The 57,671-nt window shown below is 55.8% G+C and carries 48 protein-coding genes (2 of these 48 only partly in view); 17 read left to right on the top strand and 31 right to left on the bottom strand.

Going from position 1 to position 57,671, the window contains the following annotated elements; translation table 11 throughout:
- The 3 genes in view from B9Y90_RS14005 to biuH are tightly spaced (each overlapping or abutting the next) and all read left to right on the top strand, a layout consistent with a single transcriptional unit that may run on beyond the window.
- On the top strand, positions 1-654 hold the final stretch of the coding sequence (locus B9Y90_RS14005; RefSeq protein WP_085541583.1) for an amidase. 795 nt of this gene lie to the left of the window's left edge; the window shows 654 of its 1,449 coding nt (coding positions 796-1,449); its start codon lies beyond the left edge, outside the window; its stop codon occupies positions 652-654.
- A complete protein-coding gene (locus tag B9Y90_RS14000; protein WP_085541582.1) occupies positions 647-1,957 on the top strand; it encodes a purine-cytosine permease family protein in 1,311 nt (436 codons plus the stop codon). The genes B9Y90_RS14005 and B9Y90_RS14000 overlap by 8 nt, the downstream gene beginning before the upstream one ends.
- Complete coding sequence (gene biuH / locus B9Y90_RS13995) at positions 1,950-2,657, top strand: biuret amidohydrolase (RefSeq protein WP_085541581.1); 708 nt, start codon at positions 1,950-1,952, stop codon at positions 2,655-2,657. The genes B9Y90_RS14000 and biuH overlap by 8 nt, the downstream gene beginning before the upstream one ends.
- A 141-nt stretch (positions 2,658-2,798) precedes the next feature.
- On the opposite strand, the gene B9Y90_RS13990 is transcribed toward biuH, so the two are convergent.
- From B9Y90_RS13990 to B9Y90_RS13930, 13 genes are all read right to left on the bottom strand, one after another.
- Complete coding sequence (locus B9Y90_RS13990) at positions 2,799-3,293, bottom strand: Hcp family type VI secretion system effector (protein ID WP_085541580.1); 495 nt, start codon at positions 3,291-3,293, stop codon at positions 2,799-2,801.
- 22 nt (positions 3,294-3,315) lie between these two features.
- The gene (locus B9Y90_RS13985; RefSeq protein ID WP_085541579.1) at positions 3,316-3,648 is read right to left on the bottom strand and encodes a DUF1493 family protein; all 333 of its coding nucleotides are present in this window, start codon (positions 3,646-3,648) and stop codon (positions 3,316-3,318) included.
- The gene (locus tag B9Y90_RS13980; RefSeq protein ID WP_085541578.1) at positions 3,642-4,100 is read right to left on the bottom strand and encodes an STM2901 family protein; all 459 of its coding nucleotides are present in this window, start codon (positions 4,098-4,100) and stop codon (positions 3,642-3,644) included. Before B9Y90_RS13980 ends, B9Y90_RS13985 begins: the two co-directional genes overlap by 7 nt.
- Positions 4,101-4,350: 250 nt before the next feature.
- A complete protein-coding gene (gene der, locus B9Y90_RS13975) occupies positions 4,351-5,856 on the bottom strand; it encodes a ribosome biogenesis GTPase Der (RefSeq protein WP_039296124.1) in 1,506 nt (501 codons plus the stop codon).
- A 123-nt stretch (positions 5,857-5,979) separates the two neighbouring features.
- Positions 5,980-7,161, bottom strand: a complete 1,182-nt coding sequence (bamB, locus tag B9Y90_RS13970) for an outer membrane protein assembly factor BamB (protein WP_039296126.1) — start codon at positions 7,159-7,161, stop codon at positions 5,980-5,982.
- Positions 7,162-7,171: 10 nt separating this feature from the next.
- Positions 7,172-7,792: a YfgM family protein gene (locus B9Y90_RS13965; RefSeq protein WP_085541577.1), complete on the bottom strand. Its 621-nt coding sequence runs from the start codon at positions 7,790-7,792 to the stop codon at positions 7,172-7,174.
- Between the two features lie 35 nt (positions 7,793-7,827).
- On the bottom strand, positions 7,828-9,102 hold the full coding sequence (gene hisS, locus B9Y90_RS13960; RefSeq protein WP_008459407.1) for a histidine--tRNA ligase: 1,275 nt from the start codon (positions 9,100-9,102) through the stop codon (positions 7,828-7,830).
- Between the two features lie 115 nt (positions 9,103-9,217).
- On the bottom strand, positions 9,218-10,339 hold the full coding sequence (gene ispG / locus B9Y90_RS13955) for a flavodoxin-dependent (E)-4-hydroxy-3-methylbut-2-enyl-diphosphate synthase (RefSeq protein WP_008459408.1): 1,122 nt from the start codon (positions 10,337-10,339) through the stop codon (positions 9,218-9,220).
- Between the two features lie 38 nt (positions 10,340-10,377).
- A complete protein-coding gene (gene rodZ, locus B9Y90_RS13950) occupies positions 10,378-11,370 on the bottom strand; it encodes a cytoskeleton protein RodZ (protein ID WP_085541576.1) in 993 nt (330 codons plus the stop codon).
- Positions 11,371-11,792: 422 nt separating this feature from the next.
- Positions 11,793-12,956 carry a dual-specificity RNA methyltransferase RlmN gene (locus B9Y90_RS13945; RefSeq protein ID WP_008459410.1) on the bottom strand — a complete coding sequence of 388 codons (1,164 nt, stop codon included), beginning with the start codon at positions 12,954-12,956 and terminating at the stop codon, positions 11,793-11,795.
- A 298-nt stretch (positions 12,957-13,254) separates the two neighbouring features.
- Entirely contained in the window at positions 13,255-13,686 is a 432-nt protein-coding gene (gene ndk, locus B9Y90_RS13940) for a nucleoside-diphosphate kinase (RefSeq protein WP_039296136.1), read from the bottom strand.
- Positions 13,687-13,854: 168 nt separating this feature from the next.
- Positions 13,855-16,182 (bottom strand): peptidoglycan glycosyltransferase PbpC, encoded by a 2,328-nt coding sequence (gene pbpC, locus B9Y90_RS13935; protein ID WP_085541575.1) that lies wholly within the window; start codon positions 16,180-16,182, stop codon positions 13,855-13,857.
- Between the two features lie 11 nt (positions 16,183-16,193).
- The gene (locus tag B9Y90_RS13930; protein ID WP_085541574.1) at positions 16,194-21,161 is read right to left on the bottom strand and encodes an alpha-2-macroglobulin family protein; all 4,968 of its coding nucleotides are present in this window, start codon (positions 21,159-21,161) and stop codon (positions 16,194-16,196) included.
- Positions 21,162-21,400: 239 nt separating this feature from the next.
- On the opposite strand from B9Y90_RS13930, the gene sseA reads away from it, so the two are divergent.
- Positions 21,401-22,249: a 3-mercaptopyruvate sulfurtransferase gene (gene sseA, locus B9Y90_RS13925; protein ID WP_085541573.1), complete on the top strand. Its 849-nt coding sequence runs from the start codon at positions 21,401-21,403 to the stop codon at positions 22,247-22,249.
- 50 nt (positions 22,250-22,299) lie between these two features.
- On the opposite strand, the gene sseB is transcribed toward sseA, so the two are convergent.
- The 11 genes from sseB to trmJ all read right to left on the bottom strand — a co-directional run bounded on the left by sseB (position 22,300) and on the right by trmJ (position 31,194).
- On the bottom strand, positions 22,300-23,076 hold the full coding sequence (sseB, locus tag B9Y90_RS13920) for an enhanced serine sensitivity protein SseB (RefSeq protein ID WP_085541572.1): 777 nt from the start codon (positions 23,074-23,076) through the stop codon (positions 22,300-22,302).
- Between the two features lie 216 nt (positions 23,077-23,292).
- The gene (pepB, locus tag B9Y90_RS13915) at positions 23,293-24,579 is read right to left on the bottom strand and encodes an aminopeptidase PepB (protein ID WP_008459420.1); all 1,287 of its coding nucleotides are present in this window, start codon (positions 24,577-24,579) and stop codon (positions 23,293-23,295) included.
- Positions 24,580-24,645: 66 nt separating this feature from the next.
- Positions 24,646-24,846, bottom strand: a complete 201-nt coding sequence (gene iscX, locus B9Y90_RS13910; protein ID WP_016537752.1) for a Fe-S cluster assembly protein IscX — start codon at positions 24,844-24,846, stop codon at positions 24,646-24,648.
- A gap of 11 nt (positions 24,847-24,857) precedes the next feature.
- Positions 24,858-25,193, bottom strand: coding sequence for an ISC system 2Fe-2S type ferredoxin (gene fdx / locus B9Y90_RS13905; RefSeq protein WP_008459424.1), 336 nt, complete (start codon positions 25,191-25,193; stop codon positions 24,858-24,860).
- Position 25,194: 1 nt separating this feature from the next.
- Positions 25,195-27,045 (bottom strand): Fe-S protein assembly chaperone HscA, encoded by a 1,851-nt coding sequence (gene hscA / locus B9Y90_RS13900; RefSeq protein WP_085541571.1) that lies wholly within the window; start codon positions 27,043-27,045, stop codon positions 25,195-25,197.
- A gap of 35 nt (positions 27,046-27,080) precedes the next feature.
- Complete coding sequence (gene hscB / locus B9Y90_RS13895) at positions 27,081-27,596, bottom strand: co-chaperone HscB (RefSeq protein WP_085541570.1); 516 nt, start codon at positions 27,594-27,596, stop codon at positions 27,081-27,083.
- 84 nt (positions 27,597-27,680) lie between these two features.
- Positions 27,681-28,004 carry an iron-sulfur cluster assembly protein IscA gene (gene iscA / locus B9Y90_RS13890; protein ID WP_039296157.1) on the bottom strand — a complete coding sequence of 108 codons (324 nt, stop codon included), beginning with the start codon at positions 28,002-28,004 and terminating at the stop codon, positions 27,681-27,683.
- Positions 28,005-28,079: 75 nt separating this feature from the next.
- Positions 28,080-28,466, bottom strand: a complete 387-nt coding sequence (gene iscU, locus B9Y90_RS13885) for a Fe-S cluster assembly scaffold IscU (protein ID WP_008459428.1) — start codon at positions 28,464-28,466, stop codon at positions 28,080-28,082.
- Between the two features lie 42 nt (positions 28,467-28,508).
- The gene (gene iscS / locus B9Y90_RS13880; protein WP_039296161.1) at positions 28,509-29,723 is read right to left on the bottom strand and encodes a cysteine desulfurase; all 1,215 of its coding nucleotides are present in this window, start codon (positions 29,721-29,723) and stop codon (positions 28,509-28,511) included.
- Positions 29,724-29,838: 115 nt separating this feature from the next.
- Positions 29,839-30,327, bottom strand: coding sequence for a Fe-S cluster assembly transcriptional regulator IscR (iscR, locus tag B9Y90_RS13875; RefSeq protein WP_008459430.1), 489 nt, complete (start codon positions 30,325-30,327; stop codon positions 29,839-29,841).
- A 129-nt stretch (positions 30,328-30,456) separates the two neighbouring features.
- Positions 30,457-31,194 carry a tRNA (cytosine(32)/uridine(32)-2'-O)-methyltransferase TrmJ gene (trmJ, locus tag B9Y90_RS13870; RefSeq protein WP_039296164.1) on the bottom strand — a complete coding sequence of 246 codons (738 nt, stop codon included), beginning with the start codon at positions 31,192-31,194 and terminating at the stop codon, positions 30,457-30,459.
- Between the two features lie 119 nt (positions 31,195-31,313).
- On the opposite strand from trmJ, the gene suhB reads away from it, so the two are divergent.
- Complete coding sequence (gene suhB, locus B9Y90_RS13865) at positions 31,314-32,117, top strand: inositol-1-monophosphatase (RefSeq protein ID WP_039296167.1); 804 nt, start codon at positions 31,314-31,316, stop codon at positions 32,115-32,117.
- Positions 32,118-32,218: 101 nt separating this feature from the next.
- On the opposite strand, the gene B9Y90_RS13860 is transcribed toward suhB, so the two are convergent.
- Together B9Y90_RS13860 and B9Y90_RS13855 are read right to left on the bottom strand one after the other, a co-directional pair.
- Positions 32,219-33,199, bottom strand: a complete 981-nt coding sequence (locus B9Y90_RS13860; RefSeq protein ID WP_085541569.1) for a nickel/cobalt transporter — start codon at positions 33,197-33,199, stop codon at positions 32,219-32,221.
- Positions 33,190-33,837, bottom strand: a complete 648-nt coding sequence (locus tag B9Y90_RS13855; protein WP_085541568.1) for a DUF1007 family protein — start codon at positions 33,835-33,837, stop codon at positions 33,190-33,192. The genes B9Y90_RS13860 and B9Y90_RS13855 overlap by 10 nt, the downstream gene beginning before the upstream one ends.
- A 124-nt stretch (positions 33,838-33,961) precedes the next feature.
- Between B9Y90_RS13855 and csiE the strand changes: the two genes are divergently transcribed.
- On the top strand, positions 33,962-35,242 hold the full coding sequence (gene csiE, locus B9Y90_RS13850; RefSeq protein WP_039296175.1) for a stationary phase inducible protein CsiE: 1,281 nt from the start codon (positions 33,962-33,964) through the stop codon (positions 35,240-35,242).
- Here the strand turns inward: csiE and B9Y90_RS13845 are convergent.
- From B9Y90_RS13845 to B9Y90_RS13830, 4 genes are all read right to left on the bottom strand, one after another.
- The gene (locus tag B9Y90_RS13845) at positions 35,239-36,393 is read right to left on the bottom strand and encodes a 3-phenylpropionate MFS transporter (protein ID WP_085541567.1); all 1,155 of its coding nucleotides are present in this window, start codon (positions 36,391-36,393) and stop codon (positions 35,239-35,241) included. The two genes, csiE and B9Y90_RS13845, sit on opposite strands and share 4 nt — an antisense overlap.
- Before the next feature lie 103 nt (positions 36,394-36,496).
- Entirely contained in the window at positions 36,497-37,318 is an 822-nt protein-coding gene (locus B9Y90_RS13840) for an aldose 1-epimerase (RefSeq protein WP_085541566.1), read from the bottom strand.
- Entirely contained in the window at positions 37,318-38,757 is a 1,440-nt protein-coding gene (locus B9Y90_RS13835) for a sugar porter family MFS transporter (RefSeq protein WP_085541565.1), read from the bottom strand. Before B9Y90_RS13835 ends, B9Y90_RS13840 begins: the two co-directional genes overlap by 1 nt.
- A gap of 66 nt (positions 38,758-38,823) precedes the next feature.
- A complete protein-coding gene (locus tag B9Y90_RS13830; protein ID WP_085541564.1) occupies positions 38,824-42,096 on the bottom strand; it encodes a DUF5107 domain-containing protein in 3,273 nt (1,090 codons plus the stop codon).
- Positions 42,097-42,212: 116 nt separating this feature from the next.
- Between B9Y90_RS13830 and B9Y90_RS13825 the strand changes: the two genes are divergently transcribed.
- From B9Y90_RS13825 to B9Y90_RS13775, 11 genes are all read left to right on the top strand, one after another.
- Positions 42,213-43,409, top strand: coding sequence for an ROK family transcriptional regulator (locus B9Y90_RS13825; RefSeq protein ID WP_085541563.1), 1,197 nt, complete (start codon positions 42,213-42,215; stop codon positions 43,407-43,409).
- A gap of 245 nt (positions 43,410-43,654) precedes the next feature.
- The gene (locus B9Y90_RS13820; RefSeq protein WP_085541562.1) at positions 43,655-45,046 is read left to right on the top strand and encodes an MFS transporter; all 1,392 of its coding nucleotides are present in this window, start codon (positions 43,655-43,657) and stop codon (positions 45,044-45,046) included.
- Positions 45,043-47,241, top strand: a complete 2,199-nt coding sequence (locus B9Y90_RS13815; protein WP_085541561.1) for an alpha-galactosidase — start codon at positions 45,043-45,045, stop codon at positions 47,239-47,241. The genes B9Y90_RS13820 and B9Y90_RS13815 overlap by 4 nt, the downstream gene beginning before the upstream one ends.
- A 70-nt stretch (positions 47,242-47,311) precedes the next feature.
- On the top strand, positions 47,312-48,727 hold the full coding sequence (locus B9Y90_RS13810) for an OprD family outer membrane porin (RefSeq protein ID WP_085541560.1): 1,416 nt from the start codon (positions 47,312-47,314) through the stop codon (positions 48,725-48,727).
- Between the two features lie 130 nt (positions 48,728-48,857).
- A complete protein-coding gene (locus tag B9Y90_RS13805) occupies positions 48,858-49,280 on the top strand; it encodes a DoxX family protein (RefSeq protein WP_039296191.1) in 423 nt (140 codons plus the stop codon).
- A gap of 383 nt (positions 49,281-49,663) precedes the next feature.
- Positions 49,664-50,647 (top strand): autoinducer 2 ABC transporter substrate-binding protein, encoded by a 984-nt coding sequence (locus B9Y90_RS13800; protein ID WP_008459446.1) that lies wholly within the window; start codon positions 49,664-49,666, stop codon positions 50,645-50,647.
- Between the two features lie 107 nt (positions 50,648-50,754).
- Entirely contained in the window at positions 50,755-52,254 is a 1,500-nt protein-coding gene (locus tag B9Y90_RS13795) for a sugar ABC transporter ATP-binding protein (protein ID WP_085541611.1), read from the top strand.
- Positions 52,247-53,236 (top strand): ABC transporter permease, encoded by a 990-nt coding sequence (locus B9Y90_RS13790; protein ID WP_039296197.1) that lies wholly within the window; start codon positions 52,247-52,249, stop codon positions 53,234-53,236. Before B9Y90_RS13795 ends, B9Y90_RS13790 begins: the two co-directional genes overlap by 8 nt.
- A gap of 1 nt (position 53,237) precedes the next feature.
- On the top strand, positions 53,238-54,191 hold the full coding sequence (locus B9Y90_RS13785; protein WP_085541559.1) for an ABC transporter permease: 954 nt from the start codon (positions 53,238-53,240) through the stop codon (positions 54,189-54,191).
- A gap of 16 nt (positions 54,192-54,207) precedes the next feature.
- The gene (locus tag B9Y90_RS13780) at positions 54,208-55,845 is read left to right on the top strand and encodes an FGGY-family carbohydrate kinase (protein ID WP_085541558.1); all 1,638 of its coding nucleotides are present in this window, start codon (positions 54,208-54,210) and stop codon (positions 55,843-55,845) included.
- Positions 55,842-56,441 carry a KpsF/GutQ family sugar-phosphate isomerase gene (locus tag B9Y90_RS13775; RefSeq protein ID WP_085541557.1) on the top strand — a complete coding sequence of 200 codons (600 nt, stop codon included), beginning with the start codon at positions 55,842-55,844 and terminating at the stop codon, positions 56,439-56,441. Before B9Y90_RS13780 ends, B9Y90_RS13775 begins: the two co-directional genes overlap by 4 nt.
- A gap of 44 nt (positions 56,442-56,485) precedes the next feature.
- Here B9Y90_RS13775 and glyA read toward each other — a convergent pair whose 3' ends face one another.
- Positions 56,486-57,671, bottom strand: partial view of a serine hydroxymethyltransferase gene (gene glyA / locus B9Y90_RS13770; protein ID WP_085541556.1) — the 3' portion only. The gene runs 68 nt beyond the window's last position; 1,186 of the gene's 1,254 nt are visible here — the last part of the coding sequence; its start codon lies off the right edge, out of view; it ends in the stop codon at positions 56,486-56,488.

Genomic DNA, 57,671 nt, shown 5'->3' with positions numbered 1-57,671 from the left:
TTGAGCGGCCTGCGTATCGCTTTTAGCGCCGATTTTGGTTACGTCGCGGTTGACCGCGAAGTTCGCCGGGTCACGACGGAAGCGGCGCATCGTTTTGCGCGTGAGTTGGGCGCTGAGCTGGATGAAGTTGACCCCGGTATCGCCGATGAAGTCTCGACGTTTGCCGCGCTTGTCGCCTTTGAAAGCGACCTGACAGGCATGCGTAAAATGCAGGCCGAACTGGGGCCGCGCATGTCGCCGCACCTGAGCGTCATGCTACAGCACGCATGGCGGGCCGAAACATTCACCGATGCCAACACGCAGCGTAAAAAAATCTGCAATCAGCTTTGGCGCTTTATGCAGCGCTACGATCTGCTGCTTTCCCCCACACTCGCCGTGCCGCCGTTCCCGCTCAACATGCAGGGGCCGGAAATCATAGACGGACGCATGGTCAGAAGCGACCACTGGCTCTCGTTCTGCTTCCCTTTCAACTTTACCGGTCAGCCAGCTGCTTCAGTGCCCGCAGGCTTTACCTCTGACGGCCTGCCCGTCGGACTGCAAATCGTGGGTCGTCATCTGGATGATGGCCTGGTGCTCGCGGCAAGCGCCGCGTTCGAGCGCATTCAACCATGGAACCACATCAGCCCTGCTTCACTCGGAGTTGTCCATGAATAAGAAATCATCCCCTGCCCTGGAGCAGGAATTTGAGCATGAACCTGTGCCGCTGAGCCATCGCCACTCCACCGGGTCCGTTTCGGCAGTGTGGTTTGGCTTCCCGATGATCCTCACCAACGCGCTGTTTGGCGGCATCATCACCTGGTCGTTGGGTTTCTGGCCGGCCATCATCGCTATTCTGCTTGGCAACCTGGTGCTGTTTGCCTACGTGGGTTCCCTCAGCTGGTTTGCCGGGCAAACGGGCATGAATTTCGCCCTGCAGGCCAAACGCACCTTCGGCACTAAAGGCTACATTTTGGTCTCTGGTTTTCTTTCTACGGTGGTGATTGGCTGGTACGCCTTCCAGACCGGCCTGACCGGCACCGTGATCAATCAGACGTTCGGCTGGAACGCGCTGGCGGTGACGGCGTTCGCCATCGTGCTCTACACCGGGGTCACGTTCCTCGGCGTGCGGGCCCTGTCGATTCTGGGAATGATTGCCGCCCCGCTGTTTGTGGTGCTTGGCCTGGTCGCACTTTGGCTGATTAGCCAGCAGCATGATTTCAGCGCCGTCCTTCAATGGCACGGCAGTCCTGCCGCCGTGGGCACCATGAGCATGGGCACTGCCGTTACCATGGTGGTGGCGGGCTTTGCCGATTCCGGCACCATGACCGCAGATTTCACTCGCTGGTCAAAAAACGGGAAATCTGCCGTGATAGCCGCTTTCTCGGCCTTCCCCGTCGCCAACGTCATTTCTTATCTTTTTGGCGTAGTTATCGTGGCGGTCGGCGCGGCCGTTGACCCTGCAAGCAACGGCGGGAACTTCCTGCCGATTCTGATGGGGCACGGAGAATTACTGTCGGCCATCGCCTGCCTGTTTGTGTTTATTAATCTCGGCTCCGTGTGTACCCACTGCCTTTACAACGGGGCGGTTGGCTACAGCCATCTGTTCCACAGCAAAATGCGGCTCTGGACGCTTATTCTTGGCGTGGCAGGTGGCGTATTAGCGTTAGCAGGCGTGTGGTCTTATTTCCTGGAATGGCTGAGCCTGCTTGGTATTGTCGTGCCACCGTTTGGCGCGGTGATGATCGTTGATTTGATTTTTATGGCCAAAATTAGCCAAAGCCGTAAAACAAGCCGTATGCGCGGCAGTGCCTTTGCGGCATGGGCTATCGGCAGCCTGTGCGCCGTTATCGCCCACCTGCTGTTCCCACAGTTTGGCGAAGCAGTCATTGGCCTGGTGACAGCGGCCATCAGTTACACCCTGATAATGAAAGTCAAAAGCGAAGCTCCAACAAGCATCATGGAGGGGAAAAATGCCTGATTACACTATAAATTCAACGCCTTATGCCTGGCCCTTTGATGGCCACTATAGCGCCAGCGACACCGCGTTGATCATTATCGATATGCAGACCGATTTCTGCGGTAAAGGCGGCTATGTCGACAGCATGGGTTATGACATTGCGCTCACGCGCGCGCCAATAAAACCGCTTCAGCGCGTTTTGGCCCGGATGCGGGAGCTTGGCTTTCCGATTATTCATACCCGCGAGGGGCATCGCCCGGACTTAAGCGACCTGCCAGCGAATAAGCGCTGGCGTTCAAAACGCATGAATGCCGAGATCGGTGCCGATGGTCCCTGCGGCCGTATCCTGGTGCGCGGGGAACCGGGCTGGGAAATCATTCCGGAACTGGCGCCGCTTGCGGGAGAAGTGATTATTGATAAGCCGGGAAAAGGGTCGTTTTATGCCACCGATTTAGAGCTGATCCTGCGCAGCCGGGGCATCCGCAATCTGATTCTGAGCGGTATTACGACAGATGTTTGCGTGCATACCACGCTACGCGAAGCCAACGACCGCGGTTTTGAATGCCTGGTCCTGACCGACTGCTGTGCAGCAACGGAAGTAAAACATCACGAAGCGGCACTGAGCATGATTCACATGCAGGGAGGAATTTTTGGGGCAGTGGCGAGTTCAGAGGTCTTGCTGGAAGGATTGAGTCATCGCAGGTCAGTGATGGAAGTTTAACGCCAGAACCAATGCATTCCACTTCAAACGGGGAACGCATTAGCTATCAAGCTCTATTTGACAGGAATGGCAAATAGAGCGCTTTACGTTTGTTTTAAATAAATGACCTGAAACATCAAATTGTGTACCCCCATGCGTATATTAAAAATTCGACGCACCAGGACGCTCATTCCAGGCATCATGAGCCAGTAAATTACCATCTTTGTACAGATGGGTAATCTTTTCATAGTTCAGGGCGACCTCCTCCATATGACCGCTTCCCGGGCAACCCCGCGTATCATGCATAACTGGACTGACAGAAATAACTTTCACATTTTCCAGAGTGATACGGTAATACTCAACCTCTTGCCCGGCGTAATCAATGTTATAAAACCTGAATTCGGCTGATTTGAGCGTCTGACCGGTCGCTGCCGCCTTGAACAGGTACGGGGATGCACTATCAAGCTCTTTGGTAAACTGGAATGGAGAATGCTGCCGTGTTCCGGTAACTTTTCCCGTCATAGGATCGGTAGGAATAGTTAAGCAATGGTACAAGCCACGTAATTCGACACTTCCTTCACGGTCTTGTACATCACAAGAGCCACGGATTATTGCACCACCGTCATCGGTCAAAAATAAGTGTACTGGTACAGCCATGTCTAAAGCTCCTTGCTTACGATTAGTCGTATAACCATTTCCCGGCTTTTGCTGATTCAATCAACATACCGATAGTGAAATCAGGAACGGGGATTGGTGGACATTTCTTGAACGGATTCCATGAAAAAGGCTCATCAGGATAGTAAGTTTCTATCTTGAAATTTTCTCTGCTAACCTGAAATTCTTTGAAAAATTCATCCATTAAATCTTCGGCTTCACCAATATCTAAAAGCATATCAGTGTCAAAATCTGTATCTGCTGTTAATAACCTTTGCTTCTTTTCATTATTAAATAAATAAACACCGTTATAGCGCCTTGCCAACGCGAAAATACGTTGCTCAATGTCATTTACCATAATTTATCTTTACCCCTCGCTATACGCTTGTAATCACGTATTGAGCAGTAAGCAATTTGAGATACATCAGCGAGTAAAATCACCTCCCCTACAAGGGGGATTGTCCGCCCCACAAAAGTACTGATTTGTGCTACCATCCGGCGCTCCGCAGTCCAGGGAGTGTAACCACCAACCCAGGTAGGTAGTTTGATCCCAAAGGGAAATTTTGCTGTTTTAAAATACTTCCTCATCACTTTAGAAACTCGTGAAGTACCTTCTTTTGCCCCCTTCGGCTTCGTTCTGGTCTTCTGGTTATTCACTCTGCTATAAAGAGCTGCCACCGCCACCACATCATCAATCCCAAAATGATCCGCTGTTGTCTCGCAAAAAATCATGAAAAAAAGCTCACTGGCGGTAAGATTAGAGCGCCCTGCATAGAAATACGTTCCGTTTAGCTCCTCAACAGTATCCACTATTAAATCCCTTTGCAGCTTTGTGGAAAGTAATCATAGAGGCTTTTGTTTTATTCCCGGGATGAGCTCTATCACACCCTAAGATCGATTAAGACTGCTCACTCCCCATAATGACACCGGGTTTCATGAAAATGTTTTTGTCTTTCCATAAAAAAACTGCACCTTACTCAGTTGGGTATCCAACTTTTGGGGTGCAGTCCATAATGCGTATTTCTGGTTTATTCAATCACTAACGATTTTTAGTGAATCGTTACTTACCTTTCTTGATGTGCTTGATCAGACGCTTACGCTTACGCATCTGGTTCGGCGTCAGGGTATTACGTTTCCCGGCGAACGGGTTTTCCCCTTCCTTGAACTGAATGCGGATTGGCGTCCCCATCACGTCCAGCGATTTGCGGAAGTAGTTCATCAGGTAGCGCTTGTAGGAGTCCGGCAGGTCTTTCACCTGGTTTCCGTGAATCACCACGATTGGCGGGTTATAACCGCCGGCGTGTGCGTATTTAAGCTTAACGCGACGGCCGCGCACCAACGGTGGCTGATGGTCTTCCGCCGCCATGTTCATGATGCGGGTCAGCAGCGCGGTGCTTACGCGGCGCGTGGAGCTGTCGTAGGCTTCACGCACGGATTCAAACAGGTTACCCACGCCGCTGCCGTGCAGGGCGGAGATGAAGTGCACGCGGGCGAAGTCGATAAAGCCCAGACGGAAGTCCAGCGTCTCTTTCACCTGCTCACGAACTTCGTTGCTCAGGCCATCCCACTTGTTTACCACGATAACCAGTGAGCGCCCACTATTCAGGATAAAGCCCAGCAGGGAAAGATCCTGGTCGGAAATGCCTTCGCGGGCGTCAATAACCAACAGCACAACGTTCGCGTCTTCAATCGCCTGTAGGGTTTTGATTACCGAGAATTTCTCCACCGCGTCGGTGATTTTCCCGCGCTTACGCACGCCCGCGGTATCGATCAGCACGAATTCACGCTCGTCGCGCTCCATCGGGATGTAGATGCTGTCGCGGGTGGTGCCCGGCATGTCATACACGACAACGCGTTCTTCGCCGAGGATACGGTTAGTTAGCGTGGACTTACCTACGTTAGGGCGGCCAACAATCGCGAGCTTGATCGGCAGATCCTGAGGGTTGAAGGCTTCTTCTTCCTCTTCTTCCTCAAACTCTTCGTCTTCGGAGACAATACCGTTTTTGGCGTTAAACGCGGCCCAGTAGGCTTCGTCTTCATCCATCTCTTCCGGCTGCTCACGCGGATCTATATCGTCCATCCACGGCACCAGAACGTGTTCCAGCAGGCTGGTCACGCCGCGGCCATGGGAAGCCGCAATCGGGTGGATTTCGCCGAGGCCAAGGGAATAGAAGTCAATCACCGCCTGATCCGGGTCAAGACCGTCGGTCTTGTTCGCCACCAGGAAAGTAGGCTTCTGGCGGGAGCGCAGGTGCTGAGCGATGGCTTCATCGGCAGGCATCAGGCCCGCGCGAGCATCCACCATAAACAGCACAACATCCGCCTCTTCAATCGCCAACAGCGACTGCTCGGCCATGCGCGTTTCCACACCGTCTTCGGTGCCATCGATACCGCCGGTATCAATACAGATAAACTCGCGGCCTTCGACTTCCGCACGACCGTACTTGCGATCGCGAGTCAGCCCCGGAAAATCCGCAACCAGCGCATCGCGGGTACGCGTTAAGCGGTTAAACAGGGTCGATTTACCGACGTTAGGGCGCCCAACAAGCGCGACCACAGGTACCATTATAAAAGCCTCATTACTCAAAATTTATTAATAAAACAGCGTCAATTTTCGGCTGTTTTTAAAAAGCCAAAACGGCTCCCGAACTAAGGGAACCGTTTCAAACGTGACGATTATCCGACAAGTTTAGCGTTTGATGGCGTACAGCGTGCCGTCTTTTGCCTGGATAAGCAGTTTGTCGCTGGCAACTACTGGCGTCGTCTGGAAGCCGGAGCTGTCGACTTTCTGCTGGGCAACAAAGCGCCCATCATCGTTGTTGATCCAGTGCATGTAGCCTTCGCTGTCGCCAACGACCAGGTAGCCATTGTACAACACTGGCGCGGTCAGGTTGCGGTGCAGCAGATCGCTTTGCGTCCACAGCGTTACGCCGCCGTCTACGTTCAGCGCCACAACGCGGTCATTCTGATCCACCAAGTAAATGCGGTTCCCGTCCACGATGAAGTCGTTCACCGAGCCCATCTCACGTTTCCACATGATCTGGCCTGAACGCAGATCCAGCGCCGTCAGGTTGCCGTTGTAAGCCAGCGCGTAAACCACACCGTTAACGATAACCGGCGTTGTATCAACGTCGCTCAGGCGGTCGATTTCTGTCGCGCCGGTAGCCTGGGAGATACGTTGCTGCCAGATAAGCTGGCCCTGCTGCATCAGCACGGCGCTAACGCGGCCGTTATCTCCGCCGACAATAGCGGCACCAAAGGCGGTGGCCGGAGCCGATTCACCACGCAATGACAGCGCAGGCATATCGAGGTTAACGCTCCATTTTACAGCACCGTCTGCTTCGTTCAGCGCTTGCAGCATACCGTTGCTGGTATGAATCAGCACCACGCCGTCGCTCACGACCGGACGAGATAACGCTTCACCAGCTACTTTTGCCTGCCAGGCGATGCTGCCGTCGGAGGTATTCAGGGCGAAGACTTTCGCTTTTTCGGTGCCGACATAAACGTGGCCGCCGTCAACGGTCAGGCCGCCAGACAGCAGAGCAGGAATATTGCTGGAGAAGAAGCCGGTTTTCTCAGAGAGATCGACCTTCCACTCTTCTTTGCCATCGTCCGCATTCAGCGCTTTCACAGTACCGCGACGGTCAGCAGCATAGATGGTGCTGCCCTGCCACGCCGGATGCAGGTTAGAGTAGAAATCACCGATTCCATCACCCACGGACGTGCTCCACGCTTTTTCCGGAGTGAACTGGTTTTCCACCGTTGGCAGCGGGGACATTTTAACCACATCTTCTTCGCCGCTGAACAGGGAGCAGCCGCTGAGCAGCGTCAAAGAGAGCAGCCCAGGCACAAATAGTTTACGCAATTGCATCGGGTCCCTCTTAGCTGGACAAATTATTGATTTTCATCTGCATCATTTCACGCAGGGCCGGAGAAGCATTGGTCTGTGAACCTTTGCTCCACGCTTCACGAGCGCCCTGCTTATCCCCTTTACTGAGCAGCGCTTCGCCGCGCAGGTCGGCAACCATCGCTACCCAGCCTTCGCCTTTCACGCTATCCAGGGTTTTCAGCGCGGCATCGGCCTGTTTCTGCTGAATCTGAACGCGAGCCAGACGCAGGTTGATCAGCGCCTGCATGTTCGCATCTTTGGTACTGCTAAGGCCGTTTTGCAGCTGCGTTGCCGCTTTATTCAGATCGTTTTTATCCACGAACTGCTGCGCCAGCTCTAATGCCGCCAGCGCGCCATAAGTATTTTTGTTATCAGCGGCAAATTTCTCAACCGCTTCCAGCGTCTGTGGCTGATCAGCTTTCACCGCGCTGGTCACATTCTGGTATGCCAGGGAGGCTTCGCGCATGGAGTCGTCCTGATGGCCGTTCCAGTAACGCCAGCCCACCAGAGCGCCGATACCCAGCACAACCCCGACTACCAGCGCTTTGCCGTTTTCTGCAAAGAAGCGTTTAACCGCTTCCATCTGATCGTTTTCGTTCTCGTAAACTTCCACGCAGTCCTTCTCCTTAACGAATAATCACCGGGTAATTAACCCAGTAACGCCTGCAGATGGGCGGCAGCGTCGGCTTGCGCGACGTTTTGTTGCTCACCTGTGCGTAAATCCTTAACCACGACTTCGCCTTTAGCGACTTCATCTTCACCCAGCACCAGTGCAACGCGAGCGCCCCACTTGTCGGCACGAACGAACTGCTTCTTGAAGTTACCGCCGCCGTAGTTAGTCATCAATTTCAGGGCCGGCACCTGGTCACGTAGCTTTTCAGCCAGCAGCATTGCCGCGCCCTGCGTTCCCTGACCTGAAGATATCAGGTACATATCGACAACGGATTCGGCTTTAAATTCAGGATTAATCGCCTGAACCAGTAAAACAAGGCGTTCGAGGCCCATGGCAAAGCCAACCGCTGGCGCCGCGCGCCCGCCAAGCTGTTCCACCAGACCATCGTAGCGGCCACCGGCACACACGGTACCCTGGGAACCTAAACTATTGGTCACCCACTCGAATACGGTGCGGTTGTAGTAATCCAGGCCGCGAACCAGGCGCTGATTAACGGTGTAAGCAATGCCTGCGGCATCCAGGAACTGGCACAGACCGGCGAAGTGCTCGCGGGACTCTTCATCAAGATAATCGCCCAACTGAGGCGCATCGTTCAGCAGAGCCTGAACGTCCTGATTTTTGGAATCCAGCACGCGCAGCGGATTGCTGTACATGCGGCGTTTGCAGTCTTCGTCCAGTTTCTCTTTATGCTGCTCCAGGAAAGCCACCAGCGCATCACGGTAGTTAGCGCGTGCTTCCAGAGAACCAATGGAGTTGAGCTCCAGGCTTACGTGCTGGTCAATGCCGAGCGCGCGCCACCAGCGAGCGGTCAGCATGATAAGTTCAGCGTCGATATCCGGGCCGTTCAGGCCAAACACTTCCACACCCAGCTGATTAAACTGGCGGTAACGCCCTTTCTGAGGACGTTCGTGGCGGAACATCGGCCCGATGTACCACAAACGCTGTTCCTGATTGTACAGAAGACCATGTTCGATACCGGCACGCACGCAGCCCGCGGTGCCCTCAGGACGCAGGGTCAGGCTGTCGCCGTTGCGATCCTCAAAGGTATACATCTCTTTTTCAACCACGTCGGTGACTTCACCGATAGCGCGTTTGAATAACGGGGTCTGCTCTACAATCGGCAAACGGATTTCGCTGTAACCGTAGCTCGCGAGCACCTGCTTAAGAATGCCTTCAATACGCTGCCAGATGGCGGTTTCGCCCGGCAGGTAATCGTTCATGCCGCGAATGGCTTGAATATTTTTTGCCACGTTTGTTCTCTGCTTTATATACAAAAAATGAACCCGAAATCAGGCCACTTACTCAGGTAAACGGCCGTGCGGGTTCAATCATACACGGGAAGCCTTGTGCTTCCCATGCTTCGCATTATTTTTCCAGCTGTTGGATATCAATACGCTGTTTTTCATCCAGCATGCTGGCTTTGGCACGAATACGCGCTTCAAGCTGCGCAATCATGTCGTCGTTGTCCATACGATCTCGCTGGCGGACGCCATCTTCGTAGAAACCACTCTTTTTATTGCCGCCGGTCACCCCAAGCGTGGAAACCAGCGCTTCACCCGGGCCATTCACCACGCAGCCGATAATCGAAACGTCCATCGGAGTGATAATGTCTTCCAGACGCTGCTCCAGGGCGTTTACCGTTCCGATAACGTCAAACTCCTGACGTGAGCAAGTTGGACAGGCGATAAAGTTGATCCCACGGGAGCGAATGCGCAGCGACTTAAGGATGTCGAAGCCCACTTTGATCTCTTCCACCGGATCCGCTGCCAGGGAAATGCGCAGCGTGTCGCCGATCCCTTCAGAGAGCAGCAGCCCGAGGCCGATAGCAGATTTTACAGAGCCCGCGCGCGCGCCGCCCGCTTCGGTGATCCCGAGGTGCAAAGGCTGATCGATCTGTTTCGCCAACAGGCGATAAGACTCAACGGCCAGGAATACGTCCGACGCTTTTACGCTCACCTTAAACTGATCGAAGTTGAGGCGATCGAGATGATCGACGTGGCGCATAGCGGATTCAAGCAGCGCCTGAGGCGTCGGCTCGCCGTATTTTTCCTGCAGATCTTTTTCCAAAGAACCGGCATTCACGCCGATACGGATAGGAATGTTTTTATCGCGTGCGCAGTCAACCACCGAGCGAATACGCTCTTCGTTGCCGATGTTGCCGGGGTTAATACGCAGGCAATCAACGCCGTATTCCGCGACTTTAAGCGCAATACGGTAATCGAAGTGGATATCGGCGACCAGTGGGACGCTGACTTGCTGCTTGATAAGCTTAAACGCCTCTGCGGCGTCCATTGTCGGCACGGATACACGAACAATATCGGCACCCACGCGTTCTAATGCTTTGATTTGATTAACCGTAGCTTCCACATCGGTGGTACGCGTATTGGTCATCGACTGAACGGCGATAGGGGCACCATCGCCGATTGGCACATTACCGACGTAGATCCGCTTGGATTTGCGACGTTGGATGGGTGCGGCATTATGCATGGTAAATCTCCACAATTACGCGTCTGAACTGGCGCTGATTATTCAGCACCGACAGTGAGACGTGCAACCTGGTTAGTTCTGATAAAGCGACTCAGGTCCACAGGTTTGCCCTGATATTGAACCTGTACTGCTGACGGGGCGCCAATTTTCAGTTTATAAGGCGCTTTACCCGCTAAATCGAGCTTCGCATCTTTGCGCTGCAGGCCGCTAAACAGCTTTTTGCCGCTGGCATCGGTGACTTCCAGCCAGCAGTCAGCGGTGAAGTGCATGGACAGCCCTTGAGAGGCATCCGCGCTCTGATTCACGCCGGCCTGGTCGGTTGGCAGTTGGCCTGCAGTTGGCGCTGGCGTTGTCTGGGCGTTATCAACTGGTGCCTGGCTTGGCGCCACAACGGCAGATTGCTGAGCCGCATCTGCAGCAGCCGTTTGCTGGGCTGGCGCAGAAGAAGAAGCGGTGTTCTCCACTGGCGTAGGCAGTTCAACAGGTTGCGCAGGGGTTGATGTAGATGCTGCATCGGTAGAAGTATCACTGCCGGTGTTCAGCGGCACAGACTGGCCGCTGCTTGCAGAAAGTTCGGTGGTTGACTGGTCGGCCATCGTAGACAGCTCTTCCTGCTGAGCTTTGTGGTTTTGCCACCACCATGCGCCCGTCAGGCCAATCACTACGAACAGAATCAGCCAGGTAAAACTCATCAGCCAGCCGTCGCGCTTTTTACGACGCTTACCAAGAGAGAAGCTTTGCATCGGCTCAACTTTGGCTGCCTTAATCGGCGCCTGTTTCGCCATCATCGGCAACAGCTCTTCTTCAGGAATATGAACCAGTCGCGCATAAGAGCGGATATAGCCACGCAGGAAAGTCGACGCCAGCTCGGCAGGCGCCTTGTCGTCTTCGATATCCCTGACGGTGGAAACTTTCAGGCACAGGCGTTCGGCTACAGCCTGCTGGCTGAGCCCCATTTGCTCACGTGCATTACGTAAACGCTGGCCTGTGGTTTGTGCTGCATTTGATTCGTTAGTGGCTTCAGTATTCATTAGCTACAACTGCTGGTACTGTTCAAATTAAAGAATTTGGCACAAGTCCTGTACCGCAGCGTCTCCGCTACGTCAGATTGACTCGCACCGCGAAACAAATCTGATACCTGAAGGCTACCCCTCAGTAAAAAAACCCGGTACCCGCCATGCTGTTAGCGCTAGCTGGTATTTTAGTGGGTTACCGGACCCGCCGGTGAGTTAACCTTAGTCACCCTTTGACAGGTTGTCCGTTAACTTTACGAAATGGGCACAACTAAACTGTTGTTGCGACGCTACATACTGCCTTAAAGCCGCCAGAAACGCACCGTAATTATTATCCTGAATGATGTATTAGGCCACGTTATTGACGACACATACACTTTTGCCCGTTTTTTATACCGCGCGAAGCGCCCTCGCTCAGCGCGGTAAATAGCTATCTCTTATCAGACGGCCTTCACGGCAATAGGTTCACCCTGCATACGTTTACGCATAGTACGCTTGGTGCGGTCAATCACTTCACCTGCCAGCTGACCACATGCAGCATCGATATCGTCACCGCGAGTCTTACGAACAATGGTAGTAAAACCATAGCTCATCAGAACTTTAGAGAAGCGATCGATACGGCTGTTGGAGCTACGGCCATAAGGCGCACCCGGGAACGGGTTCCATGGAATCAGGTTGATTTTGCATGGCGTATCTTTCAGGCATTCGGCCAGCTGATGCGCGTGCTCTGTGCCGTCGTTGACGTGATCCAACAGAACGTATTCCACCGTAACGCGGCCCTGGTTGGCGTTGGATTTCTCCAGGTAACGACGAACGGCCGCCAGGAAGGTTTCGATGTTGTACTTTTTGTTGATCGGCATGATTTCATCGCGAATATCATCGGTCGGCGCGTGCAGGGAAATAGCCAGCGCGACGTCGATCATATCCCCGAGCTTGTCCAGCGCGGGTACCACACCAGAGGTGGAAAGCGTTACGCGACGTTTGGACAAGCCAAAGCCAAAGTCGTCGAGCATGATTTCCATTGCCGGAACAACGTTGTTCAGGTTCAGCAGCGGTTCGCCCATGCCCATCATCACCACGTTGGTGATAGGGCGCACGCCGGTTTTCTTCTGCGCGCCGATAATCTTCGCCGCGCGCCAGACCTGACCAATAATCTCAGACACACGCAGGTTACGGTTAAAGCCCTGCTGCGCGGTTGAGCAGAATTTACATTCCAGCGCACAGCCAACCTGAGAAGAAACACACAGCGTGGCGCGATCTTCCTCCGGGATATACACCGTTTCCACCAGCTGGTCGGCAATTTTGATTGCCCACTTGATGGTACCGTCGGCAGAACGCTGCTCTTCAGCAACTTCAGGTGCACGAATCTCGGCGATCTCTTTCAGCTTATTGCGCAGGACCTTGTTGATGTCCGTCATTTCGTCGAAGTCATCACTGCAGTAGTGATACATCCACTTCATGACCTGATCCGCACGGAAAGGTTTCTCACCCAGCTCGGCGAAAAACTCGCGCAGCTGCTGGCGGTTGAGATCGAGCAGGTTAATTTTTTCGGCTTTATTGGAAACAACAACAGGTGTTGCTTCAGGCGTGTTCATTTCAGACATAATGTTTTCCGGCCTCGTTGTTACACGTTATGGCCCCTGGAGGGTTAGAAAAAGAAACGCCCCGGTGAGCAGGCTCTTCCGGGGGCGTTGCATTGTACAAATTCTATGGCATAGATGCCACGACTGAAAGCGAACAACGATTAAAAAATGTCACATAAGCTTTCACGTCGGGAATATCCAAAATCATTTGAGTTGCAGGTAGGCAGCAAGGGAATGAGCCCCAGGAGCTTACTTGGGTAAGTGACTGGGATGAGTTCCTGCAGCTAACACCCCTGCGGCTCAAAGGATGACGGATATTTTAGCGTGTGCGTGGGCACACTTCTCCTTCGCCGAAGAAGTAGGCGATTTCACGGGCTGCGGATTCTACGGAATCAGAACCGTGGGTGCCGTTTTCGGTGAAGCTGTCCGCGTAGTCTGCACGCAGAGTACCAGCCAGTGCGTTAGCCGGGTTAGTTGCGCCCAGCAGGTCGCGGTGACGCTGTACTGCGTTTTCGCTTTCCAGCACAGAAACAACGATTGGGCCAGAAGTCATGAACTCAACCAGACCGTCGAAGAACGGCTTACCGTCGTGCTCAGCGTAGAAACCACGAGCCTGCTCAACGGTCAGGTGCAGCATTTTTGCGCCAACGATTTTAAACCCTGCAGATTCAAAACGAGCATAAATGTTACCAATAACGTTTTTTGCCACCGCGTTTGGTTTGATGATGGAAAAAGTACGTTCAATAGCCATGATTACCTCTGTAGATGTTCTGTGTGTCCGGGAAACCCGGTTATGAAATTGGCGCAGATTATAAAGAGCAAGTTTGTCGTTGCCTATGGATGGAGATAACATTTTTTTAAAATAAGATTAGTTTTGGCAACACTATTGCTGCAGCGGGCGAGATTTCACGTTTTGGCGTCACTGCAGGGTAAAGGCCGCGCTGGCAACCTGCCCGGACTCATCCATCACCACGACCTGATAGTCGCCCGGTTTATTGAGCATTAAGGCCAGCCCATCGCCTTTGCTCTCTTCACTTTCCCCGTTGATAAACCACCACCGCTGGCCCTGCCCGCCCTGACTGGAAAGCCGTAGCGGGAGCTGCATCTGCCCTGGTAAGCGTTTCAAAATAGTGCCGTCGCGCACGCCAAGCAACAGCAGCGGCGTTGCGCTCTCTTTCTGTAGAGGCGGGCAACTGGCTGAAACGACAGGCAAGCGAGCAGCACGGCGCTCAGCCGGGGGTAGCCAGGGTTCAAGGGGCAATGGCCAGAGAGCAACTGTCTGCTGAATAGCCCCAGGACAATCGGCTGCCACTCGCTTCCCCTGCGCGTCAACCCAAATAAACTGGCGCGTGCCCTGCACGCCTTCTTGCCCCGGTGCCAGCAGCGTGGGCGGCTGAGCAGCGTCCAGAAGCCAGGTTGCCAGACGGCGACGGCAGTTTACATCTCCGACGGGTAATGCCTGCCCGCCAGGCCAACAGATCTCTGCGGCTGTGACAGACGTTGGCCGGGGATCGGCCGGCAAATGGAGCTGCTGTACGCGCGAATTAGCCTGCAGCAAATTATTCACCTGATTCAGCAGCGGTACGGCACTGCCCAGCCCAAACTGCCCCGCCACCGGTGTGCTGTCAGGTCTGCCGGTCCAGATGCCAATCAGATAGCGCGAATTAATGCCTATGGCCCAGGCATCACGATACCCGTAGCTGGTCCCGGTTTTCCACGCCAGAGGGACGACGGGAGGTAAAGAAGCATCTGACTGAGGCTGGGCTTCTCCGGCAAGAATACGGCGGATAATCCAGGCCGCACCAGGCGACATAAGCGGGCGCTCTCGCAGGGCATCACTCTCCAGCACCCGCAACTGAGCGGCCTTGCCATGACGGGCAAACGCGCTGTAGGCAGCCACTATCTGGTCCAGCCTGGCACCGCCGCCCCCAAGAATAAGCGACAGGTTGGGCTCGCTGCCCTGAGGGAAGCGAAGATTAAGCCCCACGTTGCCCATCTGCCCGGCAAAACGCTTCGGCCCGTAGGCCTCAAGCACCTGAACAGCTGGCAAATTCAGCGAACGCACCAGGGCATCACTCATGCTTACCGGCCCGTGAAAACCGGTGTCGAAGTTCCCAGGGCGATAATCGCCAAACCGGCGCGGGACGTCCTGCAACAACGACGCCGGATGAATCAGCCCGTCATCCATCGCCATGCCGTAAACAAACGGTTTTAACACGGACCCCGGCGAGCGAATCGCGGTGACCATATCAACGTGTCCAAAACGGCTGTCGTCGTTGATATCCGCTGAGCCAACCCACGCCCGAACCTGCATTGTTGTGTGATCAACAACCAGCATGGCTAGCGAGGAGCGAGGCGGCAGGCGTGATTTCCAGTTCAGCGCCAGCTCTTCCAGTTGGCGCTGTAAAGGTGCATTCAGCGTGGTCGTAATCAACGTTGACTTGCTTTTCGCTACCAGCGCCCGCGACAGTAACGGAGCCAGTTGCGGCATCTGCCGCGGTGCCAGCCAGACCGGCTCCTGCAAAGCCTCTTCGACCTGCTTATGTGACCACACGCCCTGCTCCGCCATGCGGCGCAATACCTTATCCCGCGCCTGCTGTGCCCGTTCAGGCCAGCGATCGGGCCTCAGGCGGCTGGGAGCCTGAGGCAGCACGGCAAGCAAGGCGGCTTCTGAATAACTTAGCCGATCGGGCGCTTTTCCAAGGTAGGCCCAGCTTGCCGCGCCGATCCCCTGTAAGGTACCGCCAAAGGGGGCACGATTAAGGTAGAGCGTCAGGATCTCCGTTTTGGAAAGATGCCACTCAAGCTGAAAGGCTCGCCAGACCTGGCGAACTTTACCTCCGAGAGTTCGGGGGTGAGGATCCAATAAGCGCGCAACTTGCATCGTCAGCGTACTGCCGCCGGAGATCACTTCCCCATTTCGAAGATCCTGCCAGGCCGCACGCAATATTGAGAAAGGATTGACGCCGGGATGATCCCAAAACCAGCGATCCTCATAGCCGATTAGCGCTTCCAGGTAGCGGGGAGAAACCTGGTTCAACACCACGGGATAACGCCAGATCCCTTCGGCATCAGCAAAACGCCAAAGCGGCGTGCCATCTGCCGCGACCACCACCCGGGCTGGATTGACCTCTTGCAGCGGCAGCGGCCAGAGTTTATCCGCCAGCCAGACAAAAGAGGCAGCCAGCAGCGGGGCAATCAGCCAGAGATAGCCCCGCCGCCAGCGTAGCCTTGATCCGTTAAGCACCGACGTTCTGCTTACGGCACAACGGTCAACGTGCCGGTACTGCTACCGGTTGCCCGCCACTGCGGAACGTACATGGATTCCACCTGCGGAACTGGCACAGTGTAGCTTCCCGGCGTGACGGCCCGGGCCAGGTAAATAAGGGTTGCATGCTGGCCCTCATTCAGCGGCAGCGCGGCCACAAAGCGGTCATCCCTGAACTCCATATGCTGGATATCCTGCTGCTGCATTTGGTTGAGCAGAGTCTGTATTTCACTCGCACTGTCCCCCAGGCTGGCGCTGCTGTTAGCCAGATTCTGGTTTTCCAGCTCCAGCCCGGCCGGCAGTAAATCGACAACCAGCGCATCCGGTACGTTCTTGTCTGCCCAAACGTCCAGCCACACCATAACCAGCTCACCGCTCTTCAGTGAGGAAAGCGACCGGGTGTTGCCTTTCGCATCAAGGAAGTGACGTTCAATATGCAGCACATTGCTGTAGGCAGCCGGCGCCTGCTGCGGATACCCCGCGCTGTCGAGGCGTAAATAGAGGCTGGCCATCCCAGTGTTGGTCACCTGTAGACCAGAAAGCTGCTGCGCACTGAGATTACGCGTTACCGACTGGCTGGATGCCAGTGGCTGTGCACCAAGCGAGGTCTGCGCCTGCCAGTCGCCTTTCACGTTTTGCAAACCGTGACCGGCAATGAACAATGCATTGGTTTCCTGAGTGGATAACCAACGCTGACTCCAGGCCATGTCCGATAGCTCAAGCAACAACTGATTCTGGGTGTCAGGTAGCAGCTTGTTCTCTTCCAGCAGGCTGAGCATCATCGCTTTATCCCGCAGTTCGCTGCCGTAATCCGCCATCCAGATCTGTTTATCACTTCGCTGAGTTTTGAGCCCCAAAGCAATCGCCTGTTGGCTACGAGGTTCATCCCCCATGAGCTTCAGGGCAACCCCCAACTGCACGAGTGGCAGCCCGGCTCGAGCCTGCTCGTGACGTTGCCAAAGTTCGCGTAATGCCCCAAGCGGCGCTTTTTGCTGACGGGCCAGCACCAGCCCGGCATAAGCCTGAACGGCGAAGCGGCTGGCCGGAGCGTCATCACTATAGCGTAAGGCAATCAAACCAGGATCCTGAAGGTAGCGCAACAGGCGCTGATTGGCGTTGTTAAGTGCATCCCCATTGACGCTGTAACCCTGTTCGCCAGCTCGCACCAGGAAGTCGGTCACGTAGGCCGTCAGCCAGTATTCTTCCGGCCCTGCTTTATCCCATAGCCCGAAACCGCCATTATCGCTTTGCATTTCAAGCAGGCGGGCAATGCCAACATCAATGGCTGCCCGGCGCTGTTGGTCGGTAATACCTATGATGCCCAGCGCATTCAGTTCAGTTTCGTTGGTGTAGAGCGACGGGAATAGCCCGCTGGTCGTTTGCTCAAGACAGCCATACGGATACGCTTTTAGCTCACGAATGTAACGCGCCAGGTTCAGTGGCGGACGGCCGCTCAACAATAGCTGACCTTCCAGGGTTGATTCAGCAATGCCGGACAGATGCTTAGGCGGAAGCGTCCATGTCTCGCCGGGTTTAACCACAGCACCGCTGTTCACCGTCTGCGCAGGGAATGCGGGCCGAACGCCGATTTTCCACTGTTTGATTGGGTCAGCCAGCGTTTCACCTGGCAGAGCAAGTCCGTTAATCACGGCTTTGATTTCACCGTCACCGAAACCTTCCAGCGCACGTACGGGAATAAACAGCGTGCCGCGAGCACCTGGCGCCAGCTTCACATCCATCGTCGACGCGCCATTGAGCGCTAACAGCCCCTGAGCGCTAAGCGCCACGCTAAGCTGCTGAGGCCTGTCCGTCAGGTTAGTGAGATCCAATGCCAGGCGGCTGGTATCACCGCTCGCCATAAATCTCGGTGCGGCCAGTTCGCTCACTAACGGCGCGGCAACCGTGACTTTTTCTTCGCTATTACCAAAGCGATCGTCGGTCCAGGCCTGCGCCATAATCCGCAGCTCGCCGTTGAAATCACCAATTGGCAGCGTCACCGTTCCTTCGCCGTTTTCATCCAACGCAACAGGTTGGGCCTGCTGAGCGATGATAGTGACGTGATTCACCGGCTTTTTACCGCCACGGCTTAGCTCATCACCTTCATCGCCGTCACCGCCAAAGCGAAGCGCAGCCAGTCGCCCCTCGCCTTCAATCACCTGACCGTAAATGTCGTAGATGTCTGCACCATAGCGCTTGCGCCCAAAGAAGGCGTCCCACGGATCCGGCGTTTTGTAATCGGTGATATTAAGTACGCCGCTGTCCACGGCGGACAGCAGCACGTTAATTTGCTTCGGTACTTCACCATTTTTCATGCTGGCCTTTACCTTAACCGTCAGGTTTTGGTTAGGGCGCATTTTGGCTGGATTTTGCAACGTCAGATCGAGACGGCGGCTCTCGTCTCCTAGTGGCAGATGAAGGATACCAACCGCGCGTTTAGGCGTGGCGGAACGCGCCTTGTCTCCAGGGCGAATAACCACGGTGTTTAAGTAAAGATCGTGCCGCTGCCAGCTCTTATCCACCGGAATGGCAAGATCCATGCCGTCTGCCGGAACATCGATTTCTTTCCACCACAGCGGCCCGTCACTGGATTCCACCAGCGCATAAACTTTACCTGCGGCAGGCGCGGCAATATGCAGATTGATGGTATCGCCAGCTTTGTAAGACGGTTTATCTATTTTTAGCGTCACTCTGTCCGGACGCACTGCACCGGTGCCATCGCTATTATCCTGCCAGCTGTAGCCGGCCCAGAAGCGCAGGCTGCTGACGAGGTTATTCTCTGGATCGCGAACTTCCAGACGGTACGAGCCCCACTCCACCGGGAAGGCCACTTTACCCGTTTCCCCGGCAGCCAACGTCAGCTTCTGCTCGGCTTCAACCAGATCTTTTTGATCGTACTGAGACCGCCAGCCTTCACTTTCTTCCCAGCTCCAGTAGTAGTCCCGACGCTCGCGAATCAGGCGGACATCCAGGTCTTTCACCGCCAGTTTCTCGCCTTGTGCATCGGCATACACAATGTCGAAACCTGCGCTGCTGTCTTCATCGACAATCGGCTGAGTGCGGGTAGTGTCGGTCCGGTAGTCATAGACCTCTTTGCTGGCAAACTGAGGGCGGATCCCCGGCATAGCCTGAGCAGGCCAGATAGCCTGCTCCACGCGGCGAGTCACCGGGCGACCGCCGGACTCCAGCAGGCTAGCCTGCAAAATAAGACGCAGCGGTGAATGCACATCTCCCCACTGGCTTTCGGCGCTGACGGTCGTATGCCCCTGCTCATCCAGCGTTAACTCAACGGCGTCCAGGCTACGGGAAAGGTTTTGCTCATTAATATCGCCAAACTGGAACCCAGGAAGCTTTGCAACGGCATCACGTAAAGGGCGCAGGAAGAGCTGCCCCTGAAGGCTGTTACCCGCGGCTGGCGCACCGTAGAGATAGCGCCCGGCAACATCAAAATTGACGGTATCTTCAGGGGCTATCGGCGCAGTTTGCGCCGTGAGATTCAGCGCCATACGCTCCGGCATGAAATCTTCAACTTTAAATGACCAGATACGCGGCTGGTTATCCCCGGTGTTGACCCGCATTTGCCAGTTACCGGTTGCCGCGCTTTCACTCAGAGGATATGTAAATTGATAAAGTCCGTTGGCAGACTGCCACACTTCGGTACGGGCAACCTGGCCGTCCGGTTTTACAACCTCAAGCTTCACCGGCTGAGGCGGGAGCGGTTTGCCGTCTCCGTCCCTGAGCAGGGCATTCACGATAACTGGCTCTCCCGGACGATAAAGATCCCGCGGGCCAAACATGAAGAACTGTTTGCTGTAACCTTGCTCTCCGGCAATATCAAACTCCGCCAGATCCAGCGCCGGGCGGCTGAGATCCAACAGCGTAGTTTGCTCACCATTACGCGCCAGCAGTAACGTGCCTTTGTTCAGTTTCTCAAGCGTGGCATGCCCGTCACCGTCGCTTTTCGTTTGCCCTACCGTTTGACCTTTTTCGTTCAGCAGCGCGATCTCTACGCCCGATTGCGCGGCACCATTCTCCAGACTCTGGGTGAATACGTCCAACCTGTCGTGGTAGCGATGCACCGAAACGCCCACATCGCTCAGCGTGAACAGGGTTGCAGCGTTGCTGTAGGCGTAATGCCCGGCCTGGCTCATGATGGCGAGATAGACCCCGGGCTGCTGGAGAGGTTTGATATCACCGAGCGGCAGCATAAGCTTCTCGCGGGTGTTGCGTGCAGGGTTGAGGTCAAAACGCCCGGTGTAAACCAGGTCGGCCAACTTCAGCAGGTTGTCAGATTCCCAGTTAGAGACCGAGTTACGGTACTGCCACTGGCTGACAAACGCGCTTAGGGAACTGTCTTTAATGCGGTAAAAGTTAACGTCAACGTTATCGACGTTAAGCGCCATCACCGGCAGCCCTGCAATCACTTTGGTCGGCAGCAAGGAGCCCCGGCTGGCAAAGCCAACGCTCGGCTGAATATCACGCGTGGCAATTTGCTTTTCAAAGCTGTCGTCGAACGTCGCTTTATTGAGCGCGAGCAGCCCGCTGTCTACGGTCACAATCAGCGTGCGTTTAGGCTCCAGATGGCGCAGACGAAGTTCTTTTAGATCGCTGGAAAGCTCCCAGGCACCGTCCACTTTGCCACTGGTTTTATCCACCAGATGGGCAACGTTATTGAAGTCCTGATTGGGGTCGAGCGGAATCGAGAAGGTCAGCAGTAACGTACTGGCACCGTCCAACTGCACTTCAGAGGCATCCAGCAGCTTTAGCGGCTTCCCCGCAGACTGCTGTGCCAGTTTTTCCAGTTGAGTAGCATCTGGCTTAGTGTCAGCCTTACTGTTTTGTTCCGCCGCTGAAGAGGCGGTGGGCTGAACGGTTTGCTGATTGTTATTATCGTCACAACCGGAAAGCGCCAACAGGCCGCACACCAGCGCGGCGAGGCTCGTCAAACGTAGTGCATTCATTCTTTCATCCCTGGCCAATAAGGGCCGCTAAACATTACGTAGAGCAAGTATTATGCGGATTAGCCAGAAAAGCGAAAGTCGGAATACTCTGCCTTGCGCGATGCCTCGCAGGCGGCAGTAAATTTGCAGCAGTATTCATTAAGTTTTACGAAGTATCTCGCGGTGTCAGGCAAGGCCGCTTGCCGGGTTATAGAAAAACACCGACAATCCCTTTTTCTTTGATGAACCGGAGGCTCATTGTGTCCACCTCTTTCTTCGTCGCGAGCGACTGGCTCGCAGAACATATTAACGATGACGATATCCAGATTTTAGATGCCCGTATGGCGCCAGCAGGCCAGGAAGCGCTTCGCGATATGCCTGCGGAGTACCGTGCCGGGCATCTGCCTGGTGCGGCCTATTTCGACATCGAAGCGCTCTCGGATCACACCAGCCCCCTGCCCCATATGATGCCGCGAGCTGAGGCGTTTGCCGTGGCCATGCGCGAGCTTGGCGTCAGCAGTGACAAGCATCTGGTGGTTTACGACGAAGGCAACCTGTTCTCCGCGCCTCGCGCCTGGTGGATGCTGCGCACTTTCGGCGTAGAGAGAGTGTCCATTCTGGCCGGTGGGCTGGCTGAGTGGCAGCGTGAAGCGTTGCCGCTGGAACAAGAGGATGCGGATCTGCCGGAAGGTGAGTTCGACGTTAACTTCGACCCGCTGGTTATCAAACGCCTGACGGACGTGCTGCTGGTCAGTCACGAAGGCACTGCGCAGATTGTGGACGCCCGCCCTGCTCCGCGTTTCAACGCGCTGGCCGATGAGCCGCGCCCGGGCCTGAAGCGTGGTCATATTCCAGGGGCGCTTAACGTGCCGTGGGTGGATCTGGTTGAAAATGGCCAACTGAAGACCACGGACAAACTGAGTGAGATCTTCGAACGCCAGGGCGTGAGCTTCGAGCGGCCCATTATTGCCAGCTGTGGCTCAGGCGTTACCGCCGCCGTTGTGGTTCTGGCGCTGACCACGCTGGGCGTGAACGGCGTGTCGCTTTACGATGGTTCGTGGAGTGAGTGGGGTGCTCGCCCAGATCTGCCCGTTGAGCCTGCGCAATAAATACAAAAAGGGAGGCATAGCGCCTCCCTTAGAATACGTATAACCGGCCGTTAAATAATGCGGTTTTGCTTGAAGTCGCGCAGGAAGCTGCCCCAGCGGCGTTCGTAGAACGGCGTGATGTGGGCAATCATAAAGTGGCTGATGCCCTTCTCGCCTTCAACAACCTGGCAGATATCAACCGGCTCATCGCCCGGTAATGTATCGGTAGCCACGCTTCCAGCCTGGCGAATGATCGCCTCAATGTCACCGTCCGCCTCAATACCAATCAGCAGGTTTGGCTCTTCGTCAGCCTGTTCTTTGATGGAGCAGATGAACGCACGCTTGACCGTTTTCAGGTTTTTAAACAACGTGGTCAGGGAGTCAACCATTTGCGCCGGCGGTTCGGCGACGTCGGAAAGCAGCAGTGAAGTCCCGCCCTCCAGTACTTCCTGCTGGCTCAGCGGATCGCTTTCCGCACTGACCAGATGGCTGATTTCGTTTGGCGTAAATTCTTTGCCTGTCGGCAGTTTGGCGTTGAGGAACAACGCTTCACCGAGCGTCATTTCAAATAATGTACGCACGGGCATCACCACAAACGCCTGCTCGTGGCTGACCGCTTCCTGCAGCGCTTCCAGGGAGGTGAAGAAAGGGATCACCGAAGTGCCGTCTTCTTTTTCCCAGTGCTGCAGTTCAACCGCGCTATCGGCGTCAATCGCTTCACCTTCTGCCGCATTGCCCGGCACCCAAACGGTGGACTCCAGTAGGGTGCGGAAAAATGCCGGGCGGTGAGCCGGCTCGGTTGCCGCCTGCTCAAGCAGGGTTTCTAGTTCGTTTTTTGTTTCTGACATTGTGATTCCGGGATAAAGCTTAAGAGGTTTTACCCTCACCCTAACCCTCTCCCTGGAAGGGAGAGGGGACCGTTCTGAGTGCATCTCCCTTCCAGGGAGAGGGGGAGCGTTCTGAGTCTATCTTCCTGAAAGGGAGAGAGACTGTCCGGTGTTATCTTCCCCCGAACTTTTTCTCCCTCTCCCCCATGGGGAGAGGGCCGGGGTGAGGGGCAAATATTACTTCGCTAACAGCAGATTGGCGATCGCACGCACGCCGAGACCAGTCGCACCAGCAGACCACTGCTCAACGGCACCTTTGCGGTAGGTCGCAGAACAGTCAACGTGCAGCCAGCCTTCGTGGTAGTTTTCCACAAAGTGAGACAGGAAACCTGCCGCCGTACTCGCACCCGCAGGGTAAGAGGCGTTCGCGGTATTGTTCAGCTCGGCGAAGTTAGACGGCAGCTGGCTGCGGTGGAATTCAGCCAGCGGCAGGCGCCAGAACGGCTCGTTTTCTTCCGCCGCACTTGCCAGCAGGCGGGCAGCCAGCTTGTCATCAAAGCTGAACAGCGCATGGTAGTCATTACCCAGGGCCGTTTTTGCTGCCCCGGTCAGGGTCGCGCAGTCGATGATCAGCTCTGGCTTCTGTGCGGCGGCGTCAATCAGGCCATCGGCCAGCACCAGGCGACCTTCGGCATCGGTGTTCATCACTTCAACGGTTTTGCCGTTGCGGTAGGTGATGATGTCACCCAGCTTCATGGCGTTGCCGCTGATCATGTTATCCGCGCAGCACAGGAACAGCTTAACGCGCTTGTTCAGGCCACGGGTAATGGCCAGAGCCAGTGCGCCAGTGATAGTCGCGGCACCGCCCATGTCTGACTTCATGGAGTCCATAAACGCGGTCTGTTTGATGCTGTAGCCGCCGGAGTCAAAGGTAATGCCTTTCCCGACCAGGCTTGCGTAAACCGGTGCATCCGGATTGCCAGTTGGGTTGTAGTCCAGCGCCAGCAGCACAGGAGCGCGGTCTGAGCCACGGCCAACGGTGTGGATACCGGCATAGTTCTGCTCACGCAGGTCTTCGCCCTTGGTGATGCGGTAAGAAACGTGGTCGCAGGCGACGTCGCACAGCAGGTCGACAGCGCGGGAAGCCAGCTGCTCCGGGCCAAGTTCTTCAGCCGGCGTGTTGATAGTATGACGAACCCAATCGATAACTTTCAGGCGGTTATCCAGCTCTTTCTGCTCGGTTTCGCTCAGCACCGCCCAGTCGATTTTGCGGGTGCCTTTTGGGGCACGATAGCCCTGCCAGAAAGCCCAGCTTTTCTCAACGTCCCAGCCTTCACCGGCCAGTTGGACGTGCTTCAGCCCCTGGCCGTCAATTTTGCGCGCCGCGCGCTGGATCAGACCGAGATCGTCTTTGCCGGTCAGGTGTAGGGTAATGCCGTCATTATTGATGCTATACGTCGCCTTTTCGCCCCAGCGTGCGTCCGCTGGCTGCGTGGAAAGGGTGATTTTCATGGCTTCAGTCATTTTCCAATCCTTCATTATTCAGCACAGGCAAAATGCAAAAACGGGCCGCCCAAGGCAGCCCGTGTATCATTCAGCTTCATCTAACCAGACAAGTAAAATCGCTTCCAGTACTTTCTCGTTAGAAGCGTTCGGATCGTCATCAAACTCTTCCAGCTCGCAGATCCACTGGTGCATATCGGTGAAACGCACCGTCTTAGGATCGAGATCCGGGCGGCTGTCGTACAGCGCTTCGCCGATTTCACGGCTGTCGGTCCACTTCAGTCCCATGGCGGCTCCCGTTAGTGTTCGCGTGCGTGGTTGATAGTGTAACGCGGCATCTCAACCACCAGGTCTTCGTCGCTGACGCGAGCCTGGCAGCTCAGGCGGCTTTCCGGCTCCAGACCCCATGCTTTATCCAGCATGTCGTCTTCGTCTTCAGTGCTTTCCGCGAGGGAATCAAAACCTTCACGCACTACGCAGTGGCAAGTGGTGCAGGCGCAGGACTTCTCACAGGCGTGTTCAATCTCAATACCGTTGCGCAGTGCAACGTCGAGAATAGTTTCACCTTGCTTCGCTTCCAGAACTGCGCCATCCGGACACAGGTCCTGATGAGGCAGAAAAACAATCTTTGGCATATTAAACCTCGTCCACGGAATGGCCGGTCAGCGCTTTACGGATCGACTGATCCATACGACGTGCAGCGAATTCCTGGGTTTGCTTGTCTACGTTTTTGATTTCATTTTGAATAGCGTCGGCATCTTCGCCTGCGGCGGCAGCGCTTAACGCGGCCATCGCGGCATCAATGTCGGCACGCTCTGCGGCGCTTAGCAGCGCGGCATCCGCCGTCAACGCGCTGGTCAAACTCTCCAGCACACGGGCAGCTTCGACTTTTTGCTCGGCCAGCATGCGTGCCTGCACGTCATGCTCGGCGTAACTCATGGAGTCCTGAATCATACTGGCAATTTCGCCATCGCTCAGGCCATAAGACGGTTTCACCTGGATTGAAGATTCAACCCCGGTGGATTTTTCCATCGCCGTCACGCTCAGCAGGCCATCGGCGTCTACCTGGAAGGTGACGCGAATGTGTGCTCCGCCCGCGGACATTGCCGGGATCCCGCGCAGCGTAAAGCGCGCCAGAGAACGGCAGTCCTGAACGAGTTCACGCTCGCCCTGCAGCACGTGGATAGCCATCGCTGTCTGGCCGTCTTTGAAGGTGGTGAATTCCTGCGCGCGGGCCACCGGGATGGTAGTGTTACGCGGGATAACCTTCTCGACCAGACCGCCCATCGTTTCCAGACCTAGGGACAGCGGAATCACGTCCAGCAGCAGCATTTCGCTGTCTGGCTTATTGCCCACCAGAATGTCAGCCTGAATGGCCGCGCCGATGGCAACAACTTTATCCGGGTCGATAGAGGTCAACGGCGTGCGGCCAAAGAACTCGCCTACACGCTCGCGCACCAACGGTACGCGGGTTGAGCCGCCGACCATCACCACTTCCAGCACGTCTTCTGCTTCCACGCCCGCGTCTTTTAACGCACGACGGCAGGACAGCAGCGTCCGTTTAACCAGAGAAGAGATAAGCTCGTTGAATTGCTCACGGGTGACTTCGCCCTGCCAGCCTGCCACTTCTACACTGGCGGTGGCAGCATCGCTGAGCGCGATTTTGGCGGCGATGGCGGCGTCCAGAAGCTGGCGCTGCACGCGGTCGTCGCTACGGTCGGCAATCCCGGCCTGCTCTCGCAGCCAGTCGGCCAGCAGATGGTCGAAATCATCGCCGCCCAGCGCGGAATCACCGCCGGTGGCCAGCACTTCAAACACACCGCGGCTCAGGCACAAGATGGAGATATCAAACGTCCCACCGCCCAAATCGTACACGGCAATTACGCCTTCTTTGCCGGAATCCAGGCCGTAGGCAATCGCCGCGGCAGTAGGTTCGTTCAGCAAACGAAGAACGTGCAGCCCGGCGAGGCGGGCAGCGTCTTTGGTGCCCTGGCGCTGCGCATCGTCAAAATAGGCTGGCACCGTGATCACCACGCCATCCAGTTCCCCTTCCAGGGTTTCGCTGGCTCGCGCGGAGAGCGTTTTCAGGATGTCGGCAGAGATACGCACCGGGTTAAGCAAACCGGCAGGCGTGTCAATCATCGGCAGGCCGTTTTCACTGGCCTGCAGGCGATACGGGAGATGAGGATAACGGGTCTGGATGTCCGCCAGAGAGCGGCCCATCATGCGTTTTACCGAGCTAATGGTATTCGCGGGATCCTGCACGGCAAGCGCACGAGCATCAAAACCAACGATATGCTCTTGCTGCCGATAATGCACCACGGAAGGCAGCAGGTGACGGCCTTCATGGTCGGCAAGGGTTTCGGCCTGGCCGCTGCGAACGGTAGCCACCAGTGAGTTGGTGGTACCAAGGTCGATGCCCGCGGCCAGCCTGCGCTGGTGCGGTGCAGCCATCATGCCAGGCTCACTAATTTGTAATAAGGCCATGTATCGCTTCCAAAAATCGGGCCTGAGTTCAGGCGTTAAAAGTCGAGCAGCTTTTCTTCTAGTTGTTCAATTTGGCTCTGTAATTTGTCGAGGAAACGCAGCTTGCGCACGGTGTCCGCCGCCTGTTCCCACTGCTGGTCATCCAGCTGCTTTACCATCTGCGCGCTGCGGTTTTTCACCATCGTTTTTACGCGCGAGGCAAAGCTTTCAAGCTTGTCGCTGTCTTTCGCCTGCTCGATATCGTCCAGCTCTTCGCGCAGCGCCAGCTGTTCCATCAGGAACGCGGTGTCGCGCACAGTGTGCTGTTCATTAGCAAGGTCGAAACCGTTCAGGGACAGGATATATTCGGCGCGGGCAAGCGGGTGACGCAGCGTCTGCCAGGCCTGGTTGATGGTGGCGGACTGGCTCACGGCCAGAAGCTGTTCTGCCTGAGGGCGACTGGCGTATTTGTCCGGATGGAACTGGCGCTGCAGCTCCTGGTAACGGCTGGCCAGTTGCTCGGTGTTCAGGGTGTAGCCTGGCGTCAGCCCAAACAGGGTAAAATAATCCATAACAGACTCGGGTTCAGGTCAGGTAAGTGCTGTGTGGTAAAGCAAAATCCCCACGGACCAGAGCCAGTGGGGAATTGCGCGGGATCAGACGTGGAAGCTTTCGCCGCAGCCACACTCATCCTTCACGTTCGGGTTAGTGAACTTAAACCCTTCGTTAAGGCCTTCTTTGACGAAGTCGAGCTCGGTCCCGTTTAAGAATTGCAGGCTTTTACCATCGACAACCACCTTCACGCCTTTGTCTTCGAACACGGTGTCATCCGCCATCGGTTCATCAACAAATTCGAGAACATAAGCCATCCCAGAGCAGCCTGATGTGCGCACGCCCAGACGCAGACCAAACCCTTTACCGCGGTTAGTCAGGAAGGCACTTACACGGGCAGCGGCGCTGTCGCTAAGGGTAATCGACATACAACAACCTCAATCAGATATTTAACTCGTCATACTTCGAGCCGCTGCCGGGCAGCAAGCTCGAATTAGTTAGAGTTATTTTGTTTCACGTTTGCTTTTGTAATCCGCGATAGCCGCTTTAATAGCGTCTTCAGCCAGGATTGAGCAGTGAATTTTCACCGGCGGCAGTTCGAGTTCGTCTGCGATATCGGTGTTTTTGATCGCCTGCGCTTCGTCCAGGGACTTGCCCTTCACCCACTCGGTTACCAGCGAGCTGGAGGCAATCGCCGAGCCGCAGCCGTAGGTTTTGAAACGCGCGTCTTCAATGATACCGTCATTGTTGACTTTGATCTGCAACTTCATCACGTCGCCACAGGCCGGTGCACCCACCATGCCGGAACCTACGCTGTCGTCGCTGTTGTCGAAAGAGCCAACGTTGCGTGGGTTTTCGTAGTGATCAATTACTTTTTCGCTGTAAGCCATTTTTACTTCTCCAGAATCTGAAATCGACGTCCTGACGAACGATCAGTGATGAGCCCATTCGATGGAATTAAGATCCACGCCCTGTTTGAACATTTCCCACAGCGGAGAAAGGTCGCGCAGACGGCCAATGGATTTACGTACCAGCTCGATGGTGTAATCGATCTCTTCTTCAGTGGTAAAACGACCCAGAGAGAAACGGATAGAGCTGTGTGCCAGTTCATCGCTCATGCCCAGCGCGCGCAGCACGTAGGATGGCTCGAGGCTAGCGGAAGTACAGGCTGAGCCTGAAGAGACCGCGAGGTCTTTCAGCGCCATGATCAGCGACTCGCCTTCAACATAGTTAAAGCTGACGTTGAGGATGTTTGGCGCGCCGTGCTCCAGGTCACCGTTCAGGTAAACTTCTTCCATATCTTTCACGCCGTTCCACAGACGGTTACGCAGCGTGCGCAGACGGGCCATTTCGGTCTCCATCTCTTCTTTTGCGATACGGTAAGCTTCGCCCATGCCGACGATCTGGTGCACAGGCAGAGTACCGGAACGCATGCCGCGCTCGTGACCACCACCGTGAACCTGAGCTTCGATACGGATACGCGGTTTGCGACGCACGTAAAGTGCACCGATACCTTTCGGCCCGTAAATTTTGTGGCCAGAGAAGGACATCAGGTCAACTTTCAGCTGGCTCAGGTCGATAGGCAGTTTGCCCACGCTCTGGGTAGCATCAACGTGGAAGATAATGCCACGGGAACGGCACATTTCGCCGATAGCCGCGATATCCTGCACCACGCCGATTTCGTTGTTCACGTGCATGATGGACACCAGAATAGTGTCTTCACGCATAGCGGCTTCCAGCTGCTTCAGGTCAACGATACCGTTGCTCTGTGGCGCCAGGTAAGTCACTTCAAACCCTTCACGCTCCAGCTGGCGACAGGTGTCCAGCACGGCTTTGTGTTCGGTTTTGGCGGTGATGATGTGCTTGCCTTTCTTCTGATAGAAGTTAGCCGCACCTTTGATGGCCAGGTTGTCTGACTCGGTCGCACCGGAGGTGAAGACGATTTCACGCGGGTCCGCGCCAACCAGTTCAGCGATTTGGTTACGGGCAATATCAACAGCTTCTTCAGCCTGCCAGCCAAAACGGTGGGAACGAGAGGCCGGGTTACCGAAGGTGCCGTCCATCGTTAAAAACTGCATCATCTTCTCAGCAACACGCGGATCTACCGGCGTGGTTGCGGAGTAGTCGAGGTAAATCGGTAATTTCATTGCTCTTAAGCTCCGTACATCACTTCAATGCGAAGAATCAGGCTTAAAATATGTTGCCGTTATAGACAGGGAGCACCGCTCCCCGAACCTGATTCTAAAATTCTTGTTCTTCTGCTTATGCGCGCAGTTTGACGTCAATAGCGTCCTGAGAACGGGTGCTGCGATGATTTTCACTATGTTGACGGTCGGACACGTCCAGCACTTCCTGGTTGTTAACCAGTTCACCCAGGGTGATGTTGTTCAGGAAGCCGGTCAGGCGATCGCTCAGGTCGCGCCACAGCGCGTGAGTCAGGCACTTATCGCCGCCCTGGCAGCCACCTTTACCCTGGCAACGGGTGGCGTCTACGGACTCATCAACGGCGCTGATCACTTCGCCCACGGCAATGCTGCTCGCGTCTTTACCTAACAGATAACCGCCGCCAGGACCGCGTACGCTGGCCACCAGGCCATTTTTACGCAGGCGGGAGAACAGCTGCTCCAGGTAGGAGAGTGAAATCCCCTGACGTTCAGAAATATCAGCCAACGGAACCGGGCCCGATTCAGAGTTCAGCGCAACGTCAAGCATCGCGGTTACGGCATAGCGCCCTTTTGATGTCAGTCTCATGTCTTACTTAACCTCAAATAGCCCCTCGAGCCGGGGGTTTTTAAAAGTGTGATTGTCACATAGCAGGACGCAAGTCTGACATTCCTGAGTAAAATGGTCAACTATTTAACCTACCATTTTACTCAAGTATTATTGGCCCGATTTTTTCGGGTTTTCCAGCGATGCCAGCATACCGCGCAGGATGTTTAATTCCTGACTTTCCGGGCGTGCGCGAGTAAACAGACGGCGCAGGCGATTCATCACCTGACCTGGATGGGTTGGGCGAATAAAGCCGCTTTCCTGCAGCGCTTTTTCGAGGTGCACATAGAAACGCTCTAAGTCATCGACCAGAGGGTAAGGCGCGTCTTCCTCTTCTTTAGGTGCTTCCGGCTGCTCTTGCGTGGCGAGCCAGGCAATGCGCACTTCATAGGCGAGGATCTGCACCGCCATGGCGAGGTTAAGGGAGCTGTATTCCGGGTTAGCCTGGATAGCAACGTGATAATGGCACTTCTGCAGCTCTTCGTTGGTCAGGCCCACGCGCTCGCGACCAAACACAATCGCCACCGGCGCATGCTGCGCTTCGCTGATGCTTTTTAGACCGCATTCACGCGGGTCAAGCATCGGCCACGGCAGAGTCCGGGAACGCGCGCTGGTGCCAACCACCAGGCTGCATCCCGCCAGCGCTTCATCAAGCGTATCGACGATGTGGGCATCACCGATAACATCGCTGGCACCCGCCGCCAGGGCGATGGCCTGGGAGTCCGGTTTGACCAGTGGATTGACCAGCCAAAGGTTAGTTAAACCCATGGTTTTCATAGCACGAGCCACGGAGCCCATGTTGCCGGTATGCGAAGTTTCGACCAGCACGATTCGTACGTTTTGCAGCATTATCATTCATAGCCTGGGAAGAATATCGCAATATCTTATCATATCCCTGAGACATATTCCGAACGCTCTGCTATACTCCGCCGCGTTTTCCGTTCTTTAACATCCAGCGAGAGAGACCGATGCATCCGATGCTCAACATCGCCGTGCGTGCTGCACGCAAGGCGGGTAATTTAATTGCCAAGAATTACGAAACTCCAGACGCGGTAGAAGCTAGCCAGAAAGGCAGCAATGACTTCGTGACCAACGTCGATAAAGACGCCGAACGTCTGATTATCGAAGTGATTCGTAAATCTTACCCAAAACACACCATCATCACCGAAGAGTCCGGTGAACTGGCTGGGGAAGATCAGGATGTGCAATGGGTTATCGATCCGCTGGATGGCACCACCAACTTCATCAAACGTCTGCCGCATTTCTCCGTTTCCATCGCTGTTCGTATCAAAGGCCGCACCGAAGTCGCGGTAGTTTACGATCCAATGCGTAACGAACTGTTCAGCGCCGTTCGCGGCCAGGGCGCCCAGCTTAACGGCTACCGCCTGCGCGGCAGCAACGCTCGCGACCTGGACGGCACCGTTCTGGCGACCGGCTTCCCGTTCAAAGTGAAGCAGCACGCGACCCCTTATATCAACATCGTTGGCAAACTGTTCACCCAGTGTGCAGACTTCCGCCGCACCGGTTCCGCTGCGCTGGACCTGGCCTACGTTGCCGCTGGCCGCGTGGACGGTTTCTTCGAGATTGGCCTGAAGCCATGGGATTTCGCCGCAGGTGAACTGCTGGCGCGTGAATCCGGCAGCATCGTGTGTGATTTCACCGGCGGCCATAACTACCTGACGACCGGGAACATCGTCGCCGGTAACCCACGCGTTGTGAAAGCCATGCTGGCAACCATGCGTGATGAATTGAGCGAAGCGCTGAAGCGCTAAGCTTTTTTGCCTGACCTTCTTTAATAAAGAAGAGGCAAAAACAAAAATCCCCTCAGCTTTACGGCGAGGGGATTTTTTTATGTCCGCATTTAGCTGTCCGTTCAGAAAGGCCGAATACCTCTCGCCATCGGCTGCGCGCTTAGCCACATAATCAGCGCGGCCACGACCAGAATAATTCCCCCCGCCAGCGCAAGCGTTGACCAGCCAACCTGCCGCCACAGTGCCGGGGCCCGATTCCCGCTTAAGCGAACCGCCAGCGCTCTAAAGCTATGTACCAGCAGCGCCAGGCCGGAAATGGTGATTGAGGTGCCCGCCGCCATCGCCAGCGCAGACAGCACGCCCCAGCTAAAGACGCCAATCACCTTGCTGAAGAGCAGTACCATAATCGCGCCAGAACAAGGGCGCATGCCCATAGACAGAACAATCATTAGCCTGGCTCGCCAGTCGCTTCCCGCTGCCAGCTGTTTTTCGTCCGGGACGTGCTGATGCCCGCAGCCGCAGTGAGCATCATGTACATGATGCGGCGTAAACGAGGTGAATTTAGGTTTGCGCCGCAGTTGAACCCGTAAACGCCCCAGTGCCCGCCAGCTCAGCAAAAGGCCCAGGCACCCGACAAGCAGGTAGCTGCCCTTCTCCATCCAATAACTGCTGAGATGAAGCTGGCGCGAGGGCAAAGCCAGGACGCCCAGCACCACGACTACCAGCGCAATAGCCACCAGTCCCTGCAATAAAGAGGCGGCAAAGGTCAAACCGAGACTGCTTTTAATTTTTGAGGGATGGGTCGCAAGCCAGGTGCTGATGACGATTTTGCCGTGCCCCGGCCCCAACGCATGGAGCACGCCATAAACAAAGCTGAAAGAGAGCAGCGATAAACCTGCGCGAGCGGGGTTATCCGCCACCTGGCGCAGCAGCCCGCTGAGTTCCTGATTGATTGAACGCTGCCACACGGCGGAGCTAAGCAGGATTTGCGGCCAGTAAACCCACAAGGCATAAAGCCCGGCGGCGGCAAGCAGGATAAACAGCGCCAGCGGCCACAGATGGCCCCAGCGGCGAACGGGAGAAGAAGCGGTGATTATTGACATGCCAGCGTCACCTCCTGAGCAAACTGCTTCCCTAAGTCCATGTCCTCCGGCGGAGCGTCAGCTTTATCCAGCGACTGCGCGAACAGCAGCGTCTCCTCGCTGGGCTTTGGCGTGTGTACGGAAACTTTACAGCTTGAGGCCAAATCCTGCGGCAGATGCACGTCCCCATCGTGGTCATAACTCATGTCGACAAAATAGGTCGGATCGAAGGTCGAGAAACGGTAAGTCTGCCCCTTGAGCGGCTGCGGATGCGCCAGCGGCAGAACAAACGTCAGCACCGCCTGATGATTGCTGCGGCTCAGGCCATATTCCGGCGGCAAATTGCCAAACTTCACCTTCTCTTTGTTATGCCAGAACTCGGTAAAGTAGTGCTGACCCAGCACGTTAGCCATCACCTCCGCCGCCAGCTTCTTCCATACGGTAGACCCTGGCTTCGCGTCACCGGCGTCATACAACAGATCTGCTGAAGTAATATCGTCCATCGTCCACTGCATTTTCAGCCCCGTCAGTTGCCCCTGATCCACCACCGGCGTGGTGACAATGGAGATAAAACTGTGGGGATGCGCCTGCACGCTTGCTGCTGAAAGCCCTGCCAGCAGTATGGCTACTCCTTTCAGGCTGATTCTTTTGTCGCTCATGCTTCCCTCAAGATTTAAATTCTGTGAGCCAGCCGTAATTCCGTGATGAAAAACTAAAAAGGGCAATATATTGGCCGAAACCTTTAGCTATTCTTAACTTCTGACACCACATTGGGACAGCCAGATGATGACTTTACTGACGCCGCCACCCTCTGTGCTATCCAGTTCGCAGCGCCGCTGTCACCTGCTTCTGATGCTTTATCTCCCGGAGCAAATCGTCACGCCGGAGGTGATTGCCACCTTCAACGGCGTGGACCAGAGGCAAACCCTGCAAGATATAGCCGACACGGGCCATGAGATCCAGAGTTATCACCGTCTCTCCCTGACTCAGCAGCAGGACGGCAGCTACCGGATTGAAGGCACAGTCCTTGATCGCCGCCTGTGCCTGCTGCACTGGCTGCGACGCTCGCTGCGCCTTTGCCCGCAGTTTGTGCAACACCACTTTAGCCCGGCGCTGAAATCGCAGCTAAGCCAGTTGGGGCTTATCAAAGCGCTGTATGATGAAACCAACTTACGTGCGCTGGTTAATCTGTGTGGCCGCCGTTTAAAAAGACAGTACGACAGCCGGGACAGCCAGTTCCTGACGCTCTTTCTGCAGTATTGCCTGCACCAGCATCACTCCGGCAATGCGCCAGTGCTTACGCCGCAGCAGCGCGAATGGAGCCAGATGCGGCCTGAGTTTGTTGTCGCCCAGGAAATTGCCCGCCACTGGAAGCGCCGCGTCATGCAGCCCGCAGATGTCGATGAACAGCATTTCCTGGCCCTGCTCTTTCAACTGCTCAGGATCCCCGATCCGATTAATGACGAACACGAGCAGGATGCCCGCTTACACAATGAAATCGCGCGGATGATTGAGCGCTTTCGCCGTCAAGCCGGGCTTTCTTTTAGCGATGAACAGGGGCTTAGCGATCAGCTTTATATCCACCTCGCCCAGGCGCTGAACCGCTGCCACTTTAATATCGGCATTGACCACAGCCTGCCCGAAGAGATCACTCGTCTCTATCCGAGGCTGATGCGAACCTCACGAGAAGTGCTTGCGGATTTTGAACAGCATTACGGGATTCAGTTTTCCGACGCGGAAAGGGGCCTGGTCGCGGTGATCTTTGGTGCCTGGCTGATGCAGGAAAGTGACATTCAGGAAAAACAGGTGTTACTGCTGACCGCCGACGATCGGGAGCTGGAACAGAACATTGAGCAACAGCTGCGCGAGCTGACACTGCTGCCGCTCAACATTAAGCACCTGGCGGTGCAGCAGTTCCAAAGCCAGGGCGCGCCGCGTGAAGTGGTGCTGGTCATTACGCCCTACGCGACCTCTCTGCCGCTGTTTTCACCCCCGCTCATTCACGCCACGCTGCCGCTGGGAGAGCACCAGCAGCAGCGTATCAAAGCGCTACTCGAAGCTTAGTTTTCCGCAACCGGGCTGACTGCGGCAATTTTTGGCCGCAGGAACAGCGCCGGGGCCGCGACCAATGCCATGACCCAGAACATTCCGCCCTGTAAATGCTGATAGAGGAAGCCGGAGAAAATCGTCATCACGGCGATACCGCCGCCCATTGCCACAGCGGAGTAAACGGCCTGCAGGCGGATCACCTCCCCGCCTTTGCGGGCAGAGATATAGCGCATCGCCGCCAGGTGGCAAACCGTGAAGCTGCCGCAGTGCAGGATCTGCGCCACAATCAGCCACGGAAGTTCGGTAGTGCTTGCCATCAGGCTCCAGCGAATAATGCCGGTCACGGTGGACAGCAGCAGCAAATCCCTGGCGCTCCAGCGGCGGAACAATTTGTTGCTGAGGGCAAAGATAACGATTTCCGCCACCACGCCCAGCGACCATAAATAGCCCACAACGGATGCGGAATAACCTGCTCCCTGCCAGTAAATCGCGCTAAAGCCGTAATAAGCCGCGTGTGCGCCCTGCAGCAGAGACACACAGGCCAGAAAACGCCAGGCGCTGATAATCAGCCCTTTCCAGGCGGGCCAGCCCGCCGAAGCCTGATGCCGGGTTTCGCCCTGCGGCATAATAGAAGGCCGCAGCATCATGCCAATCAGCATCGACGCCGCGCCAACGGTCAGCAGGACCAGAATAGCCTGATAGCTGAACTCGCTCACCAGCTTGCCGGTAATAGCTGAGCCGATAACAAACGCCAGCGATCCCCAAAGCCTTACCCGGCCATAATCCAGCGGCATTTGCCGCTGCCAGGTACCCGCCAGCGCATCGGTCAGCGGCACCAGCGGCGAGAAGAACAGGTTAAAGCCCACCATCGTCAGCAACAGCCAGAGCGCAGCATGGCCCAGCCAGAAACCGGCGGCAAAAATTAAGGTGGCAAGGGCTAAGAGACGTAAGGCAAAAACAAGGCGGGAAGGATCGGTCACGCGGGGGGCTAATAATAAACTGCCGAGAAAACGGGCTATCAGTCCTGAGCCTAACAGCAATCCGATGGTTTCCGGGGGAAGCCCGACGCCTTTGAGCCAGACGCTCCAGAACGGCAAAAACACGCCATAGCTAAAGAAGTAGGTAAAGTAACTGAGCGCCAGCCAGCGCGTGGAATGCAAAACCATGATCCCTCCCGTTTTGGAGGCGATAGTGTCGGGGATAGCCGGCTGGCATGCAAGCAAACATTAACAGCGTAATAACACACATCAAAATAATGGCTATTGCACGTCAGCTCACCTCAATCTCCATCTCCAGATGCGTAATCTGGCCCCTCTCCAGCATAACCAGCCCCGGCATTCCCGCCATGTTATGCGCGTTGACCGGATGCGTTTGCGGCTCAAGGCAGATAAACGGCTGGTTCTCCATGCGAAACACCATCAGACAGAGTGCCGGGCTACGCAAACAAACGCTCATATCCGAATGCGTAATAACCGCCCTGCCGCTCCAGCCGGAATACCCTACGTTTAGCCACTTGTTCTCCAGCGTTTTAGCGCGTGAAAAATCCGTTTGCGGGCTGAACGTCCCTTCCCAGGCCAAAGGCAAGTGCTGCTCGCCCTCAGGCCAGTAGCCGCTGGCGGAAAACTGCACCCGGCTGTCTGGCTCCAGCGCAAACCAGGGATGTAAACCCAGCCCGTAAATCATCGGTTTCTCGCCAGTGTGCGTGAGTTCAAGCCGGGTTAACAGCCGGTTGCCCGCCAGGCGATAAGTCAGCTGTGCCAGATAGTGAAAACCACAGGGGTGCTGGCTGCGCAGACTCAAGGTGACAGACTCAGCTTCGTGCCGCTCAATGTGCCAGCGCTTCTGCCAGCCATCCCCGTGCAGGAAAAAGTACTCATCGACGGGGCTGTCTGGCAACAGGATTCGCTCGCCGTACAAATGAAAAGCGTTCCCCGCCACCCGATTAGCCAGCGGCAGCATCGGAAACAGCGCCGGGTTGGCCGGATGAAAAATCGGTTTCCCGTGGCTGAGAGATTCAAAGCTGAGAACTGAGGCCCCTTGCGGGGCAACAGCCAAACTAAGAAAAGCATTTTGCAGGTGCAGAGCGTCCATCAGCGTAGCGCCTTTGCAGCCCGAACGGGAGAAGCATTCACGCGGCCTTCAGCCAGCTGCTGCTCCAGCGCTTCAAGACTCACGCCTTTGGTTTCCGGCACGAAACGACGCACATAGATAAAGCCAGCGGCGCAGATAACACCGTATAACAGGAAGCTGCCGGATGCGCCCAGGCCTGCATTGAGCAGCGGGAAAGTGTAAGTCAGCAGGAAGCAGGCGACCCACAGCGCTAATGTCCCCAGCGACATCGCCAGGCCGCGAACGCGGTTCGGGAAGATTTCCGCCAGCAGCACCCAGGTTACCGGGGCCAGCGTCAGCGCATAGGTGGCTATGGCGGCCAGCACCAGAATCAACACCGGCAGACCCAGAATACCCAGACCATAGGCGGCACCAATCAGCGCATAGATAATCGTCAGCCCGGCGGCCCCAAACAGCATCAACTTGCGGCGGCCAATTTTGTCCACCAGCGGCAGCGCGGCAAGGGTGAACACCAGGTTAATCAGGCCGGTCGCCACGATTGATTTCAACGTGCTGTTAATGTCGAACCCGGCGGAGGCAAAAATCTCCTGCGCATAGTTGAAGATAACGTTAATCCCGCACCACTGCTGAAACACCGCCAGCACCATACCAATCACAATGATCGGGCGAACCTTCGGCGCCCAAAGGGCAGACCACGACACTTTTTGATTGTCCTTGCTTAACGTTTCCTGAATATCTTTCAGCGTTGCATCGGCATAGCTTTTACTGCCGATGCGGCTCAGCATTTGGTGAGCGCGTTCGTTTTTCCCGGCGCGCACCAGCCAGCGAGGTGACTCCGGCACAAAGAACATCAGGATCAAAAAAACCACCGCCGGGAAGGCTTCAAAGCCAAACATCCAGCGCCAGCCAACCTGCCCGTTCCAGCTGGTGCTGATTTCCTGCATCGTTGCCTGGCTGGCGACCGGCTCGGCAATCATCAGGTTAATCAGCTGCGCCGCCAGCACCCCAACCACAATGGTAAGCTGGTTGACCGCCAAAAAACGCCCGCGCTGTGCCGCCGGGCTGATTTCTGCGATATACATCGGGCTAAGCGCCGAAGCGAGGCCAATCCCCACCCCACCGACAATGCGCCACACAACAAACATATCGAAGTTACTTGCCACTGCGGTGCCCCAGGCAGACGCGGTAAACATGATTGCGGCAAGAATAAGGGGAATTTTGCGGCCAAACTTGTCGGCACACCAGCCGGAGAGTATCGCCCCAATAATACATCCCACCAGGGCAGAGCTCATTGCCCACCCGGAAACGGCCGGGTCGGTAATAGAAAAATAGGCTTCGTAGAACGGTTTTGCCCCGCCGATAACCACCCAGTCATAACCAAACAACAGCCCGCCACAGGCGGCCACCAGACAGATGGTCCAGACGTAACCCATGCGTAGTTGCGATTGCACACGTTCCATGGTCGATCCTCATCTTGTATTTGTAGGGTAAGGGAGCGGGCGCTCATCGTCGCCCGCCAGTTATTGTTAAAGTACGCCGGTGCTAAGGGCCTGACGCAGCAGATGGGCTTTGTCATGAGCCGGATTAAGGGTTAATAACTCCTCCAACCGCTGGTTGAAGGCGGCGATATCCCCCAGGCCAAACCACCCAAGCGCTTCCACGAACAGGCAATGCTGCTGATGTTGTTTCCGCGGGTCGCCGTTGAGCGCAATCAGGTCTGGCAGGGAAACGGCGAAGAAATCGGCCTCAACCCCGTCGTCACGGTGCGCCTGCGCCCAGTCAACAAAAGCTTTGAATTGCTGATGGGCCGCCTCAAGCTCTCCCAACTGCTTGAGGGCCATAGCCTGATAGAAGAGGTAGTCTACGGGCTGGTCGTTGTAGTAGCGCCCGGCCGCCAGGGAACTCCCGCCTTTCAACGCCTGCTGGAAGTAGGATTTAGCCAGTTCGCTACGCTGCTGGAGCTGCACACAGCGCCCAAGCAGGAACCAGATATCGTTGTCGGTTTGCCCGACCAGGCGGCCTTCACCGAGGTTTTCCGGGTAGCTCAGCGCCTGTTGTAGCAACTCCTCCGCCTGGCCGTATTGGCCGGTAGCTATGCAGGCCAGGGCGCGGCGCTGTTGGCTGATAATGTACTGCCCCGTCACTTTGCCCTCGCCCCCCTCCCACGGGTGGAACTTGCGCTCGGCCAACACTTTCGCGGCAGCGTCATGCTTACCGTGCTGGTTCCAAAGGCTCAGCAGCTCGGCGGTGAGATCGTCACGTTTTAGCGCGACGTCACGCTTCGCCTCCAGACGGGCAAGACGTTTCTCCGGTGAGCGGCCGTTTTGCTTCAGCAGGAAGTCGAGTTCAAACAGGAAGCGCGCATTATCGGGTTCGAGATCCACCGCGCGCAGCAACAGCGTTTCAGCTCGCTGAACGTCCTGCTCTTTGTTCCAGGCCTGAATCGCCAGCACGCGCTGCACGGAGGCAAACTCCGGCATCTGTTTAGCGCAGAATGCCCAGCAGGTCAGCGCTTCTGCATAACGACGTTTGCTGTACCAGAAGCAGCCCAGCAGATACTGTGCAAAACCATCCTGCGGGAGGCGCATCAGCATTTGCACTTCATCCAGGGTGTTAGGGAAGCGAACGCGCGCGGTAAACTGCTCCCGAGCCTGTGCAAGATAGCTCTGTTGCCGCTGAGGGTCAGATTCCAGCGAGGCCTGCCACAGCAGCGGCATCGTTTCCTGGGCATTCAGGACGGAGAGCAATTCACGCGCGGCATGCTCTGCCCCAAAGCTCATCAGCCAGCCGGCCAAAACGCTGGCGTTAGTGCCGCGCTGGCCGGTCACCTGCCGCAGCTTTTGCTTGTCATCTTCGTTCTGGGTGATCGCCCAGCGGGCATAGTGCAGGGCATAACTCAGCGGCCAGGCGGCAAGCTGTTGTTCAATCCATGCCAGCGCCTCAGCTTTTTCACCTTGCTGAGACAGCGCCAGCGCTTTTAGCGCCATCGCAAGATTATTAGAGGCGTTGAACTGCAGGCTTTGGGACACCAGAGTTAAAGCACGGGCCGCTTCTCCTTTGCGCATCGCCAGGCGGGCCAGGGCATAAAATGCCGCATCCCGGCAGTTGCCGCTCCAGCTGGCCTTGTAGTAAGCATCAAAGGCACCGTCGTAGTCGCCCAGGCGCTCTTTCGCCGAGCCCAGAAGCTGGCTGGCATCGCCGTTTTGAGGGTTTTTGTTCAGGCGATGGGCGCGCTGCAGCGCCGCGTCTGCATGCTCTTTGGCTTTTTGCCAGTTACCCCGGTTGAATTCGAGCGTGCCCAAGGCGACGTTACAGCGGGAGTCCAGCGGATCAATGTCCAGCGCACGCCGGTAGTAGTCGAAGGCTGAACGGCTGGCGTGCAGATACTGCTCCAGATGCTGGCCAATGAAATAAAGTTCGTCGCAGTTATCGATCTCTTCGGGCTTAGCCGGGGCCTGCGCCGCCTGCGGCAGAGGCAACTCTTCCGCGATGTGCTCCAGGTAGCTGAGCACCACTTCGCCTTGCGCGTTGAGCAAACTCAGCGTGAGCCGCTGCGGCCAGTCGTCAGTCAACTGATGCTGCCAGGCTTCCGCCGGCTTCAGGCTGAGTGGCGCTTGCCACAGGACTACGCCGTCGCTTTCAAGACGCAACGTCACTGCTTCAAGCGGGGAAATGGCGTAGACGCCGAGTTCCAGCCTGCCCTGCTGACGCTCAAGCTTGATGGCCGCGTCGGTGCTGGCGTTTTGCAGCGTCCCCAGCGTGCTGTAAGGCAGGAAGTTTTGCACAAACACTTTTTCTTCAAACGGCGCCAGCCAGGTAAAGTCCGGCTGGTTGTCGGTGAACACACCGGTCATCAGCTCGATGTACGGGCCGTTGGTGTCGGTCAGGTTGCGATCCCAGGCCAGGCCAAAGTCGCAGTTGCCCCAGGTCCACTGCTTTTTGCCAGGCGATACATGGTGATCGGCAATGTGCAGCAGCCCGCCCTGTTCACCGTGGTGGTAGGCGCCAACAAAATCGTAATTCGACTTATCAGCCATGTAAGAGGTTGGCACCGGGATGTTTTTGTAGCGCGAGATATCCACGCCCGCGGAATAATCCACCTTGTAGTAGGTGCCGTGGGCAATCGGGAAGGCGGAAACGTCGCGTTTGCCGTGGTCAAACACCGCGGTCACGTCCGGCGGGAATACGCTCTGATGGTCGTCGCCGCCTTTCACTGCCGGGTTTGCCCACCACAGGAAGTGGCGCGGCGTGGCGTTGCCGTTAAAGACTTTGCCGGTAATTTCAATCAGCGCTTTCTGCGGATAAAGCGTAAAGCCGGTCATCACCTGCAGGCCGCGCATCGGCTCCACTTCCCCCAGCCAGACGGTTTGCGCCCCGCTTTCGTGCTGCTGGAAAGTCACGTCCACTGGCAGAAAAGTGGTCGGACGGTGGTGCTGCGGCCAGTTAAATTCGATCCCGCCGGAGATCCACGGCCCGATCAGGCCCACCAGCGCGGGTTTGACCACTTCGTTGTAGTACACGAAGTCGCGCTCCATCACTTTGTCCCAGGCGCGGTGAATACGCCCGCCCAGCTCCGGCAGCAGCATGACGCGAATGAAATCGTTTTCCAGCCAAACCGCCTGGTACTCGCGCATCTCACGTTTACCGGTCAGGGTGTCGATCACGCCATAGGGGTAAACCGCGCCGGAAGATCCCTGATAGACACGGTTTTCCAGGAACATCGGGTTTGGATCTTCTGCTCCGGTGGTCCAGGTCGGGAGTGAGATCGTTTCCTGCCAGACTTTAACGGCTCCGTACATAGCAACTCTCCAGTAAACAAATAACAGTGAATGGGGGATTGCCGACAGTTTGAAGTAGCTGATTATGATTTAATCGCTGAATGCTCACGCAATACAGTTAATGAGGTTTAGTAAACATGCAGGAGTCAGGTCTCAATAATCAGCGGGTACGCCAGCTCAACCGACAAACGCTGATGACGCTGGTATGGCGGCACAAGCAACTGAGTAAATCGCAGTTTGCCCGCTACACCGGGCTGTCCATTCCCGCCGTCAGCAACATCCTTGAGGAGCTGGTCGATGAGGGCAAACTTAGCCATTCCAGCGAAAATCTCAGCAGCCGGGGGCTGAACAGCGGCAGCTACCAGATCCCGCCTGAAGGGGATTACATCCTCTGTATGAACGTCACCCCCACCAGCATTGAAAGCCAGCTGTGCAACGCCCAGCTTTCGCCGATAGCCGATTTTGAACGCCGTGCTATTGTGGCCCCTTCTCCGCAGGCGCTGCTGTCGGCCATTGAAGCTGTCTGGCAGCAGCAGCGAAAAAGCTGGCCGAAAAAAACCATCAACCTCGCACTGGGTATACATGGGCAAGTCGATCCCGTAACCGGCGTGTCGCAAACCATGCCGCAGGCGCCATGGCGGGAAGCGGTGGAAATTAAATACCTGCTGGAAGAGAAACTGAACGTCGAAGTCCGGCTGGATAACGACTGCGTGATGCTGGCCCTGGCGGAGAAGTGGCAAAACAACGGCAATCGGGAAGATTTCTGCGTGCTTAACGTGGATTACGGCATCGGCTCTTCATTTGTGATCAACGGGCAAATCTATCGAGGCAATCTGTACGGCAGCGGGCAAATTGGCCACACCATCGTCAACCCGGACGGCATGGCCTGCGACTGCGGGCGTTATGGCTGCCTGGAAACCGTGGCTTCGCTCAGCGCGCTGAAAAAACAGGCCCGTATCTGGCTCAAAACGCACCCTGAGGCGCAGCAGAACGATCCGGAAAAGCTCACTTCCCGGCAACTGGTTCAGGCATTACATGCCGGGGATGAGAGAGTTGCCCGCTGGGTAGAAGATTCGGCCAATGCGATTGGGCTTAGCCTGTATAACTTCCTTAATATTCTCAATATTAACCAGATCTGGTTCTATGGCCGCAGCTGCGAGTTTGGCGAAAACTGGCTAAACGCGATTAAACAGCGGATTGGCTTTAATCCGTTCGACCACGGCGATGGCCTGCAGAGTCACGCCACGCAAATAAACTTCGGGCAGCTCACCCGCGCCCAGCAGGTGATGGGGATAGGTTATTTATATGTCGAAGGCGGCCTGGGTAATGAATAATTCAGGTAACAGTAACGCCTGTATTTACTTTCATTCAAAACCAAAATAACAATTCCACATACAGTTTATGGCTAATTGATTAATTAACAACTTAGTAATTTATGTTTACTGAATTATAAATCCTCGCGCAAAGTCTGGCTCAAAGTAGCTCCCTACAATGAGCCTCGTTCGCTATTGCCTATTTATATGTAAAAAGAATCTGAATTTACCGCGATTAACAATTCCTATACCCAGGAGAACTCCAAATGGAATTAGCCCGCGCATGTGAAGAAAAGGAACCGGAACGAACAGCCTTCCCCCGCGATAAGGTTTCATGGTCTACCGCTATTTCTTATGGAATGGGTAGCTTTGGTGCCAACGTAATGTATGCCTTTATTGCCATTTACCTGATGCTTTATTACACTGACAGTTTTGGCATTAAAGCCGCCGCCGTAGGTTTATTATTTCTGATTGCACGACTGGTTGATGGCGCGACCGATATTGCACTCGGCATATTGGTTGATAATACCAATACCCGCATGGGGAAATTCCGTCCGTGGATTTTAGTGGGCAGCATTTTAGTGTCACTGACGACCGTCGCTTGCTTCCTGAGCCCTGATTTATCGGAAGCCGGAAAGCTGGTTTATGCCTATTCAACCTATATCTTATGGAGTATTTGCTTTGCCATTATCGACATTCCCTATTGGTCATTGTCGGCGGCAATAACGCAGAATCCAACGGAACGAACCAAGGTGATTACCATCCCAAGAACCATCGCGACATTCGGCTTTCTGTCCGTCAGTGCGGCCACTTTATGGCTGGTAAAGTTTGTTGGTAGCTGGTGGGGCGTGGCGCTGATTTATAGCCTGGTTTTTCTCGCCTGTATGCTGATTACCTTTTTTGGCGTCAAAGAAAAACACGTTGTGCCTCGCAAAGAGCGGCAGAGTTTTAAAGGCTTCTGGACGCTGTTAAAACAACACCGGCCGCTGCGTTTATTGCTCATCGGCATGTTTTTACTGGAGATGATCGGCATTATTCGCGGTACTTTCCAGCTCTATTTCTTCATTTATAACCTGAACGCTGAAATGATGCTCGGCGTGTTTCTTACGGTTTCGATGGTAGCCCAGGTGTTAGGGGCGGTTTGCTCCCCGTTTATTTCGGCCAAAATTGGCAAAAAGAACACAGCGATTTATAGCAGTGCCCTAATGGGACTCGCCTGCATGGCGCTGTTCTTTTTCCAAAGCAATATTATTTTGATTTTCGCCGTCGGTGCCCTGGCACCGTTCTGCGGCGGCATTGGTCAGATTTCGCTTTATTCGATGGTGGCAGACTGCGTTGAGTACGGCGAATGGCGTAGCGGCAACCGTTCGGAAGGCATGGTTTTCTCACTCAATATTTTCAAGACCAAACTCTCCGGTGCCATTGGCGGCGCAATCGGTGGTTTTATGCTTTCCTGGGCCGGGTATATTCCGCACCAGGTTCAGGCCGTCGAAACCGCCATGTGGATCGGCCTGCTGTTTACCTTAATTCCCGGTTTGCTGACCCTGCTTAGCCTGATCCCACTGGCGCGCTACGAAATAACCGAGAAGCGCTTCTACGAAATCCTCGACGATATTCACCAACGCAATGCCGCATCTGCCCAGGAGGCAAAAGTATGATTAGCTGGAACGCTGAGCAGCAGAGTTTTCATCTGCATAACGACCAAATCAGTTATGTGCTGGGCATCGCGCACGATCGGTATCTGGTGCACTGCTATTGGGGCAAACGCATTGCCCACTGTAGCCAGCCGCATGATTATCCGAAACTGGATCGTTCTTCGTTCTCGCCGACGCCTGCCGGCTGGCCTGACAGAACGTTTTCGCTGGACACCGTGCTGCAGGAATACCCAGGCCACGGCGCGGGAGATTATCGAGAACCGGCTTTTGAAGTGCGCTATGCGGATGGAAACCAGGTCACCAACCTGCACTATCTCTCGCACCGGATTAAATCAGGTAAACCCACGCTCGACGGGCTGCCCGCCACCTGGGCTGGCACGCCTCAGGAAGCAGAAACGCTGGTTATCACGCTCGCCGATCCGGTCACCGGCCTGCAGGTCGAACTGAGCTATACCATTTTTCGCGACCAGCCTGTTGTTACTCGTAACGCACGTCTTACCAACAATGGAACAGTTCCGGCGCGCCTGCTTCGTGCTCTGAGCTGCGCGCTGGATTTTTCCGACGCTGAGTTTGAGCAAATTCAGTTTCCAGGCGCGTGGGCCAGAGAGCGCCAGCTACACCGCCAGGCGCTTCATCCTGGCATTACGGTGCTGGATAGCAAGCGCGGGGCGAGCAGCACCCATCAGCAGCCATTTATTGGCCTGGTTCGCCCGGAAACCACCGAAATGCAGGGCGAAGCCTGGGGATTACATCTGGTCTACAGCGGCAATTTTACCGCGCGTACGGAAGTTGATGCCTACAGCCAGACACGAGTTTTATTGGGCATTAACCCTCACGGTTTTGGCTGGCAGTTAGCGCCGGGCGAAACGTTCCAGACGCCGGAAGCGGTGCTGGCCTGGTCTGATTCTGGCCTGAATGGCCTGTCACAGACGCTGCATAAGCTCTACCGCGATAACCTCGTGCGCGGCGAACATCGACATCAGACTCGCCCCATCCTCGCCAACAACTGGGAGTCCACCTACTTCGATTTTGACGAGCAAAAACTGCTGCACTTTGCTGAAAACGCTAAACGGCTGGGCGTTGAACTGCTGATGCTCGACGATGGCTGGTTCGGCCAGCGGGATGCCGACACCTCTTCATTGGGGGATTGGTTCGTCAATCGCCAGAAATTCCCCCACGGGCTGCGGCCGCTTATCGACAAAGTGCATCAACTGGAGATGAAATTTGGCCTGTGGTTTGAGCCCGAAATGATCTCTCGCCGCAGCGAGCTATTTGCCAGCCACCCGGACTGGGTGATTCATGCTGGCGAGCAGCCGCTGTCCGAAGGGCGTAACCAGTACATCCTGGATTTGGGTCGCCATGAGGTACGCGACAATATTCTTGCCCAACTGAGTACGTTTCTGGATGCCCATCCGGTGGACTACATCAAATGGGATATGAACCGCAACATGACGGAAGTCGGCTCGGCCACGGCCCTGCCGGGCCAGCAGCAGGAAACCGCGCATCGCTATATGCTGGGGCTTTATGCCCTGCTTGAGGCCCTGACCGAACGATACCCACACATTCTGTTTGAATGCTGCGCCGGCGGCGGGGGCCGGTTCGATCCGGGGATGCTGTATTACATGCCTCAGGCCTGGGTGAGCGACAACACCGATGCGGCTTCACGGGTGCATATTCAGTATTCCACCAGCCTGCTCTACCCGCCCATCATGCAGTGTGCCCACGTTTCAGAGGTGCCAAACCACCAGATGGGGCGTTCCACCAGCATGGCAATGCGCGGCGCGGTTGCCATAAGCGGCAACTACGGGCTGATGCTAGACCTGATGCGCAATGACAGCGAGCGCGACCAGGCCGTGACGGAGCAAATCGCCTTCTATAAAAAACATCGGCAGCTGCTGCAGTTCGGCACCTTCTGGCGGCTGATAAGCCCGTGGGAAAACCCTGATTTTGCCGCATGGATGTTCGTGTCGCCGGACAAAAGTGAAGCCCTTTTGATGGCCTTCTCCCTCGTCAGCCAGGCCTCTGCGCCGCTGCGAAAACTTCGCCTCGCCGGGTTGGATCCCTCCAGCCGGTATCAGATAGACCAGGCCAATGGCCCGATAGGCGGCGACGAGCTGATGTATCGAGGGATCTACGTCGATCCTCCCCTCAGCCGCGACTACGTCAGCCGTATCTGGCACCTGACTCGCCTGCCATAAACTGCGGGGGCTAACGCCCCCGATTTTCACGCGTTGTCTTGTTATCTTCACAAGGAAGAGGCATTCCCCTATGCGTTATTTAACCTCTGTTTGTTGCCCTCTCTGTTTAACAGCCACAGTTATTTTCCCTGTATGTACGCCTGCTCACGCCGCTGGCTTCGTCGATGATTCCATCCTGATGGGCGGGGTTTATTACTCTCAGCGCTATCGCGATAAGCGGGATATGACGCCAGGCAGCCCAAGCTATGGCCGCTACGTCGAAGATCTCCACCACGCGACCTTTAACGCTAATCTCGATTTTAGCTCCGGGTTTATCGCCGATACCGTCGGCTTCGACGTGGCCGGTTTTGTGGCTGAGAACCTTGCCACCGGCAATGCGGCGCACCCGAATGAAATCGGCCTGAGCGCGGCCAACCAGCGCTGGGGCGAGCACTGGGCGGGGGATAAAGGCGGCTTTAATCTTTATAAAGCGGCGCTGAAGTTCAAATACGACGATTACTGGCTTCATGCTGGCTACATCCAGCCCACCGGGCAGACGCTGGTTGGCGTTCATTGGGGCTTTGTCCCCGGCGCGTATCAGGGCGCAGAGGCCGGTGGCCGCTGGGACTTCGGCGAGTCAGGCGTGCTGTCCGGCTCTTATTTCTGGGCCAATAAATATAAAGCGCCCTGGTATACGGAAATGTACGAATTCCGCGCCGCCGACAACGCCACCAAAGTCGATTATCTCCAGGCGATCGGCCTGCGTTACGACTTTAAAAACAAGCTGGTACTGGAAGCTTCCTGGGCGCAGGCCGCTGATTTTATGGATCAGTACATGAGCAAAGTCTCATACAGCTTCCCGGTGGCGGGGCGAGACTTACGCCTCAGCTATCAGTTTTACGGCGCTAAAGATAAAGTCGGCAATAACACTCAGGCCGCCTACGGTTCGGTAAACGATGAGTACGACGGGCTGGCGTGGCTGCAGGGCATCACGCTCGGCTATACCGTAGATGCCGTTGATTTTCGTCTTGAGGCGCAAACAGTTCACGCCCCTGGCAATCAGGGCTTCTTCCTGCAGCGTATCACCCCGGCTTACGCCAGCTCTAACGGGCGCATGGATATCTGGTGGGATGCGGCTTCCGACTTCAATGCCAACGGCGAAACATCGATATTCGGCGGCGTGACGTATGACCTGAAAAATTACGATTTGCCCGGCTGGTCAGTGGGGGCGGGTTATGTTTACGCCTGGGGCGCGAAACCCTGCACCACCTGTACCGTGGACGGCGTGCTGGCCGACCAAAGCCAGCGAATTAATGAGTCGGCATGGACGCTGAACATTGCCCACACCGTGCAAAGCGGCCGCCTGAAAGGTGCCCTCTTCAATCTGCATTACATCAACTACGACAACCACGGCAGCAACCCTAACTACAGCGGCGGGTATAACAATATGTTCCAGGACGAAATAGACATTAAGTTCAACGTGATTGTGCCGTTCACCATTTTCTGACCCGGCGGATTGAGCATCGAAAAATAAAAACATTCATTAACACAAACAACGTGGTAGAGGCGCAGCGGCAATGGCAGGCTCGGATGTTGTGTATTAACTTTAAATTGAGTCCACTACAGGCGAGCCCGCTATGAACACACTACGCTATTTCGATTTTGGTCAATCTCGTGCCCTGATCCTGCTTATTGCCCGTATTGCGTTGATTCTGCTGTTCATTATTTTCGGCTTGCCGAAGATCAGCGGATTCAGCGGCACCGTGGCGTATATGGAACATCTTGGCACCCCACTGCCTACGCTTGCCGCCGCGATTGCGGTGTTTATGGAAGTTGTTGCTGCGATCCTGGTCATCATCGGGTTCTTTACCCGCCCGCTGGCCATTTTGTTTGTGTTTTATACCCTCGGCACGGCACTTATCGGCCACCATTACTGGAGTATGACCGGGGATGCCGTGATGCCTAACATGATTAACTTCTATAAAAACATCAGCATAGCTGGCGGATTCCTGCTGCTGGCGGTAACCGGCCCTGGCGCGATATCCGTCGACAAGCGCTAAATTCCTTCCTCATTCAAAGGCCGCGTATGCGGCCTTTTTCATTCGTTTCCCGCCCATTTTGCTTGATACGCTTCAGCTCACAATTTCGTAACATTCTTTTGCTGGCTGACGGCCTCTTTGGTGCCCCAAACATCCCTTGAACGGCAAATTGTTTATAAATTGTTATTTATATGTTTCATTTTTGACCATCAATTAACACCACCCTGTCCGTCCAGTTTGAAAAAACATCATATATTTAACCATTTCTTAACTAAATAAGATCTAAAAATAAACAATTATGGGCGTGCATCACATTTAGAAAAACTGCGATTCATTCCCTCTTCCCTTCGTTGCTAGTCTCCTCTCCGTGACATGCCTCAGTCCCTAATAAAAAAGGTACACCTATGAAATTCAAACTCGCATTACTCAGTGCAACCCTGATTTCTGCATGCATGTTGTCCGGTACGGCCGTTGCGGCGGATAAGTATGAAATCGCAGTGGTGGCGAAAGTCACCGGGATCCCATGGTTTAACCGTATGGAAACCGGCGTCAACGAAGCCGCAAAAAAACTCAACGTGAATGCTTACCAGACCGGGGCTTCAACGCCCGATCCGGCTCAGCAGGTGAAGGTGATTGAGGATCTGATCGCCAAGAAAGTGAACGCCATTATCGTGGTGCCTAACGACGCCAAAGTACTGGAGCCGGTGCTGAAAAAAGCGCGCGATCAGGGCATCGTGGTGCTGACGCATGAATCCCCTGATCAGCAGATCGGCCAGTGGGATATCGAAACCATCGACAGCGAAAAATATGCTCAGGCCAACATGGACGAGCTGGCGAAAGACATGGGCGGCAAAGGCGGCTACGCCATTTACGTCGGGTCGCTGACCGTGCCGCTGCACAACGCCTGGGCGGATTCCGCCATTAAATACCAGAAAGAAAAATACCCGGATATGTTTGAGGTAACTTCGCGCCTGCCGGTCGCGGAGAGCATCGACAAATCCTACTCCACCACGCTTGACCTGATGAAAACGTATCCGCAGATGAAAGGCGTGATTGGCTTTGGTTCCCTCGGCCCAATCGGCGCGGGTCAGGCGGTACAGAAAAAACGCGCGAAGGACAAACTGGCGGTTGTCGGCATCGCCATGCCGGGCCAGGCGGCACCGTACCTGATGCGCGGCGACATTAAAAAAGCGCTGCTTTGGGATCCTAAAGACGCAGGTTACGCACTGGTTACCGTGGCCGATCAGCTGCTGCAGGGCAAAGCCGTGACCAAAGACCTGACCATAGACGGTCTGGGCAAAGCCGATGTCGACATGGATAAGAAAGTGATCCGCTTTAACAAGATCCTCGAAGTCACCAAAGATAACGCTCAGTCACTCGGTTTCTAAGGCACTCCGCCAACACCAGGGAAACCGGAATGCCGGTCAGCCGGCCGGCATTCTCCAACAAGATTATTTTGTGGCGCCCACGTCGGGCGCCGGCAGGGGCATTACCCATGACCGACACATCCGCATTTATCACTCTTGAGAATATCAGCAAGCAATTCCCGGGCGTGCGGGCGCTGGATAACGTCAATCTGACGCTCAGAAAAGGCGAAGTTCATTGCCTGGCCGGGCAAAACGGCTGCGGTAAAAGCACGATCATCAAAGTGATTTCCGGCGTCTATCACCCGGAAAAAGGGGCGCAAATCGCCCTCGACGGCAAACTGTTTCACAACCTGACGCCCACGCTTTCCGCCCATTACGGCATCCAGGTGATCTACCAGGATCTGTCGCTGTTCCCCAATTTCAGCGTGGCCGAGAATATCGCCGTGCATCGCTATCAGCCCGGCGGGAGCCTGTGGGTTAACCGCAGCGCGATGAAAGCTCAGGCGCTGGCGGCCATGCAGCGCATTGGCGTCACGCTCGACCCGGACAAAAAAGTCGAAAAACTCTCGATAGCCGATCGCCAGCTGGTAGCTATTTGCCGCGCCATTGCCGCCGACGCCCGGCTGGTCATTATGGACGAACCCACGGCGTCGCTTACCCGCCAGGAGGTGAACGGCCTGCTGCGGGTGGTGAATGAACTCAAAGCGGACGGGATTTGCGTGGTGTTTGTCAGCCACCGTCTGGACGAAGTGATGGAAGTTGCCGACCGCATTAGCGTAATGCGCGACGGGAAGCTGGTCGGCACCTGGCAGGCCAGCGAGCTGGACAGCAACGAGCTTGCTTTCCTGATGACCGGGCAACGCTTCCACTACAGCCCGTTGCCGGAAAAGCCTCCGGTAGAAAAACAGCCGATGCTGGAGCTGCGTGGACTCAGCCGCAAAGGCAAATACCACAACATCAATCTGTCACTGCGCAGCGGAGAGATTGTTTCCATCGTGGGCCTGCTCGGATCGGGCCGCACCGAACTGTGCATGAGCCTGTTCGGCATGACGCAGCCGCAAAGCGGTGAAATGCTGATCGACGGCGTGCCGGTGACGTTTCGCAATAATCATGATGCGATCAAACACGGCATCGGCTATGTGTCTGAAGATCGCCTGACACAAGGCCTGATCATGGAGCAGTCGATCTACGACAACACGATTGTCACGGTCTTCGACAAGCTTCATACCCGCAGTGGCCTGCTCGATCACGCCAAAGCCCGTCACCTGGTGGCCGATCTTATTCGTGAGCTAAACATCAAAGTCTCCGATGCCGGGCTGCCGGTAAAAACCCTTTCTGGCGGCAACGCCCAAAGGATTGCCATCGCCAAATGGGTGGCGACTAACCCACAAATATTGATCCTCGATTCACCCACGGTGGGCGTGGATATCGCCAACAAAGAAGGCATTTACCAAATCGCCCGTTCTCTGGCGGAACAGGGGCTGGCGGTACTGATGATTTGCGATGAAATCCCTGAAGCGTATTACAACAGCCACCGCGTGCTGGTGATGCGTCGGGGTGAACTGGTCGCAGAGTTTAATCCTCATCGCAGTAGCGAGCAGGACATTGCTGAGGTGGTCAATGAATAACCCTCGTCTTTCCCGCCTGGCCGGGCAACATGAATTCTGGCTGGGTCTTCTGGTGGTGGCGCTGGCCGTTGGCCTGAGCATCAGCACCGATGAGTTTTTGTCCCTCGGTAACCTGACGGACGTTGCCACCAGCTACGCCATTCTCGGCATTCTGGCCTGCGGGCTGTTCGTCGTGCTTATTTCCGGGGGAATTGATATTTCGTTCCCGGCGATGACCGCCATTGCCCAGTACGTAATGGCAAGCTGGGTGATCGCCCACGGCGGTAATTTTGCGCTGGCGTTGGTGATTTCGATTGCCGTCGGGCTGCTGCTCGGGCTTATCAACGGCTTCCTGGTTTACTGGCTGCGGGTCCCGGCAATTATCATCACCATTGCCACCCTCAACGTTTACTACGGCCTGCTGGTTTATCTCACCAAAGGCACCTGGCTGTACGGCTTCCCGGACTGGTTTATGAACGGCATTAACTGGTTCTCTTTCACCGCCAAAGACGGTTACCAGTACGGGTTGACCCTGCCGCTGCTGTGCCTGGCCGCGGTGATTATCTTTACCGCCGTGCTGATGAACTACACGCGCCTTGGCCGCCAGATTTATGCCATGGGCGGCAACCGCGAGGCGGCGTCCCGTCTGGGGATGAACCTGCTTAAGCTGCACTTCTATGTCTACGGCTATATGGGCATTCTGGCGGGTATTGCCGCCGTCGTTCAGGCGCAGATCACCCAGTCTGTCGCGCCAAACTCGCTGCTGGGCTTTGAGCTGACGGTTCTGGCTGCAGTGGTACTCGGCGGGACAAGCATGAGCGGCGGGCGCGGGACGCTCACCGGCACGCTGCTCGGGGTTATCCTGCTGGCATTCTTACAAAATGGCCTGACGCTACTCAGCGTGTCCTCCTACTGGCACGCCGTGTTCAGCGGCGTGATTATCCTGGTCAGCATCAGCGCCACGGCCTGGAATGAAAAACGCAAACTCGCAAGGGAGCTTTGAGATGAAAACCTTCGCCAGATTTTTACCCGGTGATGCCATCATCCGGCTGCAGTGCGTGATTATTGTGGTGGTCGCCGTGGCATTTTCGCTGCTGCTGGGCGGGCGCTTCTTTAGTCTGGCCAACTTCCAGTCCATCGGCTCTCAGTTACCTATTCTTGGCATGCTGGCGCTGGGCATGGGGATGACGATGCTGACCGGCGGGATCAACCTGTCGATCATTGCCGGGGCGAACGCCTGTTCGCTGGTGATGGCGGCCATTATCGTCAGCCACCCGGATAACCCGCTGTTCTTCGCGCTGGCGCTGCTGGCGGGTATTGCCGTGGCGGTGGCTATCGGCACGCTAAACGGCGCGCTGGTCGCCTGGGTCGGCGTTTCGCCTATTCTGGCTACGCTCGGCACCATGACGCTGATTTCCGGCCTCAATATTTTGCTGTCCAACGGCACGGTGATTTCCGGCTTCCCCACGGCGATTCAGTACCTGGGCAACGCCACATTGCTTGGCATTCCGGTTGCGCTGCTTTTGTTCCTGCTGGTTGCCGTTCTGCTCTGGGTATTGCTGGAGCACACCACGCTGGGGCGCAGCCTTTATCTGGTCGGCTCCAACGAACAGGCCACTCGCTACAGCGGCGTTAACACCGTGCGGGTGCAGATATCGGTATACGTGATTTCCGCCCTGCTCGGCTGGGTGGCGGCCATTCTGATGATGGCCAAGTTTAACTCCGCCAAAGCCGGGTACGGTGAGTCTTACCTGCTGGTCACCATTCTTGCCTCGGTGCTGGGCGGCATAAACCCGGACGGCGGTTTTGGCCGCATTATCGGCCTGGTGCTGGCGCTCATCGTGCTGCAAATGCTGGAAAGCGGCTTTAATTTGCTGGGGATCAGCAGTTATCTGACCATGGCGCTCTGGGGCGCGGTGCTGATCCTCTTTATTGCATTACAGAATCGTAAAGCCTGAGTTCAGGAGAATCATTATGGCGAGTTACTTCATTGGGGTGGATGTAGGGACGGGAAGCGCCCGCGCGGGCGTCTTTGACCTGAATGGCAGAATGGTCGGCGAGGCAAGCCGGGCGATTGAGATTTACCGCCCGCAGGCGGACTTCGTTGAGCAATCCTCGGACAATATCTGGCAGGCGGTTTGCAACGCGGTGCGGGATGCGGTTAACCAGGCCGACATTAATCCGATTCAGGTAAAAGGGCTGGGATTCGACGCCACCTGTTCCCTGGTGGTGCTGGATAAAGAAGGCAAGCCGCTGACCATCAGCCCTTCCGGGCGCAGCGGACAGAACATCATTGTGTGGATGGATCACCGCGCCATCACCCAGGCCGACAGAATTAACGCCCTGCACCACCGCGTGCTGGACTACGTGGGCGGGATTATTTCCCCGGAAATGCAGACGCCAAAATTGCTGTGGCTTAAACAGCACATGCCGAATACCTGGTCGAACGCGGGCTACTATTTTGACCTGCCGGACTTCCTGACCTGGCGCGCCACCGGGGATGATACCCGCTCACTCTGTTCCACCGTTTGTAAATGGACCTACATGGGCCACGAAGACAAATGGGACAGCAGTTATTTCCGCCAGATTGGGCTGGAAGATTTGCTGGAGCACGATGCAGAAAAAATTGGCCGCTATGTGAAAACCATGGGCGAGCCTCTGGGCCACGGCCTGACGCAGCGCGCCGCAAGCGAGATGGGACTGATTGCCGGCACCGCCGTCAGCGTCTCGATTATTGATGCCCATGCCGGCACGCTCGGTACGCTCGGCGCCTGTGGCGTTTCAGGCGAAGTGGCAGATTTTGACCGCCGCGTGGCGCTCATCGGCGGCACCTCAACCGGGCATATGGCCATTTCAAAAGAAGCGCGTTTTATTAATGGCGTTTGGGGGCCTTACTACTCCGCCGTGCTGCCGGGCTACTGGCTAAACGAAGGCGGCCAGTCGGCCACCGGGGCGCTTATCGACCATATTATTCAGTCTCACCCTTGCTATGAGACGCTGCTTGCCCAGGCGAAGACTCAGGGGCAAACCATTTACGAACTGCTGAACGCCCTGCTGCGTAAAATGGCCGGGGAGCCGGAAAACATCGCCTTCCTGACGAAGGATATGCACATCCTGCCCTACTTCCACGGCAACCGTTCCCCGCGCGCCAATCCGACGCTAACCGGCGTCATCAGCGGGCTGAAGCTTTCCCGCACGCCGGAAGATATGGCGCTGCAGTACCTGGCGACGATTCAGGCTATCGCGCTTGGTACCCGCCATATTATCGAAACCATGAACCACAGCGGCTACACCATCGACACCATCATGGCGAGCGGCGGCGGCACCAAAAACCCAATTTTCGTTCAGGAGCACGCCAACGCCACCGGCTGCGCGATGTTGCTGCCGGAAGAGAGCGAGGCGATGCTGCTGGGCAGCGCGATAATGGGCACAGTGGCGGCGGGCGTGTTTGACTCCTTCCCGGAAGCGATGTCGGTCATGAGCCGCATTGGCAAAACGGTCACACCGCAGACTAACCGCATCAAGCAGTACTACGACCGGAAATACAAAGTGTTCCACGAGATGTACCTCGACCACATGAAATACCGCCAGCTGATGCAGGAGGAAGCATGAGTGCCTCCTGGCAGCAGGCCGTAAACGCATGGGAAACCTGTAGTCGCGAACTTGCGGCTCTGGAACAGCACTTGAGCGAGCCGCAGTGGCTCGCCTTGCTGGCCGAACTGAGAAACTGCAAAGGCAAGATTGTGGTCACCGGCGTCGGCACTTCCGGCATCGCCGCGAGGAAAATTGCCCATATGCTGGCCTGCGTCGAACACCCGGCCATTTATCTCAGCGCGACGGACGCAGCGCATGGCGATCTGGGCTTTTTACGTGCGGATGATCTGATGATCATGCTTTCCAGGGGCGGGAATTCCGACGAACTGACGCGGCTGCTGCCGGGCCTGGCATCCAGAAACGTACCGCTGATTAGCGTGACCGAAAACCCGGATTCGGCCATCGCCAAAGCGGCCAGTCTGGTGATTTCTACCGGCGTGAAGCAGGAAATGGATCCGCTGAATATGCTGGCGACCACGTCGATAATCCTGGCGCTGGCGATTTTTGATGCCGCCTGCGCCTGCCTGATGAGCGAGAGCGGTTATTCGAAAGAGACGCTGCTCGCCGTTCATCCCGGTGGGGATGTCGGGCTGACGTTAAGCCAGCAGAAATAAAAAAGGCTCCCGCCTGGGAGCCTTTCAACATTTCAGCTTAACGATTATGCGTAAACCGGGAAGCGGGCACAGATATCCAGCACTTTACCTTTGACGCGCTCGATAACCGCTTCGTCATTGATGTTGTCCAGAACGTCACACATCCAGCCAGCCAGCTCTTTCACTTCAGCTTCTTTAAAGCCGCGACGAGTAACGGCCGGAGAACCGATACGGATACCGGAGGTCACGAACGGGCTCTTCGGATCGTTTGGTACGCTGTTTTTGTTCACGGTGATGTTGGCACGGCCCAGGGCAGCGTCAGCTTCTTTACCGGTCAGGTTTTTATCAACCAGATCCAGCAGGAACAGGTGGTTTTCAGTGCCACCGGAAACCACTTTGTAGCCACGGTTCAGGAACACTTCCACCATCGCTTTGGCGTTTTTAGCAACCTGCTGCTGGTAAACCTTGAACTCGGGCTCCATTGCTTCTTTCAGCGCAACGGCTTTAGCCGCGATAACGTGCATCAGCGGGCCGCCCTGCGCGCTTGGGAATACGGCAGAGTTCAGTTTCTTGTAGAGATCTTCGTCGCCGCCCTTCGCCAGGATCAGGCCACCGCGTGGACCCGCCAGGGTTTTGTGGGTGGTGGTGGTCACAACGTGAGCGTGTGGTACCGGGTTCGGGTAAACGTCTGCGGCAATCAGGCCCGCAACGTGCGCCATATCAACGAACAGGTAAGCGCCGATGCTGTCTGCGATTTCACGCATCTTAGCCCAGTCAACCACGCCGGAGTAGGCAGAGAAGCCGCCGATGATCATCTTCGGCTTGTGCTCTTTAGCCTGCTTCGCCATGTCTTCGTAGTCAATTTTACCGAACTCATCGATACCGTAAGGAATGATGTTGTACAGTTTGCCGGAGAAGTTAACCGGGGAACCGTGAGTCAGGTGGCCGCCCTGCGCCAGGTTCATGCCCAGCACGGTATCGCCCGGCTGCAGCAGCGCGGTGTATACCGCGAAGTTAGCCTGGGAACCGGAGTGTGGCTGCACGTTCGCATAGTCTGCACCAAACAGCTCTTTTGCACGGTCGATAGCCAGCTGCTCAACGATGTCCACATACTCGCAACCGCCGTAGTAGCGCTTGCCTGGGTAACCTTCAGCATATTTGTTTGTCAGCTGAGAACCCTGAGCCTGCATCACGCGCGGGCTGGTGTAGTTTTCGGAGGCGATCAGTTCAATGTGCTCTTCCTGACGTACT

The sequence above is a fragment of the Cedecea sp. NFIX57 genome, assembly GCF_900177785.1.
In the GTDB taxonomy this organism is placed as follows: Bacteria; Pseudomonadota; Gammaproteobacteria; order Enterobacterales; family Enterobacteriaceae; genus Cedecea; species Cedecea neteri_C.
The sequence above is the reverse complement of the archived record's forward strand: the minus strand, read 5'-3'. Positions and strand labels throughout refer to the sequence as shown.

Excerpts from the sequence above, each read along its gene's own strand:
- B9Y90_RS13830 (WP_085541564.1), bottom strand. The coding sequence starts at position 42,096 with ATGTACGGAGCCGTTAAAGTCTGGCAGGAAACGATCTCACTCCCGACC.
- B9Y90_RS13860 (WP_085541569.1), bottom strand. The coding sequence starts at position 33,199 with ATGTCAATAATCACCGCTTCTTCTCCCGTTCGCCGCTGGGGCCATCTG.
- B9Y90_RS13930 (WP_085541574.1), bottom strand. The coding sequence starts at position 21,161 with ATGAATGCACTACGTTTGACGAGCCTCGCCGCGCTGGTGTGCGGCCTG.
- trmJ (WP_039296164.1), bottom strand. The coding sequence starts at position 31,194 with ATGCTGCAAAACGTACGAATCGTGCTGGTCGAAACTTCGCATACCGGC.
- B9Y90_RS13775 (WP_085541557.1), top strand. The coding sequence starts at position 55,842 with ATGAGTGCCTCCTGGCAGCAGGCCGTAAACGCATGGGAAACCTGTAGT.
- sseB (WP_085541572.1), bottom strand. The coding sequence starts at position 23,076 with ATGTCAGAAACAAAAAACGAACTAGAAACCCTGCTTGAGCAGGCGGCA.
- B9Y90_RS13840 (WP_085541566.1), bottom strand. The coding sequence starts at position 37,318 with ATGGACGCTCTGCACCTGCAAAATGCTTTTCTTAGTTTGGCTGTTGCC.
- B9Y90_RS13780 (WP_085541558.1), top strand. The coding sequence starts at position 54,208 with ATGGCGAGTTACTTCATTGGGGTGGATGTAGGGACGGGAAGCGCCCGC.
- B9Y90_RS13990 (WP_085541580.1), bottom strand. The coding sequence starts at position 3,293 with ATGGCTGTACCAGTACACTTATTTTTGACCGATGACGGTGGTGCAATA.
- B9Y90_RS13810 (WP_085541560.1), top strand. The coding sequence starts at position 47,312 with ATGCGTTATTTAACCTCTGTTTGTTGCCCTCTCTGTTTAACAGCCACA.
- iscA (WP_039296157.1), bottom strand. The coding sequence starts at position 28,004 with ATGTCGATTACCCTTAGCGACAGCGCCGCTGCCCGTGTAAGTGCCTTC.
- iscX (WP_016537752.1), bottom strand. The coding sequence starts at position 24,846 with ATGGGACTGAAGTGGACCGACAGCCGTGAAATCGGCGAAGCGCTGTAC.
- B9Y90_RS13825 (WP_085541563.1), top strand. The coding sequence starts at position 42,213 with ATGCAGGAGTCAGGTCTCAATAATCAGCGGGTACGCCAGCTCAACCGA.
- B9Y90_RS13805 (WP_039296191.1), top strand. The coding sequence starts at position 48,858 with ATGAACACACTACGCTATTTCGATTTTGGTCAATCTCGTGCCCTGATC.
- csiE (WP_039296175.1), top strand. The coding sequence starts at position 33,962 with ATGATGACTTTACTGACGCCGCCACCCTCTGTGCTATCCAGTTCGCAG.
- hscB (WP_085541570.1), bottom strand. The coding sequence starts at position 27,596 with ATGGATTATTTTACCCTGTTTGGGCTGACGCCAGGCTACACCCTGAAC.
- iscU (WP_008459428.1), bottom strand. The coding sequence starts at position 28,466 with ATGGCTTACAGCGAAAAAGTAATTGATCACTACGAAAACCCACGCAAC.
- bamB (WP_039296126.1), bottom strand. The coding sequence starts at position 7,161 with ATGCAATTGCGTAAACTATTTGTGCCTGGGCTGCTCTCTTTGACGCTG.
- B9Y90_RS13820 (WP_085541562.1), top strand. The coding sequence starts at position 43,655 with ATGGAATTAGCCCGCGCATGTGAAGAAAAGGAACCGGAACGAACAGCC.
- B9Y90_RS13845 (WP_085541567.1), bottom strand. The coding sequence starts at position 36,393 with ATGGTTTTGCATTCCACGCGCTGGCTGGCGCTCAGTTACTTTACCTAC.
- suhB (WP_039296167.1), top strand. The coding sequence starts at position 31,314 with ATGCATCCGATGCTCAACATCGCCGTGCGTGCTGCACGCAAGGCGGGT.
- B9Y90_RS13790 (WP_039296197.1), top strand. The coding sequence starts at position 52,247 with ATGAATAACCCTCGTCTTTCCCGCCTGGCCGGGCAACATGAATTCTGG.
- B9Y90_RS13795 (WP_085541611.1), top strand. The coding sequence starts at position 50,755 with ATGACCGACACATCCGCATTTATCACTCTTGAGAATATCAGCAAGCAA.
- B9Y90_RS13855 (WP_085541568.1), bottom strand. The coding sequence starts at position 33,837 with ATGAGCGACAAAAGAATCAGCCTGAAAGGAGTAGCCATACTGCTGGCA.
- B9Y90_RS13835 (WP_085541565.1), bottom strand. The coding sequence starts at position 38,757 with ATGGAACGTGTGCAATCGCAACTACGCATGGGTTACGTCTGGACCATC.
- ndk (WP_039296136.1), bottom strand. The coding sequence starts at position 13,686 with ATGGCTATTGAACGTACTTTTTCCATCATCAAACCAAACGCGGTGGCA.
- pepB (WP_008459420.1), bottom strand. The coding sequence starts at position 24,579 with ATGACTGAAGCCATGAAAATCACCCTTTCCACGCAGCCAGCGGACGCA.
- B9Y90_RS13985 (WP_085541579.1), bottom strand. The coding sequence starts at position 3,648 with ATGGTAAATGACATTGAGCAACGTATTTTCGCGTTGGCAAGGCGCTAT.
- ispG (WP_008459408.1), bottom strand. The coding sequence starts at position 10,339 with ATGCATAATGCCGCACCCATCCAACGTCGCAAATCCAAGCGGATCTAC.
- B9Y90_RS13785 (WP_085541559.1), top strand. The coding sequence starts at position 53,238 with ATGAAAACCTTCGCCAGATTTTTACCCGGTGATGCCATCATCCGGCTG.
- fdx (WP_008459424.1), bottom strand. The coding sequence starts at position 25,193 with ATGCCAAAGATTGTTTTTCTGCCTCATCAGGACCTGTGTCCGGATGGC.
- der (WP_039296124.1), bottom strand. The coding sequence starts at position 5,856 with ATGGTACCTGTGGTCGCGCTTGTTGGGCGCCCTAACGTCGGTAAATCG.
- B9Y90_RS13800 (WP_008459446.1), top strand. The coding sequence starts at position 49,664 with ATGAAATTCAAACTCGCATTACTCAGTGCAACCCTGATTTCTGCATGC.
- hscA (WP_085541571.1), bottom strand. The coding sequence starts at position 27,045 with ATGGCCTTATTACAAATTAGTGAGCCTGGCATGATGGCTGCACCGCAC.
- iscS (WP_039296161.1), bottom strand. The coding sequence starts at position 29,723 with ATGAAATTACCGATTTACCTCGACTACTCCGCAACCACGCCGGTAGAT.
- B9Y90_RS13945 (WP_008459410.1), bottom strand. The coding sequence starts at position 12,956 with ATGTCTGAAATGAACACGCCTGAAGCAACACCTGTTGTTGTTTCCAAT.
- B9Y90_RS14000 (WP_085541582.1), top strand. The coding sequence starts at position 647 with ATGAATAAGAAATCATCCCCTGCCCTGGAGCAGGAATTTGAGCATGAA.
- rodZ (WP_085541576.1), bottom strand. The coding sequence starts at position 11,370 with ATGAATACTGAAGCCACTAACGAATCAAATGCAGCACAAACCACAGGC.
- iscR (WP_008459430.1), bottom strand. The coding sequence starts at position 30,327 with ATGAGACTGACATCAAAAGGGCGCTATGCCGTAACCGCGATGCTTGAC.
- biuH (WP_085541581.1), top strand. The coding sequence starts at position 1,950 with ATGCCTGATTACACTATAAATTCAACGCCTTATGCCTGGCCCTTTGAT.
- B9Y90_RS13815 (WP_085541561.1), top strand. The coding sequence starts at position 45,043 with ATGATTAGCTGGAACGCTGAGCAGCAGAGTTTTCATCTGCATAACGAC.